At 69.9% G+C, this 56961-nt stretch carries 51 protein-coding genes, 1 tRNA gene and 1 pseudogene (1 of these 53 only partly in view); 28 read left to right on the top strand and 25 right to left on the bottom strand.

Annotated features, from left to right (window positions below; translation table 11 throughout):
• Nucleotides 1-100: 100 nt before the first annotated feature.
• On the bottom strand, nucleotides 101-295 hold the full coding sequence (locus tag LL239_RS15250; RefSeq protein ID WP_228164301.1) for a hypothetical protein: 195 nt from the start codon (nucleotides 293-295) through the stop codon (nucleotides 101-103).
• Between the two features lie 91 nt (nucleotides 296-386).
• Between LL239_RS15250 and LL239_RS15255 the strand changes: the two genes are divergently transcribed.
• The 3 genes from LL239_RS15255 (at nucleotide 387) to LL239_RS15265 (ending at nucleotide 2136) form a co-directional block, all read left to right on the top strand.
• A complete protein-coding gene (locus LL239_RS15255) occupies nucleotides 387-593 on the top strand; it encodes a DUF3263 domain-containing protein (RefSeq protein ID WP_228164302.1) in 207 nt (68 codons plus the stop codon).
• Nucleotides 594-1126: 533 nt separating this feature from the next.
• On the top strand, nucleotides 1127-1522 hold the full coding sequence (locus LL239_RS15260; protein ID WP_228164303.1) for a hypothetical protein: 396 nt from the start codon (nucleotides 1127-1129) through the stop codon (nucleotides 1520-1522).
• Nucleotides 1523-1560: 38 nt separating this feature from the next.
• Nucleotides 1561-2136, top strand: coding sequence for an isochorismatase family protein (locus LL239_RS15265; RefSeq protein ID WP_228164304.1), 576 nt, complete (start codon nucleotides 1561-1563; stop codon nucleotides 2134-2136).
• On the opposite strand, the gene LL239_RS15270 is transcribed toward LL239_RS15265, so the two are convergent.
• Both LL239_RS15270 and LL239_RS15275 read right to left on the bottom strand, forming a co-directional pair.
• Entirely contained in the window at nucleotides 2120-3235 is a 1116-nt protein-coding gene (locus LL239_RS15270) for a sensor histidine kinase (RefSeq protein WP_228164305.1), read from the bottom strand. The genes LL239_RS15265 and LL239_RS15270 overlap by 17 nt on opposite strands.
• 116 nt (nucleotides 3236-3351) lie before the next feature.
• Entirely contained in the window at nucleotides 3352-4938 is a 1587-nt protein-coding gene (locus LL239_RS15275; RefSeq protein WP_228164306.1) for a molybdopterin-dependent oxidoreductase, read from the bottom strand.
• Between the two features lie 188 nt (nucleotides 4939-5126).
• On the opposite strand from LL239_RS15275, the gene LL239_RS15280 reads away from it, so the two are divergent.
• Nucleotides 5127-6173, top strand: a complete 1047-nt coding sequence (locus LL239_RS15280; protein WP_228164307.1) for a sodium:calcium antiporter — start codon at nucleotides 5127-5129, stop codon at nucleotides 6171-6173.
• A 99-nt stretch (nucleotides 6174-6272) separates the two neighbouring features.
• Nucleotides 6273-6971, top strand: coding sequence for a hypothetical protein (locus tag LL239_RS15285; protein ID WP_228164308.1), 699 nt, complete (start codon nucleotides 6273-6275; stop codon nucleotides 6969-6971).
• A gap of 21 nt (nucleotides 6972-6992) precedes the next feature.
• On the opposite strand, the gene LL239_RS15290 is transcribed toward LL239_RS15285, so the two are convergent.
• Nucleotides 6993-7718, bottom strand: a complete 726-nt coding sequence (locus tag LL239_RS15290) for an ABC transporter ATP-binding protein (protein WP_228164309.1) — start codon at nucleotides 7716-7718, stop codon at nucleotides 6993-6995.
• A 33-nt stretch (nucleotides 7719-7751) separates the two neighbouring features.
• Nucleotides 7752-9221, bottom strand: coding sequence for an ABC transporter permease (locus LL239_RS15295; RefSeq protein WP_228164310.1), 1470 nt, complete (start codon nucleotides 9219-9221; stop codon nucleotides 7752-7754).
• A 136-nt stretch (nucleotides 9222-9357) separates the two neighbouring features.
• Between LL239_RS15295 and LL239_RS15300 the strand changes: the two genes are divergently transcribed.
• On the top strand, nucleotides 9358-10086 hold the full coding sequence (locus LL239_RS15300; RefSeq protein ID WP_308218590.1) for a response regulator transcription factor: 729 nt from the start codon (nucleotides 9358-9360) through the stop codon (nucleotides 10084-10086).
• A complete protein-coding gene (locus LL239_RS15305) occupies nucleotides 10083-11603 on the top strand; it encodes a sensor histidine kinase (RefSeq protein ID WP_228164311.1) in 1521 nt (506 codons plus the stop codon). Before LL239_RS15300 ends, LL239_RS15305 begins: the two co-directional genes overlap by 4 nt.
• 51 nt (nucleotides 11604-11654) lie before the next feature.
• On the opposite strand, the gene LL239_RS15310 is transcribed toward LL239_RS15305, so the two are convergent.
• Nucleotides 11655-12569: an SDR family oxidoreductase gene (locus tag LL239_RS15310; protein ID WP_228164312.1), complete on the bottom strand. Its 915-nt coding sequence runs from the start codon at nucleotides 12567-12569 to the stop codon at nucleotides 11655-11657.
• 34 nt (nucleotides 12570-12603) lie between these two features.
• A complete protein-coding gene (locus LL239_RS15315; protein WP_228164313.1) occupies nucleotides 12604-13926 on the bottom strand; it encodes a glycosyltransferase in 1323 nt (440 codons plus the stop codon).
• A gap of 151 nt (nucleotides 13927-14077) precedes the next feature.
• On the opposite strand from LL239_RS15315, the gene LL239_RS15320 reads away from it, so the two are divergent.
• Nucleotides 14078-14644: a TetR/AcrR family transcriptional regulator gene (locus LL239_RS15320; RefSeq protein WP_308218591.1), complete on the top strand. Its 567-nt coding sequence runs from the start codon at nucleotides 14078-14080 to the stop codon at nucleotides 14642-14644.
• A 232-nt stretch (nucleotides 14645-14876) separates the two neighbouring features.
• Entirely contained in the window at nucleotides 14877-16268 is a 1392-nt protein-coding gene (locus tag LL239_RS15325; RefSeq protein ID WP_228164315.1) for a glycosyltransferase, read from the top strand.
• A gap of 172 nt (nucleotides 16269-16440) precedes the next feature.
• Here the strand turns inward: LL239_RS15325 and panB are convergent, their stop codons facing one another.
• From panB to LL239_RS15355, 6 genes and pseudogenes are all read right to left on the bottom strand, one after another.
• A complete protein-coding gene (panB, locus tag LL239_RS15330) occupies nucleotides 16441-17307 on the bottom strand; it encodes a 3-methyl-2-oxobutanoate hydroxymethyltransferase (protein WP_228164316.1) in 867 nt (288 codons plus the stop codon).
• Entirely contained in the window at nucleotides 17304-18200 is an 897-nt protein-coding gene (gene panC / locus LL239_RS15335; RefSeq protein ID WP_228164317.1) for a pantoate--beta-alanine ligase, read from the bottom strand. Before panC ends, panB begins: the two co-directional genes overlap by 4 nt.
• The gene (locus LL239_RS15340) at nucleotides 18197-18958 is read right to left on the bottom strand and encodes a DUF2520 domain-containing protein (RefSeq protein WP_228164318.1); all 762 of its coding nucleotides are present in this window, start codon (nucleotides 18956-18958) and stop codon (nucleotides 18197-18199) included. Before LL239_RS15340 ends, panC begins: the two co-directional genes overlap by 4 nt.
• 170 nt (nucleotides 18959-19128) lie before the next feature.
• Nucleotides 19129-19962 carry a fumarylacetoacetate hydrolase family protein gene (locus tag LL239_RS15345; protein ID WP_228164319.1) on the bottom strand — a complete coding sequence of 278 codons (834 nt, stop codon included), beginning with the start codon at nucleotides 19960-19962 and terminating at the stop codon, nucleotides 19129-19131.
• A gap of 3 nt (nucleotides 19963-19965) precedes the next feature.
• Nucleotides 19966-20889 carry a VOC family protein gene (locus tag LL239_RS15350; protein WP_228164320.1) on the bottom strand — a complete coding sequence of 308 codons (924 nt, stop codon included), beginning with the start codon at nucleotides 20887-20889 and terminating at the stop codon, nucleotides 19966-19968.
• Between the two features lie 13 nt (nucleotides 20890-20902).
• A pseudogene (locus LL239_RS15355) lies at nucleotides 20903-22510 on the bottom strand (FAD-dependent monooxygenase); the annotation flags it as partial.
• Between the two features lie 87 nt (nucleotides 22511-22597).
• Between LL239_RS15355 and LL239_RS15360 the strand changes: the two are divergent.
• Nucleotides 22598-23368, top strand: a complete 771-nt coding sequence (locus LL239_RS15360; protein WP_228164322.1) for an IclR family transcriptional regulator — start codon at nucleotides 22598-22600, stop codon at nucleotides 23366-23368.
• Nucleotides 23369-23370: 2 nt separating this feature from the next.
• Here the strand turns inward: LL239_RS15360 and LL239_RS15365 are convergent, their stop codons facing one another.
• Complete coding sequence (locus tag LL239_RS15365; RefSeq protein ID WP_228164323.1) at nucleotides 23371-24639, bottom strand: PucR family transcriptional regulator; 1269 nt, start codon at nucleotides 24637-24639, stop codon at nucleotides 23371-23373.
• A gap of 176 nt (nucleotides 24640-24815) precedes the next feature.
• On the opposite strand from LL239_RS15365, the gene LL239_RS15370 reads away from it, so the two are divergent.
• The 3 genes from LL239_RS15370 (at nucleotide 24816) to LL239_RS15380 (ending at nucleotide 29563) form a co-directional block, all read left to right on the top strand.
• Nucleotides 24816-26399 (top strand): MFS transporter, encoded by a 1584-nt coding sequence (locus tag LL239_RS15370; protein WP_228164324.1) that lies wholly within the window; start codon nucleotides 24816-24818, stop codon nucleotides 26397-26399.
• A gap of 153 nt (nucleotides 26400-26552) precedes the next feature.
• On the top strand, nucleotides 26553-28094 hold the full coding sequence (locus LL239_RS15375) for a carotenoid oxygenase family protein (protein ID WP_228164325.1): 1542 nt from the start codon (nucleotides 26553-26555) through the stop codon (nucleotides 28092-28094).
• A gap of 20 nt (nucleotides 28095-28114) precedes the next feature.
• Nucleotides 28115-29563, top strand: a complete 1449-nt coding sequence (locus LL239_RS15380) for an aldehyde dehydrogenase family protein (protein WP_228164326.1) — start codon at nucleotides 28115-28117, stop codon at nucleotides 29561-29563.
• Between the two features lie 34 nt (nucleotides 29564-29597).
• On the opposite strand, the gene LL239_RS15385 is transcribed toward LL239_RS15380, so the two are convergent.
• Nucleotides 29598-31172, bottom strand: a complete 1575-nt coding sequence (locus LL239_RS15385; protein ID WP_228164327.1) for an FAD-dependent monooxygenase — start codon at nucleotides 31170-31172, stop codon at nucleotides 29598-29600.
• A 184-nt stretch (nucleotides 31173-31356) separates the two neighbouring features.
• Between LL239_RS15385 and LL239_RS15390 the strand changes: the two genes are divergently transcribed.
• The 9 genes from LL239_RS15390 to LL239_RS15430 all read left to right on the top strand — a co-directional run bounded on the left by LL239_RS15390 (nucleotide 31357) and on the right by LL239_RS15430 (nucleotide 40372).
• On the top strand, nucleotides 31357-32451 hold the full coding sequence (locus tag LL239_RS15390) for an MSMEG_0568 family radical SAM protein (protein WP_228164328.1): 1095 nt from the start codon (nucleotides 31357-31359) through the stop codon (nucleotides 32449-32451).
• Entirely contained in the window at nucleotides 32451-33842 is a 1392-nt protein-coding gene (locus LL239_RS15395; RefSeq protein WP_228164371.1) for an MSMEG_0567/sll0787 family protein, read from the top strand. Before LL239_RS15390 ends, LL239_RS15395 begins: the two co-directional genes overlap by 1 nt.
• Nucleotides 33843-33944: 102 nt before the next feature.
• A complete protein-coding gene (locus tag LL239_RS15400; RefSeq protein ID WP_228164329.1) occupies nucleotides 33945-34472 on the top strand; it encodes an MSMEG_0572/Sll0783 family nitrogen starvation response protein in 528 nt (175 codons plus the stop codon).
• 8 nt (nucleotides 34473-34480) lie between these two features.
• Entirely contained in the window at nucleotides 34481-35383 is a 903-nt protein-coding gene (locus LL239_RS15405) for a carbon-nitrogen hydrolase family protein (RefSeq protein WP_228164330.1), read from the top strand.
• Complete coding sequence (locus LL239_RS15410) at nucleotides 35376-35675, top strand: MSMEG_0570 family nitrogen starvation response protein (RefSeq protein ID WP_228164331.1); 300 nt, start codon at nucleotides 35376-35378, stop codon at nucleotides 35673-35675. The genes LL239_RS15405 and LL239_RS15410 overlap by 8 nt, the downstream gene beginning before the upstream one ends.
• On the top strand, nucleotides 35672-36928 hold the full coding sequence (locus LL239_RS15415) for an MSMEG_0569 family flavin-dependent oxidoreductase (protein WP_228164332.1): 1257 nt from the start codon (nucleotides 35672-35674) through the stop codon (nucleotides 36926-36928). Before LL239_RS15410 ends, LL239_RS15415 begins: the two co-directional genes overlap by 4 nt.
• 33 nt (nucleotides 36929-36961) lie before the next feature.
• Nucleotides 36962-37819 carry a carbon-nitrogen hydrolase family protein gene (locus LL239_RS15420; protein WP_228164333.1) on the top strand — a complete coding sequence of 286 codons (858 nt, stop codon included), beginning with the start codon at nucleotides 36962-36964 and terminating at the stop codon, nucleotides 37817-37819.
• Nucleotides 37820-37841: 22 nt separating this feature from the next.
• A complete protein-coding gene (locus LL239_RS15425) occupies nucleotides 37842-38945 on the top strand; it encodes an MSMEG_0565 family glycosyltransferase (protein WP_228164334.1) in 1104 nt (367 codons plus the stop codon).
• Nucleotides 38942-40372 (top strand): AMP-binding protein, encoded by a 1431-nt coding sequence (locus LL239_RS15430; protein WP_228164335.1) that lies wholly within the window; start codon nucleotides 38942-38944, stop codon nucleotides 40370-40372. Before LL239_RS15425 ends, LL239_RS15430 begins: the two co-directional genes overlap by 4 nt.
• A 102-nt stretch (nucleotides 40373-40474) precedes the next feature.
• Here LL239_RS15430 and LL239_RS15435 read toward each other — a convergent pair whose 3' ends face one another.
• The 4 genes from LL239_RS15435 to LL239_RS15450 all read right to left on the bottom strand — a co-directional run bounded on the left by LL239_RS15435 (nucleotide 40475) and on the right by LL239_RS15450 (nucleotide 42630).
• A complete protein-coding gene (locus LL239_RS15435; RefSeq protein ID WP_228164373.1) occupies nucleotides 40475-41155 on the bottom strand; it encodes a cation diffusion facilitator family transporter in 681 nt (226 codons plus the stop codon).
• Entirely contained in the window at nucleotides 41152-41502 is a 351-nt protein-coding gene (locus tag LL239_RS15440) for an ArsR/SmtB family transcription factor (RefSeq protein WP_228164336.1), read from the bottom strand. Before LL239_RS15440 ends, LL239_RS15435 begins: the two co-directional genes overlap by 4 nt.
• Nucleotides 41503-41736: 234 nt before the next feature.
• A tRNA-Lys gene (locus LL239_RS15445) sits at nucleotides 41737-41809 on the bottom strand.
• Nucleotides 41810-41964: 155 nt separating this feature from the next.
• Entirely contained in the window at nucleotides 41965-42630 is a 666-nt protein-coding gene (locus LL239_RS15450; RefSeq protein WP_228164337.1) for a fasciclin domain-containing protein, read from the bottom strand.
• Nucleotides 42631-42948: 318 nt separating this feature from the next.
• On the opposite strand from LL239_RS15450, the gene sigK reads away from it, so the two are divergent.
• The 4 genes from sigK (at nucleotide 42949) to LL239_RS15470 (ending at nucleotide 46172) form a co-directional block, all read left to right on the top strand.
• On the top strand, nucleotides 42949-43551 hold the full coding sequence (gene sigK, locus LL239_RS15455) for an ECF RNA polymerase sigma factor SigK (protein WP_228164338.1): 603 nt from the start codon (nucleotides 42949-42951) through the stop codon (nucleotides 43549-43551).
• Nucleotides 43548-44354, top strand: coding sequence for an anti-sigma factor (locus LL239_RS15460; RefSeq protein ID WP_228164339.1), 807 nt, complete (start codon nucleotides 43548-43550; stop codon nucleotides 44352-44354). Before sigK ends, LL239_RS15460 begins: the two co-directional genes overlap by 4 nt.
• A gap of 50 nt (nucleotides 44355-44404) precedes the next feature.
• Nucleotides 44405-45043 carry a DNA-directed RNA polymerase subunit beta gene (locus LL239_RS15465; RefSeq protein WP_228164340.1) on the top strand — a complete coding sequence of 213 codons (639 nt, stop codon included), beginning with the start codon at nucleotides 44405-44407 and terminating at the stop codon, nucleotides 45041-45043.
• A gap of 244 nt (nucleotides 45044-45287) precedes the next feature.
• Nucleotides 45288-46172, top strand: a complete 885-nt coding sequence (locus LL239_RS15470; protein ID WP_228164341.1) for an aminodeoxychorismate lyase — start codon at nucleotides 45288-45290, stop codon at nucleotides 46170-46172.
• Nucleotides 46173-46227: 55 nt separating this feature from the next.
• Here the strand turns inward: LL239_RS15470 and pstB are convergent, their stop codons facing one another.
• The 4 genes from pstB to pstS all read right to left on the bottom strand — a co-directional run bounded on the left by pstB (nucleotide 46228) and on the right by pstS (nucleotide 50293).
• Nucleotides 46228-47007, bottom strand: a complete 780-nt coding sequence (gene pstB, locus LL239_RS15475) for a phosphate ABC transporter ATP-binding protein PstB (RefSeq protein WP_228164342.1) — start codon at nucleotides 47005-47007, stop codon at nucleotides 46228-46230.
• A 40-nt stretch (nucleotides 47008-47047) separates the two neighbouring features.
• The gene (gene pstA / locus LL239_RS15480) at nucleotides 47048-48157 is read right to left on the bottom strand and encodes a phosphate ABC transporter permease PstA (RefSeq protein WP_228164343.1); all 1110 of its coding nucleotides are present in this window, start codon (nucleotides 48155-48157) and stop codon (nucleotides 47048-47050) included.
• A gap of 1 nt (nucleotide 48158) precedes the next feature.
• Nucleotides 48159-49103: a phosphate ABC transporter permease subunit PstC gene (gene pstC, locus LL239_RS15485; protein ID WP_228164344.1), complete on the bottom strand. Its 945-nt coding sequence runs from the start codon at nucleotides 49101-49103 to the stop codon at nucleotides 48159-48161.
• A gap of 80 nt (nucleotides 49104-49183) precedes the next feature.
• Nucleotides 49184-50293, bottom strand: a complete 1110-nt coding sequence (gene pstS, locus LL239_RS15490) for a phosphate ABC transporter substrate-binding protein PstS (RefSeq protein ID WP_228164345.1) — start codon at nucleotides 50291-50293, stop codon at nucleotides 49184-49186.
• 167 nt (nucleotides 50294-50460) lie between these two features.
• On the opposite strand from pstS, the gene LL239_RS15495 reads away from it, so the two are divergent.
• Nucleotides 50461-54399 carry a Pls/PosA family non-ribosomal peptide synthetase gene (locus LL239_RS15495; protein ID WP_228164346.1) on the top strand — a complete coding sequence of 1313 codons (3939 nt, stop codon included), beginning with the start codon at nucleotides 50461-50463 and terminating at the stop codon, nucleotides 54397-54399.
• Nucleotides 54396-55694, top strand: a complete 1299-nt coding sequence (locus tag LL239_RS15500; protein ID WP_228164347.1) for a M1 family metallopeptidase — start codon at nucleotides 54396-54398, stop codon at nucleotides 55692-55694. Before LL239_RS15495 ends, LL239_RS15500 begins: the two co-directional genes overlap by 4 nt.
• Before the next feature lie 81 nt (nucleotides 55695-55775).
• Here the strand turns inward: LL239_RS15500 and LL239_RS15505 are convergent, their stop codons facing one another.
• Entirely contained in the window at nucleotides 55776-56297 is a 522-nt protein-coding gene (locus LL239_RS15505; protein WP_228164348.1) for a hypothetical protein, read from the bottom strand.
• Nucleotides 56294-56961: the 3' portion of an NUDIX hydrolase gene (locus LL239_RS15510; protein WP_228164349.1), read on the bottom strand. Its footprint extends 271 nt past the window's final position; 668 of the gene's 939 nt are visible here — the last part of the coding sequence; its start codon lies off the right edge, out of view; the stop codon is at nucleotides 56294-56296. The genes LL239_RS15505 and LL239_RS15510 overlap by 4 nt, the downstream gene beginning before the upstream one ends.

A 56961-nucleotide genomic window follows, 5' to 3' on the forward strand; every position in this document is an offset into this window, starting at 1 on the left:
CTTTTCGTTCACCCCCGATGCTTGTTCCCTTCCCCTGTTGTGGGGGTGGGGGCGGGCATCGGGGGTGTTTCGTCGTTCCCGGGCGGCAGCGTCCGCTGGGTCACTTCCCGCCGAGCTCGCGGTACGACCGCATCGACGACATCGACAGCAGCCCGAGCACCGCGGCCGCGACGAGGAGCCCGACCCCGACGCCGGGTGCGAAGAACAGGAACACGATCCCGGCCAGGGCTGCGATGACCGCGAGCCCGCCGAACAGGATCCCGACTGACAGACTCACGATCGCCCACCTCGACATGCCGACACGCTACCGCCTGCCCTCGCGACCCCCGCACTCACGAGCCACACTTACACGGGCCGATGTCGGAACCCCAGTCCACACTGGTCTCATGCCCACCGTCGCCGAGCTGTTCGCGTTCGAGAACGAACACCCGCGGCACACCGGCCGCAAGGAAGTGTTGATCCTCGACGAGCTCGGCGTGAAACCCGCACGCTACTACCAGCTCCTCCTGCACGCGGCCACGTCACCCGAAGGCGTGCGACTCGACCCACTCCTCTGCGGACGGCTCCGCTCGAGACGCCGCACCGCGGCATGAAGAAAGCCCCCGCTCGGCGAGTCGGGGGCTTCTCTTCTCACGCAGGGCGAGGTAGTCGTTCGGGGTGATCCTGGACCTTCTTTGCCGTTGGCGGGGACTCCGTTGTCCCCTCATCCTCTTCTGAGGGCCATACTCACCGCCACCGGCCTGATGGTGCTTGTGCTCATATGGGAACACTAGCGCGCCTATGGGTACACGCGCAACCGTGCGGGGGTGGTCATATTCGAGCGAGTGTGAGCACGACAGCGTGCCCACAATTTGCCCACAAGCACATGCATGCAGATGTGTTCAGAGACGTCCGAGCGTGCTCCCTGTCAACCGTGCTTGTGCGGAACGCCCCCGGTAGTGCGGCGCGCTCAAGGGTTCGATTCCCTTAGGCGGCTCCACACGACGAAAGGCCCGGGTTACTCCGGGCCTTTCGTGTTCCCGGGGTACCCCCCGGGTGCCCGGCCGAGAGCGTTCCGCCCGATAGGCTGGAGGCCCACCCGTCGCGCCTCGGCGCGGAGATCGTCGCCCCGCCCGCAGGAGCCCCCGTGTCGAACGTCGTCGATGTCGTCATCGAGCTGTTCACGTGGGTCGGCCTCGGCGCAGGCGTCCTGCTGGCCGTCGCCGCGCTCATCCTCTACGTCGCCGACGGCACGTGGCTGCCCGTGCGAGCCGTCGTCGAAGACGTCGACGGTCACCGGGTGGTGCGCTGGTTCGACGAGAACGGGGGAGTCAACGAGGCGCCCCTGTCGCCCCACGACGACGCGCGTATCGGTCGCGCCGACATGGCCGACATCTTCGCCCGGCGCGGATCGCGGCACCGCATGCGGTTGACGTCGTTCTCCCCGCTCGTCCGCTTCGTCGCGCTGCTGGCCACCGGCGTCCTCGGCCTGGGCGCCGTGGCGTTCCTCGTCTCGATCATCCTGCTGTTCACGCGGGGATGACAGGGCCCGGTGTGGGCGGTCGCGCGTAGGCTCGGAGCATGAGCCGGGCACTGTTCATCGTCGACGTCCAGAACGACTTCACCGAGCGCGGAGCTCTCGGGGTGGTGGGAGGCGACGAGGTCGCCGCGCGCATCTCGCGCTACCTCGACGCCCACGCCGACGACTACGCCATCGTCGTCGCGTCGCGCGACTGGCACAACGGCGACGACGACAACGGCGGACACTTCTCGTCCCAGCCCGACTTCGTCGACACCTGGCCCGTGCACTGCGTCGGTGGCACCTACGGCGCCGACTACGACGAGGTGTTCGACACGCGCCGCGTCACCCACCACCTCAAGAAGGGTCAGGGCAGGCCGGCGTACTCGCTCTTCGAGGGGGTGACCGACGACGGTCTCACGGCCGACCGGCTCCTCGAGGACCACGGCATCCGAGACATCGACATCGTCGGCATCGCCACCGATTACTGCGTGCGCGCGTCCGCGCTCGACGCCCTCGCGGCCGGCCGCACCGTGCGCGTGCTCACCGACCTCGTCGCGGGTGTGCACCCCGATTCGAGTGCCGCGGCACTCACCGAGGTCGAGTCGGCGGGAGCACGCCTCATCCGATCGGCGTGACCTCGTCGTCGGCACGGGGGATGGTCAGGGTCACGGTCGTGCCGACATCGAGCTCGCTCGAGATCCGCACCCTGCCGCCGTGCTCCTGAGCGATCTGTCGGACGCTGGCCAGTCCGATGCCGCTGCCGCCGTCACGCGCGTCCGCCAACCGCCCGCGCTCGCCCTCGTTCAGCACCGCCCGCAGGTCATCGGGATGGATGCCACGTCCCCCATCGCGCACCGCTACGGTCGCGCCCTCGTCGGTCTCGTAGACCTGCACGTGGATGACGTCGTCGGAGTACTTCGCCGCGTTCTCGAGCACGTTCGCCACCGCGCGCCGGAGGCCGAGGACGTCACAGACGACCGGAACGGCATCCATCCTGCCGAAGGCGACCCGATCCGGCGCCTGGCCGGGGAGCACGAGCGCGACGGCTCCGCGCGCCACGGAATCCATCGTCGCGCGGCGACGTCCGCGCTCGGGACGCGCGATCGCGCCGGACATGAGCGCCTGGGCCATCCCGACGAGATGATCGCTCGCCTCGCGGGCCAGCGTGATGAGGCGGTGGTCGGCCGGGAGCTCTTCGGCGACCAGATCCAGGTAGCCGCGGAGCGCCGTGACGGGCGAGAGCAGATCGTGGGCGAAAGTGCGCTGCAGTGCGGCCTGCTCATCGGCTGCCTGCTTCTCAGCGGTCAGGTCACGCACGATCTTGACGAATCCGAGCACCTGTCCGTACTCGCCGCGGATCGCCGAGATGGTCACGCGCGCCCAGAACTCGCCGCCGTCCTTGCGGACGCGCCAGCCCGTGTCCTCGACATGACCGTCGTGCTGTGCGGCGGCGAGCAGTCTGTTCGGCAGGCCGCGCCGCCGGTCCTCCTCGCGATAGAACCGCGAGAAGTGCTCGCCGACGATCTCGTGCTCCGCGTAGCCCTTGATGAGTTCGGCACCGAGGTTCCAGCCGCTCACCACACCGCCGCCGTCGAGCTTGACGATGGCGAACTGGTCGACCTGTCCGTCCCAATCCGACGGCAGGTCGCGGCGGAGGCTAGCGATCGGTCGCCCCTTCTCGGGAAGGGGCAGCGTGAGAGGTGCAGAAGAGATCTCGTCCTCGTGGACGCTCATGCGATCGGGCCGATGGGCGACGGGATGCTTGCTGAAGGCATGAGCCGATCATGCCCGCCGCCGAGGGGCGGGAACAGCGCTTGACATCGGCCCTTCGTTGGTCGTCGACCGAAACCTCAGCTGACGGTGACAAGGGTGCGCTGCCAGCCGCTCGACCCGTTCGGGGCGATCGCCGCCGGTTCCTGGATCTGCACGTTCCCCTGCTTGTCGACCGCGCGCACCGTGATGTAGTGCGAGCCGGGCTGCGCGTCCCACTCCAGCACCCACTGCACCCACGACTGGTCGTTGATGGGTGTCGAGAGTGTCGCCTGCTGCCAGTCGCCGTCGTCGATGCTCACCTCCACCGCCTGCACGCCGATCGGCTGCGCCCAGGCCATTCCCGCGATCGGCACCTTCCCCGCCGACACCGGGCTGCCGATCTTCGGGGTGTCCACCCGTGACGACATCTTGATCGGCGCTTCGGCCGAGTACCCGCGCGGAGTCCAGTACGCCTCGTCCCGGTCGAACCGCGTGACGGTGAGCTTTGTGACCCACTTCGTCGCCGAGACGTAGCCGTACAGACCGGGGACGACCATCCGCACGGGGAACCCGTGCTCGAAGGGCAGCGGTTCGCCGTTCATGGCCACCGCGAAGATGGCATCCAGACCGTCGTCGGTGAGCGAGGACAGGGGAGTGGATGCCGTGTACCCGTCGACGCTCTCGGAGAGCACCATGTCGGCGTCGGCCTGGGGACCCGCCATGCGCAGGATGTCGCGGATGGGCACCCCGGTCCAGATGGCATTGCCGACGAGTCCGCCACCCACCTCGTTGGACACGCACGTCAGCGTGACGCCGTATTCGTCGAGACCCATGCCGACGAGGTCCTCGAAGCTCAGCTCGATCGGCTGGTCGACCATGCCCTCGATGCGCAAACGCCACGTGGACGGATCGACGTTCGGCACGGTCAGGGCGGTGTCGACACGGTAGAAGTCCGCGTTCGGCGTGATGATCGGCGACAGTCCGGACACATCGAGCGACGCGCCCTCGGGCACGGTCACGGTGCTCCGCGCGGAGGGCAGACGCAGGGCGTCGCGGGCGGCAGCGACGGACGCTGTCGCGGCGTTGACGACACGCGCACCGACGCCCACGACGACGGCCGTGGCCGCGGCGATGCCGGACAGGAGGAAGAAGCCACGCCGGTTGACACCGGCCTGGGTCGCGTCGTCGCCGGCAGCGGCGGAGACCCAGCGGCGCAGACGCCGCACGAGGAACACCAGCAGCGCGACGCCCGTCACGGTGCCGAGCACGGGAGGCAGCCAGGCAAGAGCGCCGGCTCCCGCGCGCGTGATGATCGCGGCGGTCGCGAGCGCGCCGCCCGCCCCGAGGAGGATCGCCCCGACCGGGCGGAGGCGGTACTGCAGCGCGCCGGCGACGGCGGCGGCGACCGCGGCCCCGAGACCGACGCCGACCAGCAGCGCGATCTTGTCGGCTTCGCCGAAGACGGTGATCGCGAACTCCTTCAGCGGTCGCGGGACGACGTCGACGATGAACGACCCGACCGCGAGCACCGGGCTGGCCGATCGCGCGACGAGGACGGCGAACAGCTCGGCGACGGCGAGCAGCGCGGCGGCGGAGACCAATCCGGCCAACGAGGCCCAGAACCACGCGCGCGGGCGCCGGGCGGTCGGGGCGTCGTCGGCGCGGGCCGCGGTGTCGGTCGTCATGGCATCCCTCTTCCTCGTCGACGGCGCACGAAGCACGGCCGTCTTCCGATTATTCGGAGCGGGAGGGGGAGCGGATGTCGTTCGGTGCCTCTTCCTGGCCGGTTCGGCTCGCGTCAGCGCTGTAGGTGTCCGCCGTCCGCTCCGCAAGCGGGACGGACGCGACCCGTCGGCGGCTGTCTAATGGCCCCGTGGACTCGCTGCCTTTCGCTCTGCTCGTCGTGATCTTCGTCGTCGCCGCTGGTGTGGTGTGGGCCGCGGGTATCCAGTTGTCCAAGGCGACCGATGTGCTCGACGCGCGCCTGCACGTGGGCAGCGCGCTCGGAGGTCTGATCGTGCTGGCCGTGGCCACGAACCTTCCGGAGATCGCCATCACCGTCTCGGCGGCGATGTCGGGCAATCTCGACGTCGCGGTCGGCAACATCCTCGGCGGTATCGCGCTGCAGACGGTCGTGCTCGTCATCCTGGACGCGTTCGGTACGCGCGGCCGGGGGATGAAGCCCCTGACGTATCGCGCGGCATCCCTGGCACTCGTTCTCGAGGGCCTTGTGGTGGTCGCCGTCCTCGCCGTCGTCATCGCCGGGAGCCAGCTGCCCGACGGGCTGGAGCTGCTGCGCCTCACGCCCGACGTCGTCCTGATCGCCGCCCTGTGGATCGTCGGGCTGGTCCTCGTCCAGCGTGCCGGATCGCACCTTCCGTGGCACGAGGACGGCCGCGCCCCCGATGCGACCCCGAAATCGACGAAGAGCGGCGGCGAGACGAAGATGAGCACGAGGAAGGCGGCGATCGTGTTCGCCTTCTCCGCCCTGGCCACCCTCGTCGCCGGTGTCGTGCTGGAGCGCGCGGGTGATGCGGCCTCCTCGCAGATCGGCCTCTCGGGCGTGCTGTTCGGTGCGACGGTGCTGGCGCTGGCGACCTCGCTCCCCGAGATCTCGACGGGCCTGCAAGCGGTCCGCCAGGGAGACGACAACCTCGCGATCAGCGACATCTTCGGCGGGAATGCGTTTCTGCCGGTGCTGTTCCTGCTGGCGACCGTGATCTCGGGGTCCGCGGTGCTGCCTCGCGCGAACGCGGCCGATGTCTACCTGACGGCGCTGGCGGCGCTGCTGACCCTCGTCTACGTCGTGGGTCTCATCTTCCGCCCGCAGCGGCGCATCATCGGCATGGGCGTGGACTCGTTCGTGGTGCTCACGCTCTATGCGCTGGGCATCGGCGGGCTGTTCGCCATATCCGCTTGATGCCCCGTCGTGGCGGCTCGATGCCCGGCTCGCCGCCGCGGCTACGCTGTGAGGCATCCGCTCGGCGGCATCCGCCCGTTCGCGGGAGAGGAGCCCGCCGTGTCCGACGTCGCTCGCTGGGTCGCGGCGCTGTCCACCCTCGTCGGCCTCGGGCTCAGCCTGGGCCTCAACCCGGCGCTGTACGCGGCCACGACGAACGTGCTGGCCCAGAACACCCGGGTCGCCCCGAGGATCGGGGGGATGATCGTCGGTCTCGCCGTGGGAGCGACCGTGCTGTACTTCCTGCTGCAGACCTTCGACCCGACCGCGTTGGTGACCGCGGCCGAGACGCGCGCGACCGATGCCGTGCGAGATGCGCGGGTGGACGCCCTCGCCGGTGCGCTCTTCCTGGTGGGCGCCGTCGGGGTGGGCGGGTGGAAGCTCCGTGAGCCGAAGCGCCCGCCCCGGGTCGCCACCATCGCTCCCCGGACTCGCACCTGGAGCTATGTCGCGCTCGGTCTCGGCTGCTCGGTCATCGGCTTCACGACGCTGCCCATCATGTACATGACCGGTCGTGTGACCGAGGGGGTGACGGCAGACCCCCTCCTGCGGATCGCGGCGTTCGTGGTGTTCCTCGTCGCGCTCGCCGCACCGTTCGCCGGGCTGGCCGGCGTCTGGTCCTTCTTCCCCTCGGCGGCGGCCAGGGTGAACGGCATCTACGCACGGCTGGCCCGCACGGATCACCGCTGGCTCTACACGGGTGTCCTCGCCGGGGCCGCCGTCGGCTGCTTCGTGCTCGCGCTGCTGCCGGCGCGGTGACGTCGCCGGCAGCAGCGGGTCTCACGCGCGCGTGATGTCGCTGATCGCCCCCTTCGCCAGGCGCAGCCGCCGCCGTGCGCGGCGGGCGACGGCCGAGTCGTGGGTGACGACGACGAGTGTGAGCCCCTCGCCGTTGAGGGCGTCGAGCACGTCGAGGATCTCGTCGCGCATGTGCTCGTCGAGGTTGCCCGTCGGCTCGTCGGCCAGAAGAACCTTCGGTTGCTTGGCCACCGCGCGGGCGATGGCGACACGCTGCTGCTGGCCGCCGGAGAGTTCTCCCGGCCGGTGATCGTGACGGTCGGCGAGGCCGACGCGGTCGAGCGCCTCGGTGACCCGACGATGGCGCTCGTCCCGGTCGAGCCGGAGCGGCTCGAGCCCCATCTGGACGTTCTCGGCGGCGGTGAGCGTGGGGATGAGGTTGAACCCCTGGAACACGAAACCGATCTCCGCGGCGCGGACGCGACCGAGTTCACCGTTCGACGCGCGGGCGAGATCGAGGTCGCCGAGGCGGACGCTGCCCGAGGTCGGACGGTCCAGCGCACCGAGCATCTGCAGCAGCGTCGATTTGCCGCCGCCGGTCGGCCCCTGGATCGTGACGAAGTCCCCGGCGGCGATCTCGAGATCGATACCCGCGAGCGCCGTCACCGAGCGCTCCCGCTGACGATACGTGCGGGTGACGCCGTCGAGACGGTACGCCGTGGCGTTCGCCGCCGGGTCGGCGGTGGAGGACGTGGCTGTCATGGTCATGATGTCTCCTTCGAGGATGAGAACGGAAGCCGGTCAGGCGACGGCGCGGAGGGCGGCCGCCGGGCTGAGGCGAGCGGCGCGCCACCCGCCGAAGGCACCCGCGAGGACTCCGCCGAGCACGGCGATCCCGACCGCCGCGACCACGACGGTGGGTGTCACGGGAGCGTTGAGGACGATGTCCGTGGCCTGCTGCGCGGCCTGTCCGAAGCCGCCGGGGCCGCCCATCCCGGGGCCCCCTTGCCCGCCCGCACCGGTGGCGTCGGTCGACGAGGACGTCACCGAGATCGTCGGGGAGATGAGGTTCACCAGCAGGATGCCGCCGAGCCCGAGCACGAGACCTGCGGCGCCTCCGATGAGTCCCTGCACGAGCGACTCTCCGGCGACCTGACGCACGACCCGGCCGTTGGACCACCCGATGGCCTTGAGGGTGCCGAATTCCCGCGTACGCCGGGCGACACCCGAGAGGGTGAACAGCACCGCGAGGGCCACGGCCACGGCGAGCACGACGATCGAGAGCCACGTGCCGAGGTTCGTGATGAGCGACGACGCGCTGGACAGCGACCCGGACACGGTGGAGGCGAGCTCGGACTGCGTGCTCACCGTCGCATCGGGCAGCGCGGCCGACACCTCACTCTGCACGGCGTCGATGGCATCCGCCGATGTCGCCTGCACATAGACGGTCGAGACCACGTCGCCGACGCCCGCGAGCTCCTGCGCGACGTCGAGGGGAAGGTACACGTTCGCGGCGGTGTCGGCTTCGGCCGACGCGGATGCCACGATGCCGACGATCTGCAGGGCGGTGCCCCCCACGTCGATCGTGCCGCCGACGGTGAGATCGTTGGCAGTGGCGTAGGTCGCATCGATCACGGCGACGTCGGTCCCCGCGTCCGACGCGGTGAGTGCGCGTCCGTCGGAGACGGTGATGGACGACAGGGGTCCCACGGTCGCGGCGGGGTCCACGCCGAGCACGCTGAACGACTCGATGCCGAAGGCGCTGCCGCCGTCGCCGTTCGGTCCGCCCGCGGGCGGACCTCCCATGCCTCCGTCCTGCGTGCCGTCCGATCCGGACATCGCGCTGCGGTCGGGGATCTCCCCGGAGAAGGTGGTGTTCGTCAGCGAGAGCGCCCCCGTGGCGGCGGCGACTCCGTCGAGATCGGCGACGGTGGTCACGGTGGAGGCGTCGAGCGTCTCGCGCAGGAAGTCGGTCATCAGACGCGACTGGCTGAGCGACGTCGTGCCGTCTTCGGTCGATCCATCTTCGGCGCCGAAGTCGAAGCGGGGACCTCCGCCGCCCTCGGCGGGCTGCGTCTGAGCCCCGGTCACGGTCAGGTCGGTGCCCACGCCGTACACCGACGACAGCGCCTGGGACTGGGCGTCGCGCACGCCCGCAGAGAGGGCGTTGACGACGATGACGAGCGCGATCGCGACGGCGAGTCCGACGGCGACGATCACGGTCTGTTTCGTGCGGCCCGAGAGTTCGCGCCTCAGGTACGTCCAGTACATGCTTCTCCTTCCGGCGCGGGGTGCGGCCGTCGACCCGAAGGTAGGAACGCGGGCCTCACCGTTGCCTCATCGTTCCTATGAACCGCATATGCGGCCGTGCGAGGGCGTGCCCCGCGGCCGCGTACACGGCATGCTGATGCACATGCCTGCGCCTCGACTGCCGCTGACCCGTCCCGACGGCTCGCCCGTGCGTGCCCTCGTCGTCGACGACGAGGTCAACCTCGGTGAGCTGCTGCGCATGGCTATGAGCAACGAGGGGTGGGACGCCCGCGCCGCCACGAACGGTCGCGAGGCGCTGGAGCTGATGCGTGGCTTCGATCCGGACCTCCTGGTCCTCGACGTGATGATGCCCGGCCTGGACGGCGTCGAGTTGTTGACTCGCATCCGGGCGGCGGGCAATGACCTGCCGGTGCTCTTCTTGACCGCCAAGGATGCCGTCGAGGATCGGATCGCCGGGATTGCCGCAGGCGGCGACGACTACGTGACCAAGCCGTTCAACCTCGAAGAGGTCATCCTGCGCCTGCGCGGAATGGCACGGCGCCATGTCGCGGCCGCTGCGGCGGCGGACACGCTTCTGCGTGTCGGCGATCTCGCGCTCGACGAGGAGGCGTACGAGGTGAAGAGGGGTGGCATCCCGATCAAGCTCACCGCGAAAGAGTTCGAGCTGTTGCGCTACCTGATGCAGAACGCGCGCCGGGTCGTGAGCAAGGCGCAGATCCTCGACGCCGTGTGGGGATACGACTTCGGGGGCGACAGCGGTGTCGTGGAGATCTACATCTCGTACCTGCGGCGAAAGATCGACGCGGGCCGTGACCCGCTCATCCACACCGTCCGCGGTGTGGGGTACACGATCAAGGCCTCATGACCCGCCGACCACAGACTCTGCAGCGCGTCCTCGTCGTCGGGGCGAGCAGCCTGGTCGCCGTCGCCATCGTCGTGATGAGTCTGGCGACGATCACCGCGCTGCGGGCGTTCGTGTACGACCGGCTGGACGAGCAGGTCTCCGCAGCGCTTCAGTTCGCTGGCGTTCGTGCCGCGGCCATCCCGGGGGGCATGAGCGCGGCGCCCGAGAAATCGGAGACTCCGCGGTCCGACGCGTCGGAGACGGCGCGACCCTCCCCACGTGTCGGGTCGCTCCAAGCGGTGATCGGCAGCGACGGGAAGGCCCTGACGTCCGGATACGCGCGCGGCGACGGCACCGAGGTCTCCCTGTCCGACGAGCAGGTGGCCACGCTCGCCGCCGCCCTGCGTTCCGGAAACGGCCCCGTGACGGTCGACCTCGACGGCGACCTCGGCGCGTTCCGGGTCGCGGCTCGCACGGTCGGAAGCGACACCGTGGTGGCCGGTCTGTCGGTGGGCGACGCCGAGGCGACGACGCGCGCGCTCACGGCGATCTTCGTCGGCGTCGGTGCCGTCACCCTCCTCGCTGCGGTCGCGGGCTCCTCGCTGCTCGTGCGCCGAAGTCTGCGTCCCCTCGAACGAGTCGCCGCCGTCGCCCAGCGGGTGTCGGGCCGAACCCTCGGACGCGGGGACGTGGACATCCCCGATCGAGTGGACGCCGCCGACACCGATCCGCGCACGGAGGTGGGTCGCGTCGGCGCCTCGTTGAACGAACTCCTGGGTCACGTTCAGGCGGCGCTCGCCGCGCGCGAGCACAGCGAGAGCGAGCTGCGTCGGTTCATCGCGGATGCCAGCCACGAGCTGCGCACACCGCTGGCGAGCGTTCGCGGGTATGCGCAGCTCTCGCTCGCCGACGTCGAGCCGATGAGCGCTGCCCAGAGACGCTCGCTGCAACGCATCGAGTCCGAGGCTCGACGCATGGGGGCCCTGGTCGAGGATCTGCTTCTGCTCGCCCGGCTGGATGCGGGACAGCGCCTGCGCGGCGACGATGTGGAACTGCCCCTGCTCGCCGTGGATGCCGTCAGCGACGCGCAGACCGTCGATCCCGAGCGTGAGTGGCGCGTGGAGATCGCGACCGATGCCCCCCTCACGATCCCGGGCGACGAGGATCGTCTGCGGCAGGTGGTCGCGAACCTGCTGCGCAACGCGCACACCCACACTCCGCCGGGCACCGTCGTGACGACCGCGGTGTTGCACGACGGCGAACACGCCGTTCTGCGCGTGTCCGACACCGGTCCGGGGATCGATCCTGCCGTGGCCGATCGCCTGTTCCAGCGTTTCGCCCGCGGGGATGAGTCGCGTAACCGCGACGCCGGCAGCACCGGGCTCGGACTCTCGATCGCGCAGGCCATCGTCGCCGCCCATGGCGGGACCATCACGGCCCTCTCTCGTCCGGGAAGGACGATCTTCGAGGTGCGCCTGCCTGCGCAGAGGGTGGCCCCCGCTCGGGGGACGGGCGAGGAGGCAGACCGTCGTTCCTGACCTCGCTCTCGACCGGGGCGCGCGGGCGGCGCGAAGGCGCGACGAGGGAGGTCAGCCCGCCGGATTGGTCGCGACGCCGCGAGCGAGAGCGACCTCTCGAGCCCAATCGCTGTAGTCCTGTGGGGCGCGCCCGAGGAGAGCCGTCGTCGTGGCGAGGTGGCGAGCATTCGTTGCGAGGCGATTCTTCGCGAGCGAGCCGAACGCCGCGCGGAAGTCGGTGCCCTTCCGACCGGGCGGGAACCGGTCGGCCACGATTCGCTCCCAAGCGCTGCTGTCGTCGCCCGTATAGGTGACGGGACGGCCGAGGGCGTCCGCCCACACTGCAGCAGCGAGCTGTCCGGTGACGGTGCGCGGCCCCATGAGCGTGTAGCTGCCGGCCGGGAAGTCCGCCTGCGTGAGTGCATTCGCCGCGATCTCACCGACATCGGTCGTGCTGATCATGTTGAAGCCGCGGAGGGGCACGGGATACTTGCCGTCCGAGATCTCCTCCAAGAACAGCTCGTCGTTCTGGAAGAAGGCGGTCGGGGCGAGGAGGACGGCGTCCGTCGCGCGCTTCTCGATGTCCGCGGCGAGGGCCAGCTTGTCACGGTAGGCGGGCATGAGCCGGCGGAGAAGGGTCGCCTGCAGCCGTCCGGACAGGGTCCGTCGGCTCGAGTGCACGCCGGCGAACACGATCCGTACGCCCGCTCTCTCTGCCTCATCGACGAACGTGCGGGCGTAGTCGATCTCGGAAGGCTCGTGTGGAGAGACGTAGAACGCATGCGTCCTTCCCTGCAGGGCATGGCGCACGGCCCGCCGGTCGCCGAGGTCCGCGATCTCCTGGTGAACGAGCGGGTGGGTCAGGCTCGGGCGATGGCGTCGCACCAAGGCGGCCAGGGGGATGCCTCGTCCAAGGAGTGCTGTCGTGACGGCGCCGCCGAGAGAGCCGGTGGCCCCAACGACGAGGATGCGAGGTTCGGTGTTCATGAGCTTCTTTCTGATGTGGGGAAGGGAGGAGGCGTTACCAGCAGGGGGTCGGAGGGCGTGTGGTCGAAACGGCGTCCTTCAGCACGCGTTCGATTTCGAGCAGCGGGTCGCCCACTTTCGCCATCGCCGCGGCGATCTCCTCTGCACGCGACCGGTAATGACCCTTCAGGACCGCACGGACGCCCCGAGTGACGGCCCCGGGCGTGGGGGTTCCCGTTTTGAGATTGACGCCCGCGCCGGCCCACGCGACTCGGGCAGCCACCTCCGGCTTGTCCTCGGTGGCCCCCGCGAGGACGAGAGGAACGCCCGCGGCGATGCTGAGCTGCACACCGCCGAACCCGCCGTTGGTGACGACGACGTCGGTGCGGGGCAGCAACGCCGAGTAGGGGATGAACTCGGCCACGCGAGCGTTGCCCGGAATCGTTCCTCCGCACGCCCGATGTACTGCGTCTACGGGTGTTCCCCCGGTCGTGGCGACCACGATGACGTCCTCGGTGGCGAGCCCGAGGATGGTCGGCGCGATCAGGCGCGTCATGTCCGCATTGTCGATGGTGCCCTGCGTGACGTGGACCACCGTCTTGCCGTCGAGGTCCGCCCACCAGTCAGGCAGGGCGACGTCCGCCTTCGCCGCCGCCGGGCGAAGCGGTCCGAGGAACCGTACGTTCTCGCCGAGCTCCCGACGGGGATACTCCAGCTCCGGCGCACTGAGCTGCAGCAAGAGGTCGTAGGTGGTCGGCGCATCGAAGAAGACGCGCGGCTCCCCGGGCGCACCGCATTCGGCGAGCGCGTCCCCGAAGGCCGCGTACAGGGGGCGGAACGGTCCCTTCGCCAGCATCGTGTTCAGTGCCCTGTTGCGAAGGCGCGAGACGGGCCCCTTGCCGGGGGCCAGAGCCGGGCCGAAGGGCGCCGCGTCCACGCTGCTCTGCGTCACCGGCAGAGCGGAGATGCCGACGATGGGTTCGCGCTGTCCAGGCTTCTCTTTCAACAGAGTCGGGAGGAGCCCCAGGAAGGCGCTCTCCCCGACGATGGCGTCGAACGAATGAGCCTGGCGTAGGGAGTGAACGGCCCGGTGCTGGGCGGCCAGGGGACGCAGGAACATGCCGGTGATGTCGTACACCACCGCATCCAGTCCCTTGCGCGAGGAGCGGTCCGGCAGCCACGCCTCGAGGTCGGCGTCGTCGTAGTCGGCTTCGGCGGGAAGCGCGACGAAGGTGGCACCGGCGTCTTCGACGCGCGCCTGGTACTTGCGACCCGTCAGGAAGATCACGTCGTGGCCTGCCTCGGTGAGACTGGCGGCGACGGTGATCAGGGGGCTGACGTGGCCGAAGATCGGACTGGAACACAGGAGAAGCTTCATCACAGGACTTTCGCTAAGTGGCAAGTATTGAATTAGTGGTACTGTAGTGAATATGGCGACAAAGTCAAACACCACGTCGAGAAGCCCTGAGCGACGCGTCTATCGATCGCCCCTCAGAGAGGCGCAAGCGAAGGAGACGCGGCGGAAGATCGTGCAAGCGGCTGTCGCGTGCTTCTCGCAGTACGGGTACTCCCGTTCCACGCTCGCCCTCATCGGCCGCGAGGCGGAGGTTTCAGCCGAGTCGGTGGCTGCGCATGGGCCCAAGGCCGCGCTGCTGATCGCCGCGTTCGAGTACGCCTTCACGGGGCAGGAAGGAGCCGATCCCGTCGCCGCCCGCGAAGACATCGAGCGCATCTTCGCGATCGAGGACACGAACGAGATGGCGCGCGCATACGCCGACTTCTCCGTCTCGGTGCACGGGAAGGGCATCGACATGTGGCGTGCCGTTCAAGACGGGGCAGCTCAAGACGAGAGCGTGGCCGAGCTCTACCGATCCCTGATGGAGCGTCGACTCCGCGACAACCGGACCATCGTCCGTCTGCTGGCGGATCGCGGGATCGTCCGGCGTGATCAACCGGAGGAGATCACAGCTGGAACGCTCGCACTGATCAGCAGCTTCGACCCGTACCAGCTGTATGTACGCGACTTCGGATGGTCCGAGCAACAGCTCACGGACTGGTTCGTCGAGGTCTTCAGGCGCAACGTCTTGAGCTCCTGATCGCCCGACGCCCGGCGCCGTCCGAGCCTCAGGCGTTGGCAGGCGTCCGGCATCTTCCCGTCGAATTCGGTGAGCGCACGTCGGGGGGGAGCCGAATTCTTCGTCGTGCGGCGGACACGCACGATCCGGCTCATTTGCCCAGCCCATTCATAGAAACGCTGAGTCGGCGTACGGTACTAGGTCCCTACTGTCAAAATCCCCATCCTCTTCCCCCCGACCTCAGGAGACCGTGATGACAGGATCGTTCGATGCCGATGTGGTCGTCCTGACCAGCCGATTCGCTCCGGAGAAGGACGGTGGTTATGCCGTCGCCGTCATGTCCCGCCTCCTCGCCGTTCAGCGGGCCGGCGCGTCGCCGCCGCTTCTTCTGACCCTGGATGCCGGTCCGCCGCACGATCGCGAGCACGCCGCTGCCTTCGCGATCGAGAGCGGCATGCCCTCAGAGTCCTTCACGATGCGCAATCTCTTCGACGAGGCGTTGCGGGATCCGCGCTGGTTGAGCGCCTCGGCCCGGCCGGGCGAACCTACTCCGGGTCTGGCATATCGTCAGCTTCGCGACGATCAGGGGACGCCCGTGCTGTCGTTGCCGGTCATCAACGATCCGTCGGGGTGGTATCTGTCCGAAGCGAACGTCGTGATCCATGACGGCGACCGCGACCTCGTCCTCTCCGGATTCGGGGAGCTGTACGTCGCGTGGCTTTCGCACGTCGCAGAAGGTCTCCGTGCGGCCGCGGGCGACGACGAGCGTCAGCTGGTCGTGATCTGCGAGTCGCGTCAGGTGGGGGAGGTGTTGCACCGGTGGCGCGATCCGCGAGTTCGCATCGTCCACACGGTGCACAACTCCCACCTCGCCTCCCCGTTCGACAGGTCGGCGCCCCTGCGGGACGACGGGTGGCGGCGCTGGTTGGAGGGGATGGACAACTTCGATCTCGTCGTCTGGCCCACCCACGCGCAGCGGAGCGAGGTCGACCAGCGCTTCCCGCACCGGGTGCCGTTCGCATCGGTGCCGTCTGCCATCCTGCCGAGACCGTCCCGGCGGGCCGCGCCACGCAGAAGCGCCGATGTGGTGATCATGGCGTGCCGCCTGGTCGATCAGAAGCGCGTCGATCTCGCGGTGCGGGCCTGGGAGGAAGTCGTCCGGCTGCGGCCCCGTGCGCGCCTCGACGTCTACGGAAACGGACCTCTGCGTGATCGCCTGGCCGCCCTGATCCGTGAGCGGGGCTTGGAGCGCGCGGTTCGTCTCCGCGGACACAGCGATGACGTACGCACCGCCATGGAGCAGGCGCGCGCCTTCCTTTCGACCAGCGCGTTCGAGGGGCAGGGGCTGGCGATCATCGAGGCCATGTCGGCAGGACTGCCGGTCGTCTCCTTCGACGTGCGGTACGGGCCGGCCGAGATCATCGGTGATGGTGGCATCCTGGTCGCTCCCGATGACGTGTCGGGCATCGCAAGAGCGATCGTGGCGCTGCTCGAGGACGACGATCGCTGGGAGCACGCCTCTGCGCACGCCCGCCGTGCCGCCGCCCGGTTCGCGCCAGAGGTGGTGGGTCGCCATCTTCTCAGCGAGCTCGATGCGGTCCTCGCGGTGCCCGCGAGCCGGCTCTGCGCGCTCGCCGAAGCGTGATCAGCGAACCGAGCGGCAGGTGCGGGGGCGGGGAGCCGAAGAAGCGGAAGAGCGGAGGTCTCCTCACGACTCCGCCTCGGCGCGTCATCCCCGCTGTTTGCCCGCAGACGACAGCGCCGAGCGTCGCGACGTCATCGCTGCTCGCGGTCCCGGCGAACGGTTCCCTCGTCGCTCATTTTCGTCTGCTCTGCGTCCCGAGGAACTCTCGCACGGCGGCGGCCACCTCGGCCGAGGTCGGGTACTCGTTCTCCGGCGCCGGGAACGCGCCCTCGCGTACCTCGCGCGCGTAGGTCTCCACGCCCTCGACCATCGCATCGCCGATCGTGGCATACCGCTTGACGAAGACCGGGGCGCGGCCCTCGGTGATCCCGAGGAGGTCGTGCTGCACGAGCACTTGTCCGTCCGCCGTGCCGGCACCGATACCGATGACGGGGATACGCAGGGCCCGTCGGATCTCGGACACCACATCGGAGGGAACGGCTTCGATCACCAGGGCGAACGCGCCGGCATCCTGCACGGCGAGCGCGTCGCCGGCCACGCGGATGGCGTCGTCGGGGGTGCGGCCCTGCGCGCGAAGGCCGCCGAGCGCGGTCGCCGTCTGCGGGGTGAGGCCGACATGGCCCACGACCGGGATGCCGGCGTCGACGATCGCCCGCAGCCGCGAGAGGCGCGCGGGACTCGCCCCCTCGATCTTGACGGCCTCGGCGCCGGCTTCGTGCACGAATCGGACCGAGGTGGTGACGGCCTGCTCGTCGCTGACCTCGGTCGACCCGAACGGCAGGTCGCACACCAGCAACGGCGTCCGCACCGCTCGGCGGACGGCCTTGGCGAGCATGAGCATCTCGTCGAGCGTCACCGAGGTGGTGTCGGGGTGGCCCAGGACCACCTGTGCGCCCGAGTCTCCGACGAGCACGATGTCGACTCCGGCGCGCTCGGCCACCCGGCCCGACGCGAAGTCGTACGCCGTGACCATGACGATCGGCGTCCCTTCCGCCGCGAGCTCGCGGAGGCGACGCAACGTGACCTTCGAAGGCGTCACGGCCGGGTCCTCTCAGGAGAGATCAGGGGGATGCGGTCGTCGGCACCGGGAACCAGCACGACGTTGTCGATGAGTCGCACCGGCCCCACGCGTACCGCGAGTGCGAGCAGGGCGGGATGCGCGACCTCGCTCATCGGCTCCAGGCTCTCGGCGTCCACCGTCTCCACGTATTCGGGGTCCAGCCCCGCGGCATGGAGTTCGGCGCATACAGCGGCCGCGAGTCGGTGAGAGTCACGGACGCCGAGGGCGAAGGCATCCTGCGCAGCCCGGAGCGACCGGGGGACCGCGGCCGCGATCTCGCGTTGGTCGGGGGAGAGGCGCGTGTTGCGACTCGAGCGTGCCAGACCGTCTGCCTCGCGAGAGGTCGGGCGCGTGACGATGTCCACCGGGATGCCGAGATCGGCCACCATGCGGCGGACCACGACGACCTGCTGCGCATCCTTCGCTCCGAAGTACGCGCGATCGGGCTGGACGGCGAGGAGAAGCTTCGCGACGACCGTGGCGACACCATCGAAATGGGACCGTCCCCGGACGGCTCCCTCCAGGGTCTCGCTGAGGGGACCGCCCACCGACACGGTCGTGGCGAACCCTGTCGGGTACATCTCGTCGACGGAAGGGGCGAAGACGAGGTCGACGCCCGCTTCGGCGGCGAGGGCGACGTCGGCCGCCTCGGTGCGCGGGTACGCATCGAGATCGGCTGCCTCGCCGAACTGCGTCGGGTTCACGAAGATCGACAGCACGACGGTGCCGTTCTCGGACCGCGCAGCGCGCAGCAGCGAGAGGTGCCCTTCGTGGAGCGCCCCCATGGTCGGCACGAAACCGACGCCGTCGGCACGGCTCGGGGCGAGGACGGTTCGTAGTTCGCTGACCGTGCGGACGATGCGCGGGCTCACGGGGCCGCCGCCGTTCCGGCGCGCTGCGCCGCCGCGAGGTCCCGGGTCGCGTCGACGAGCGCGTCGAAAAGGGCCAAGCGGTCGGGGAGCCGCTCGGCGATCGCCCGGCGCTGGCGGTCGACGGTGGCGCTGTCGCCACGCGAGACCGGTCCGGTGAGAGCGGACGCCGCCCCGCGTTCCGCCCAGTTGTCGACGGCGGCGCGCACGAGCGGGACCAGCGCCTCTCGATCGACGCCGGCGGTGGCGGCGAGGTCCTCGGCCATCCCCTCGAGCGTGACGAGGAAGTTCGCGGCGATCGAGGCGGCGGCGTGGTAGGCCGCACGGTCGTCATCGTGCACGATGACACCGGTCACTCCCAGCACATCGGCGAGCGCCTCAGCGACCGCATGAGCACGCGGAGTCGTGCCCGCCAGGGCGGCCGTCACACCTGAGAACGATGCGCCGGCCCCGGTGACCGTCATGAGGGGGTGGATGCCGAACGCCTCGTGCGGCGCAAGGACCGAAAGGTCCAGCGCGCCCGAGAGGTGTCCGACGAGGCGACCGGGAGCGAGGGCGCGCGCCGCCGCGGCGATCGCGGCATCCGGCACCGCCAACAGTACGATGCCGGCGTCGGCACCGTTCTCGCCCCGGGGGGCGGGACCGATCAGCGGCACGGCGGCAGCGGTGAGCGCGGCAGCGAGCGCCCGGCCCATCCGGCCGTCGCCGACGATGAGCACCGGTGCATCGAGCCGGAGGGTGGCGAGGGAAGAGGTCTTCATAGTGTGCAGCGCGCCCGCACGGGCGGGCGCCGCACACCAGCGTATCCCGGCGGGGCGCCGGGAGGCGGCGGGACGGTGCGCCCCCTCGATCGTCCCTCGTGAGGAGGCGGTCGCCGAGGGCCGTGATCGGCGTTGTCGAAGCGAGATCGTGCACTCGGTCGCCGCGAGGCTCAGGGGAGAGTCCGTTCTTCCTCCACGGGGTTGGCGAGCGTTCCCAACCCCGCGATGCTCACCTCGACGCGGTCCCCGGGCCTGAGGAAGACCTGCGGCTCGCGTCGGTACCCCACCCCGCCAGGGGTTCCGGTGAGGATCACGTCCCCCGGTTCCAACGTGGTGAACGTGGAGATCGTCGAGATCAGGAAGGGGACGCTGAAGATCAAGCGGGACAGGTCCGAGTCCTGGAGCCGTTCGCCGTTCAGGGTGAGCGATATGCGCGCCCCCTCGAGGTCGACCTCATGCGGGAGGAACAGAGCGGGGCCGAGCGGCGTGGACACGTCCCACGCCTTGCCCGGCAACCATTGGTGCGTCTTGTACTGGAAGTCGCGCATCGTGACGTCGTTGGCGATGGTGTACCCCATGACGTGCGCCAGAGCATCCGCCTCCGCGATCCGACGTCCGGACGTGCCGATCACGACCGCGAGCTCCGCCTCGTAGTCCACTTGACCGGACTCCGGCGGGAGGGGGATCGGCGTCCCCGCCGCGATGAAGCTCGACCCGAACTTCGGGAAGAGGACGGGGTAGTCCGGGAGATCCCGCTTCGTCTCATCGACATGGGACAGGTAGTTCAAGCCGACACAGAACACCTTCCCCGCGTGGGGGACGACGGGGAGCAGGTCGACCTCGTTCAGCGGGACGGTCCGACGGGTGTCGCGCGGCGCGGATGCCAGGGTGTCGCCGGCGGTGTCACGACCGATCTCGCTCAGCCCGTCGAGGGGGACGACGCCGTCGCCGACCACCTCGCCCACGTGGGCGGCGCCCTCGAACAGATAGCTGATGTACGGCATCCGTCAGTTCCCTTCGCTGGTCTTGCGCCACACCGGCAGCTGGCCGCCCCACAGGTTCACGGAACCCGGCGTGGGCGTCCACCGTCGAGGCGTGTACTCGACGCGGTCGTCGTAGAACTTCTCCATCTCCGCGGAGAGCTCGATGTGGGTGCCTGCGGGGTCGTCGAAGAACACGAACAGGTTGTTCCCCGGTCCGTGGCGCCCCGGTCCCCACGCGACCGGGACGTCCAACTCGGTCAACCGGTCGCACCACGACTTGAAGTCCTCCCACTCGGCGAGGTCGTACGAGTAGTGGTCGAGGTCACCGCCGATCCCCACGTTCACCACGGCGAGAGTGTGGTGATCCCGGTCGCTGCGCAGCCAGCAGAATCGTCCGTCGGCGAGCTGGTCCGACACGCGGAATCCGATCGTGGTGAAGAAGTCGACGACGGGTTGGACATCCGCCGTCCCCAGGGTGGTGTGCTGGAATTTGATCGGCCGGCGCCCGGGGTCCGCGGCGTTCTCACCCGGACGGGCGACCGTGGTGTGGAAGTGAACGGCGGTCCCGTCGGGATCGGTGACGACGATTCCGTCCGCGTCTCCGACCGCGTGATCGACGTAGTCGGCCGAGAGCGGCTCGAACGGAATGCCCGCGTCGTTCAGCCGTTCCCGGATGCCGTCGAGTCCGCCGTCATCGCGCACCTCGAAGCCATAGTGGTGAAGGCCCTTCTCTCCTTCGCGCAGCTCCAGGACGTGGTGCCCCGCACCCCACCCCAGCCGTACGCGCTCGTCGGTGATGTCGTGCACGTGCATCCCCAGCACGCGCCCATAGAACCGGGTCGTGACCTGTAGGTCGGGAACGCGGAAGCCGATGTGCGAGACGGCTGTCCGCCGGAGGACACCGGCCGGACTCTTCTCCTTCAACAGCACACGCTGCGGTCTGGTCATCTGTCTGCCTTTCTCATTCGTGCTCGGCGGACACTCCGCCGGCGAGGACCGGTTCACCGACGAACCAGGTCGTGATTTCGGTGACGACGGTGGCGTCGTCAACGGGTTCCCACGCGGCGGCCACAACGTGATCGGGACGCACGAGGACGCGGCGGCCGCGCCACGGGGTGAACTCGCGCAGCAGGGAGCCGTCGACGTCCAGCAGCGTGCGCGCCCCGGGGTCTATCCGTCGTTCCTCGCTGAGCGCGACATCGAAACGTGCGACGGACGAGGGCAGCGTCGCCGACAGCGGTGTGCTGACCTCGACGTCGAAGAGAGCCCACCCATCGCCGACCACGTCGTCCAACATGCTGATCCGCCCGCCCGGGGTCGCGAAGACCCGCGGCTGACCCACCTGGCATCCGATTCCTTCTCCGTCACCCGTGACGAGCCCGGACGTGAAGCGTGCCGGCGGGCGGAATCGCATGTTCTCGAGAAACTCGCGACCTCCGGTGGTGTCCAGCGCCCGTCGCACGGCATCGTCGCGGAACGTCGCCAGTCGTTCGGACACCGTCATCACGACCCGGCCGAGCTTCTCGGACAGTCGAACCGACTGGAGCGCGTGCGGCAGCCGCTCCGCCTCGTAACTGTCGAGGATGGTCTCCGGCGCCGTGCCGTGCAGCACGGAGGAAAGCTTCCAACACAGGTTCGCCGCATCCCGGATGCCGGAGTTGAGCCCTTGGCCCGCGAAGGGAGGCATCATGTGCGCCGCGTCGCCCATCACGAACATGCGCCCTTTCCGCCACCGGTCGGCGACGAGGCCGTGGAAGCGGTAGACCACGGCGCGCTCGACGTCTTCGGGCTCGAGTGCGCGGTGGGGAGAGAGCACGTCGCGCAGGAGCTCGAACGACGGCTCCTCGCCGGCGGTCGCCTCGCCGTCGAAGAGGCGGAACTCGTAGCGGCATCGGCCTTCGCGCCCGGGCACGATCACGTGCGGGCGCCGGGGATCGCCGTGGTGCATCCCGTACCGCTCGACGTGGGCGTCGTTCCGCGTGTCGACGACCAGCCAGAGGTCCGGATGGGAGCGTCCCTGGAGCCGCACGTCCATGGCGGAGCGCACGACGGAGCGTCCGCCGTCGGCGCCGATGAGGTACTCAGCGGCGTACGACCGTGCGACCCCCGCCGAGACGGCGTCGACGGAGACCCCGTCGGGGCTCTGATCCGCGGACTGGACCACCGTGTCGAAGTGGAACCGGACGTTCGGACGTGCACGAAGGTGCCGGAGGAGCTCTCGCTCCAGGTCGGGTTGCGCGAAGGGGTTCTTGAAGGGGAATCCCAACCGGAACGGGTGGTCCGTCCCCGCGTGGAACAGGGCGGCGCCATCCGCTCCGTAATACCGCGTTCCGGAGCCCGGCAGGATCAGGGGGAGAAGGGGCCCGTCCAGGCCCGCCTGCGCGAACGTGCGCAGCGCCTCGTCGTCGATCGAGATGGCCTTGGGTTCGTCGCTCGTGCTCGAGTTCCGCTCCAGGACGACGACCTCATGCCCTCGCGAAGACAGAAGGGCAGCGGCAGTCAGTCCGACAGGACCCGCGCCCACCACGAGCACTTCCGCCTGCTGCGTCCCTTGTCTCACGTCATCCGCCTTTCGCCTGTGGCTCTGACGAAACCTACGAGCGCCGTGTCTCGTTAATCAAGACGCTCTGTCTCGATATATGAGATTGTGGTTCGTATGTCCCCACAGACGGGAACGCGCAACTCGACCGCTGATCGGGCGCTGGAGATCCTCGGACTCTTCACCGCCGATTCGCCCCTGCACAGCGCGGCCGACATCGGTCGTCTTCTTCACCTCAGCCGCGCGACGGCATACCGGTATCTGCAGTCGCTCGTGGCGCACCAGTTCTTGGAGGACACCGGAGAGGGGACCTTCCGACTCGGTGTACGGGTGCTCGAACTGGCACGCGTCGCCCGGGAAGGGTTCGGAGTCTCTCGGCTGGCGCTGCCGGAGATGCGTCGCCTGGCGGATGACTTCCAGCAGACCGTCCTCTTGACCCGGTTGGGCGGGCACTCGATCCATTGCGTCGAACGCGAGGAGTGGCACGGACAGTTCCTGCGCCTGTCCTACGACCCGGGTGTGGAACTCCCGATCAACGCGGGCGCCTCTGCGCTGGTCAATCTCGCCTGGCTGCCGGAGGAATCCGCTCGAGCGCTCCTGCAGCGCCCCCTGCGCCGGTTCACGACGCACACGCTCGTCGATCCGGAGGCGATCATCCGGCGGCTTCGCGAGATCAGACGAGCCGGCTACGTCATCACCGAGGCACACGTCGACGCGGACACCGTCGGCATCGCGGCGCCGATCCACGGCCCCCAGGACGACGTCGTCGCCGGCCTCAGCATCGTCGCGGTGGGTTCCCGCTTTCCCGCCGCGGAGCGCGAGCGCGCGGCGAGCGCGCTTCGCGCGGCCGCGTCACGGATCGCCCGGCGTCTGGCCATCGCACAGTGAGCTCAGGCGGGGAGCGGCGATGACCTCTCTTCAAGGAGCTCCGGAAACGCGTGAGCGAGCTGGAGGGCCAAGATCGTCTCCTGCACCCTCGTCGTGCTGGAGCGGCCCAGCATCTCCTCTGCGCGCCGGACACGGTAGGCGACGGTGGTCGGTGCCACATGTGTCGCGGCTGCAGCCACCTGCCGGCTCCTCCCGCTGATGAGGAACTGGCACAGCGTGTCGCGGATGGACGCCGATCCGGGATCATCCCCGATCAGGCCTCCGATCTCCCGGCGCACGAACTCGCCGGCCTGACCCCAGTCGCTGGATGCCAGAGCGAGAACGCTCACCTCGTCGTACTCCACGACGTCCGGGGGATGCCCCATGCGCAGGCCGATCGAGCGGGCGCTGCGCGCCGCGCGGGTGCTGGCGACGAACCCCCGCATCCCCGGGGCGACGAAACCGACGGCGAGTCTCATCCCGCCGGGGCGTTCGCGACGGACCACCCCGGGGTCGAAGCTCTCCGGGCGGGGGAGAGACCAATGGAACTCGACGTGGTCTCCGCGCTCCACGATGAGGGAGGACCCGCCGAACGCTCGCGCCACCTGCCGAGCGAAACGCTGCGCGTTGTCCTCGGTGTGCAGGGCGCGATTCCCCGCGGACGACCACCCCACGGCGGCGACGTGGTGATCGGTCCATCTCAGCCCCAGCACCCGTTCGGATCCCTCGGGCGCGGGAGCGCCGTTGAGGACGGCGTCCACCACGCGGCGGCGCCCGGCGAGAAGGCGACCTTCCGTCTCTCGCTGCTCTTCCGCGTAGGCGTTGCTGATATCGCTGATGTACTGATCGATGCACGCCGTGAGCCGGGACACCAGGTACCGCACCTCCCTCATCATGACGGCCGGTGGCACGGATGACTGGACCAGCGTGGGCAACCGCTCCTGGACCTCCGCGTGACATCCCCAGGCGACGCGGAGGAGCCGCTCCAGGGCGATGTCGGCGCGAGCCGCGACGCGGGCGTCATCCAGCGCGGCCTCGGGCGTGACGATCGTCAGCCCCTCGTCGGCGAGGCCGACCAGGGCCACCAGCGTGCACTCCTCACAGCCCCGCGCGCCGGCCACCTCCGTCGGCCCGGACTGGGAAGAACGCCGCACGACCAGGGCCTCCAGCACGGCCACGGTCACTTCGGCGGCCCACTCCACCGCGTCCTGACCGACGCGCTCCGCGGCCCAGGCACGGAGAGCGGGGGACGAGGCAGGAGCCACCTTGCGTGAGGCCCGGAGGGCCGTCATCCACTGTCGCATCCCGCACCTCACTGTCGTCGGACAACAAACACGATAGATCTCTTCCTCGTGCCGCGCGCAGAATCCTGCGGGCTGGGCTGATGAGACTGGCGTGAACACCCGGTTCGGATGTCGGGGGCACCCCGGCCCCCGGATACCGACTGCTACAAGGAGGTAGCTTCGCCATGTCATCCCGTGAGACCGCATCCACACCGCACCTCGTCCACCACCCGACCATCTGGGCGTCGGCGGCGGCCGTGCTCCCGGCGCAGATGTGTCTGACCGTTCTCGCTCCCCTCAACGACACGATCCAGGCGACCTACGGAGCCAGTGCGACCCAACTCACCTGGCTGACCGCCGCCGTCTTCGCCCCGACGGCCCTGCTCGAGTTGAACTTCGGCGTCATCGGCGACATCTTCGGCCGCAAGAAAATGATGCAGATCGGCTTGCTGATGGTGGTCCTGGGCGCCGCGGTCGGCTGCTTCGCGGCGAGTCTGGTGGTCCTCGCGATCGCACTCGTCGTGCTCGGTCTCGGAGCGGCGATGCTTCTTCCCGCCACCCTCGCCTCGGCCGCCGAATACTCGCCGGACGCACGCACACGGGCGCATGCGCTGTCGCGGTGGGCCGTCGCCATCTCCGTCGGCGCCGCCCTCTCGCCGCTCCTCTCGGGGCTGATGGTCCAGCAATTCGGTCTGGGATCGGCGTTCCTGCCGGTCCTGGTCGTCGCGATCGCCGCGTTGTTCCTCGTGTCCTTCGTGGCTCGCGAGAGCAAGTCGGAGCACAAGCGAGAGCTGGACTGGCCGGGGCAGACGCTCGTCATCGTGGGGCTCCTCGGGGTGATCTTCGCGATCATCCACGGGTCCGAAGCGGGCTTCGGCAACGCGCTGGTCCTGCTGGCCTTCGCCGTTGCCGCCGTGGCGCTGGCCTTCTTCGTGGTCGTCGAGCTCCGCAGCGCGAACCCCATGTTCCAGGTGCGCCTGCTGAAGATCCCCGCTTTCGCCGCGTCGGCGGCCGTCGGGTTGCTCGGCATGCTCAGCTTCTTGGGGACGGCGTACGCGATGGCCATCAAGCTCGGACCGATCGCGCACGCGTCGCCACTCATGGTCGCGCTCCCCTTCGTGCTGATCCAGCTCGTGCCGCTGGTCCTGGCGCGCTGGCTGCCCGCGCTGGTCCATCGAGTGTCGTCGCGCGTCCTGCTCGTCGTGGGGTTGATCATCCTCGCGATCGGACAGGTCTGGCTCGCCATGCTCGCGGACGGCACGGTCGATCTCCTGCCCCTCGCTCTGCCGATCCTTCTGCTGGGTATCGGCTTCATCGTGATGTTCACGTCGCTGACGGCGGCTGCGGTGAACTCCGTCGCCCACGAGCACATCGGGATGGCGGCCGGGGCGACCAGTCTCGTCCGGGAGACGGGGCAGACGCTCGGGTCGGCCGTCGTCGCGGCCGTGGCGATCGGCTCGGCCTCCGCCGCCACGAGCGCTCAGCTCGGCTCGGGCGAACTCCCGCCCGAGGTGACCCAGGTGGCGAACGAGGTGCTGGCCCAGGGTGGTCCGCTGGCGCTCGCCAACGCCCCGCTGCCGGACCCCATCCGTGAGCTCGTCGCGCCGATCGCCACAGCCGCCCTGGAGCGCGGCTTCGATGTCGGTCTGCTCACGATGGCCGGACTCTCGGTCCTCTCCGCCCTCATCGTCCTCGTCGTGATGCGTCCGACGAAGCGCGACTCCGGCCCCGTCCCCACGCCCGGTGCCGATGTCGGATTGGTGGGCTGAGACGTGCCTTGCGGGAAGACGACGAGACCACGGATGCCTGCTTCCCTCCGACCGACCGAGCCGACCACGTGACGGTCGACGACTTCGACACCCCGTGACCGACGGGCGACAGGTGCCCTCGTACCTGCTGTCCCCTCACCGAAAGGACCCGCCATGGCCTATGAGCCCCTCGTCTCCCCGACCCAGTTCCTCCCTCGAGTCACGCCTCCACGCCACGTGCAGGATGTGGACTGGGACACCTCGAACAAGTTCCTCAACGGACCCTTCGCTCCGTGGGCGGAGGAATCGGAGGCGTTCGATCTGCCGGTGATCGGTCGGATACCCGACGATCTCGCGGGGGCGCTGTTCCGCATTGCGAACAATCCTCGTTTCGCGCCGCGTGAGCCCGACCGGTACCACTGGTGGGAGGGCGACGGGGGCGTGGCGGCGACCTACATCCGCGACGGAAAGGCGTCGTTCCGGATGAAGTGGGTCTTGACCGACTCGATGAAGATCGAGGTGGAAGCGGGGGAGGCCCTCTACAGCGGGTTCGTGAACGGTTCGGGATTGTCGCCGCGACAGCTTCCGCCCGGAGCCCCCCGTTCGAAGAACGTCGCGAACACCAACGTCGGCATCTTCGCCGACCACCTGCTCGTGTATTTCGAAGGAGGTCTGCCCCACTCCCTCGATCCCGGCACGCTGGACACGATCGGAACGTACGACTTCAACGGCGGCATCGACGTCCTCTGCACGGCTCACTACAAGCTGGACCCCCGCACGGGGAACATGCTCTTCTTCGCCGCCGTCGGGAACAACCTCACCTGGTACGAGGCGGATGCGCGCGACGCGCGGATTCTGGACAGCGTCACCTTCGACATGGGGTGCCCCGCCATGGTGCACGACTACATCGTCAGCGAGCACCATGCGATCTTCCTCATCTCGCCGACGCAGTTCCGGCTGGATCGGATCATGCAGGGCCGGCCGGGCGTGCTGTGGGATGAGGACGCCGTCCCGGGCGGCAGCAGATTCGCCGTGCTGGATCGACGGACGAAGCGCGTCACCTGGTACGACACGGGCACGATGCTCGCGCCGACGCACTTCTTCAACGCGTTCGAGACCGACCAGCGCATCGTCGTCGACCTCCACGTGATCGCGCGCCTGGGCAACCCCGTCGACGACGGCGACAGCACGCACGATTCGCACAACTGGTTCCCGCCCGCCATGGCCTGGCGCTTCGAGCTGGACACGGTCACCAAGCGAGTGACCCACCGAATGCTCAGCGGCGTCGCCGGCGAATTCCCGAAGATCAACGACGCGTTCCTGGGGCGAGAGCTGCAGTACGGCTACTTCGCGACGACGCGTGCGCTCACGCCCGAGACGATGACGGACGGCCTCGCCCGTTTCGACTTCGGTACGGGGCAGACGATCATCGTGGAGGGCGCCGAGGATCTCACCAATCCGAGTGAGCCCATCTTCGTGGCGCGGCGCGGATCGGTGGAAGAGAACGACGGATACCTGCTGTCCCTGTGGTGGAACAGGCAGACGGGGCTGTCGGAGGTGCTCGTCCATGAGACGGCGTCGTTCACGCCGGCCCCGCTGGCGCGCATCCAGCTGCCGGTGCGTGTGCCGTTCGCCTTCCACGGCTCGTGGGCGGACGCGGAGCAGCTCGACGCCGCTCTCGCGGCCCACCGCACGGCCGTGGCGACACGACGCTGAGAAGAAGAAGGAGAGAACTGATGGCTGAGAAGTGGGACGAACGGATCTTCTCGACGGGAGGATTCGTCCCCGGTCGCGGCGAGGCGATCGACGTCGTCGCTCCGGCGACGGGGGAGGCGCTCTCCCGGGTGGGCGGGGCCACGATCGACGACCTGGAGGATGCCGTCGCGGCAGCGGTCCGCGCTCAAGCCTCGTGGGCAGCGCTGCCGTACACCGAGCGGTCGGCGGTGATGCGTCGTGCCGCCGCCCTCCTCGAGGATGACCCCGACCGACTGGTTCGGTGGCTCGTGCCAGAGTCGGGCTCCGGGCACGGGAAGGCGGCGTTCGAGACAGCCCTGGTCGCGTCGGAGTTCGCCGCGGGCGCCGCCGTGGCTGCCCAACCGTATGGCGAACTCCTGCGGAGCATGAAGCCGCGCACGTCGATCGGGCGATACGTTCCCGTGGGCGTCGTCGGTGTCATCAGCCCCTTCAACTTCCCGGCCATCCTGGCGATGCGCTCGGTGGCTCCGGCGCTCGCTCTCGGCAACGCCGTGATCCTGAAGCCGGACCCGCGGACACCGGTGTCCGGAGGTCTCGTCCTCGCCGAGATCCTGGCCGAGGCGGGCCTCCCCGACGGACTTCTGCACGTGCTTCCCGGAGGTGCCGAGATCGGCGCCGCGCTCGTTGCACACCCGCACGTTCCGTGCATCTCTTTCACCGGGTCGACGGCCGCCGGCCGGCGGATCGGAGAAGCCGCGGGACCGCTCCTGAAGAAGGTGCACCTGGAGTTGGGCGGGAACAACGCCCTTCTGGTCCTGCCCGACGCCGACGTCGAGGCGGCGGCCTCGGCGGGCGCGTGGGGGTCATTCCTTCACCAGGGCCAGATCTGCATGACCACGGGTCGACACCTGGTCCCCCGCGAGATGGCGGCGGAATACACGAGACGGCTCGCCGAGATCGCCGATCGCATCACGGTGGGCGACCCCACCGATCCCGCGAATGCGCTGGGTCCCATCATCGACGACGGACAACTCAGGCGCGTCGAGAGCATCGTCGCGGAGACGCTCGCGGCCGGGGCGGCGCTCGAGGCGGGAGGGGTCTCGGACGGGCTCTTCTACCGCCCCACGGTCCTTTCGGGTGTTCCGCTCGACGCTCCGGCGTTCGAGCAGGAGGTCTTCGGGCCGGTGGCACCCGTGGTCGCGTACGACACCGTCGATGAGGCCATCGACATCATCAACTCCTCCGAGTACGGCTTGTCCGTCTCGATCCTGACCGGCGACCCGTACCGGGCGTTCGAGCTCGCCGACCGCATCCACTCCGGAGCGGTACACATCAACGATCAGACGGTCGATGACGAGGCCGTCGCACCGTTCGGGGGAACGAAGGCATCCGGTGTCGGAGGACATTTCGGCTCCTCCGTGAACGTGGACACGTTCTGCGAGCTGCAGTGGGTGACCATCCAGTCGCACATCGAGAAGTATCCGTTCTGATCGAGCGGTCGCCCCGGACTCCCGGGGCGACCGCTCAGCGGGCCGGTTCTGTCTGCGGGAGGCCGGCGATTGCCGTGATGACCTGAGGACTCTCGCTCGGGGAGGCGTAGCGACCGAGGATGTGGGCATCGGGCCGGACGAGGACAGCGCCGTCGTCGATAAGACCGAGGAGAGCGTTCCACCAGGAGTCCTCCTCGAACGCGAGTTCGACTTCGACGACCCGCGGTGCGAGCGGCGACCGGGCGAGGGCGGACGCCCAGCGCGCCCCGGCGCCGGGCGCGACGAGGAGGGAGAATCCCTTGCGATCGATGATCGAGCGGATGCCGCTGCCGATGGCCAGTGGCACGGCCGGTACGTGATCGCCCACTTCCGCGGTGGGTTCGTGGGTGAGGACCGTGATCTCCTTGCCGCCGCCGTAGCGATAGCCCAACTGCAGACCGATGGTGTTGACGGCTGCGAGCTGGCGATCGATCTTCCGCTGGAGGAGTTCGTCGTCACGGTGCTCGTCGTAGGCGATCATGGCGGGGTAGACCTGCATGAGGTCGACGAGGTTGGCCAAGCTCTGGTCGCGATTCTGCTCTCCGACCGGTCGTCGTTCGCTGTCGTAGGTGTCCAGGAGGCCGGGCGCGGCCCATCCGTGCAGCACGGCCGAGATCTTCCAGGCGAGGTTGTCCGCATCCCCCAGCCCCGTGTTCAAGCCGAGGCCGCCGGTCGGTGGGAAGCGATGCGCGGCGTCGCCCACGAGGAAGGTCCGTCGATCGGCGTAGCGCTCGGCGACTTCAGCGGCCACGGTCCACGACGAGATGCCCTTGATCTCGAACGGGCGATCGGCTCCGATCGCCGCGCGGATGATGTCGACGGCATCCCGTTCGGCGGTCTCGGGGGTCAACGGGGCGCACAGGTAGGCCCACGTGGAAGCCGGGTCGTAGGCCAGGAGGGTGCCTTCGGTGCGCTCGTTCCCCACGAAGTACAACATCCCCTGGCGGCCGCCCACGAGATCGCGGAGATCGGCTTCGAAGTGGATCGTCGCGCGGGCGTCGGGGGGCGGCGGACCTTGCATCCGAATGCCCAGCGACTCGCGGATACCGCTCCCGGCGCCGTCGGCGGCGATCAGATACGAACTGCGAAGGTGATACGACCCGTCCGGGCCATGGATCTCGGACAGCACCCCTTCGTCGTCGGTCAGGGAACGGATCCACCGATGCTCCGTGCGCAGGGTGCCGGGCTTGATTGCTTCCAGGTGCTCGCGGAGCGCGTTCTCCAAGAGGGGCTGGGCGATGTTCAGGCGTTCCGCGAACTGTCCGCGCTCGGTGCCGGGTTCGTAGGGCCGCCAACCGAACGCTCGGCCCGCGAGGGAGTTGACGTACCAGGCCTTGGTGTTCGCGGTGCGCGGCGGGGCCAAGGCCTCCAGGCGCTCCACGGGGATGCCGGCGGTCGTGAGGATCTCGAGGGATCGGGGGCTGATCAGGTGCGCCTTGGGCGCCGCGAGCATCGACGCATAGCGCTCGAACACGACCACATCCACTCCGGATCGGATGAGGAGCAGCGCCGCGACGATGCCGACGGGTCCACCCCCGACGATGAGGTTGCTGGAACAGCGAACCAGCATCGGAAAGGTGGTCCTGCGAATCGACGACTGAGCACGAGCTGTCGTCGTGGAGTGAGGTCACCGTAGACCTTCTCGGTCTGCATCCGCCACGCCTGCTCTCGCGCTCGGAGGCGAGCCTCGCACGAAACGCGATCGCTATCCGATCGCCGTCGTACGGAAACACTCCGTGGTTCTACTGGACTGCATGGACAACGCTTCAGCGCTCGCACCAGCCGACAGTGATCGTGTATCGACGCGTGTCAGCCTAGCCCTGCTCGGCGTCCGCAGCGACGCGCCCGTCCGCCGCACCGGCGGAGCCGGTCCCAGCGACGACGGGCACTTCGTGCTCGACGGCGAGGGTGCGGCCATCCCCCTCAACCCGAACAGTCCGTACGTGATCACCGCGTCGGGGCGACTGACCCGCGACGGCGCCGACCTTGGTTTCGACGTCGCGCCGGTCGTGCGGCCGAAGTTCTACGACCTGCAGACCGACGAGGGGGTCGCGTACGACAAGATCGCGAAGCTGCACGGCAAGAACGTGCTCGCGACCACCGTCGTGCAGACGTGCGTGCGCTACGACGAGAGCGAGCGGTGCCGCTTCTGCGCGATCGAGGCGTCCCTCGATGCCGGCACGACCATCGCCGTCAAGACGCCCGCCATGCTGGCCGAGGTGGCCGAGGCGGCGGTGCGCCTCGACGGCGTCACGCACATGGTCATGACGACCGGAACGTCCAACGGGTGGGATCGGGGCGCGAAGCACCTGGCCCGGTGCGTGCGCGCGGTCAAGGCGGCCGTGCCGCAGCTCGAGATCCAGGTGCAGTGCGAACCGCCCGCCGACCTGCAGGCGATCACCGATCTCTACGACGCCGGCGCCCGCTCGATCGGCATCCATGTCGAGTCGATGGACGACGACGTGCGTCGACGGTGGATGCCGGGGAAGTCGCGCGTGAGCATGGACGAGTACCGCGCGGCGTGGCGGGAAGCCGTGCGCGTGTTCGGGTGGAACCAGGTGTCGACGTACCTCATCGTCGGAATGGGTGAAGATCCCGATGAAGCGGTCGAGGGTGCGCGCGAGCTCATCGAGATGGGGGTCTACCCCTTCGTCGTCCCCTTCCGTCCCCTCAAGGGCACGCTCGCGACCGACGTCGACAAGGTCCCGGCGCCGCACCGTGCGGTCGTCGACGACATCACCTCCCGGGTGGCGGCACTGCTGCACGGGGCCGGGATGCGCGGGGAGGATCAGCGCGCGGGCTGCGCGGCGTGCGGCGCGTGCAGCATCCTCAAGACGGCGGGCGCGTGATGTTCGACGTGCCGGTGCTCACCGGCGCTCCGCGGCTCCGCGAGACCCCCGCGTGGGTCATCCGGGTCGCGGATGCCGCGGACCTCGCCGCCTATCGCGCGATCCGGCGCGATGTCTTCGTCGACGAGCAGGGGTTGTTCGCCGGGACGGACCACGACGACATTGACGACGATCCGCGCACCGTCGTGCTGGTCGCGACCACGGCCACGGGCGACGTGCTCGGCGGGGTGCGGCTCGCGCCGGCCACCGCGCGCGACATCGGCTGGTGGACGGGTGGGCGCCTGGTCGTCCGGCGGGCCGCCCGCCACGCCGGCGGCATCGGCTCGGCCCTCGTCCGGGCGGCCTGCCGCGAGGCCCTGAGCCGCGGCGTGCTGCGCTTCGACGCCACCGTGCAGGAGCGCAACGAACCCCTGTTCCGGCATCTCGGCTGGGTGCGTTGGGGGGAGGCCGTGATCGGAGACGTCCCGCACGTGCGGATGCGCTGGCCCATCGAGCGCATCGCCGATCTCGTCGACGCGATGAAGCTGCCGCTCGGCGACGTGCTCGCCGGCATCCGCGACGACCATCCGCAGGGGCTGGGAGGCGACGGCTGGGTGGGTGACGATGGCGCGTTGGTGTCGGGGACCGACGTCGTGGTCGCCACCGATGCGATCCTTCCCGCTCTCATCGACAAGGACCCGGAGTGGGCCGGGTGGTGCGGGGTGCTGGTCAACGTCAACGACCTGTCGGCGATGGGGGCCCGAGCGGTGGGGCTCATGGATGCCGTGTCGGCACCCACCCCGTCGGCCGTGCGCCGCATCGTCTCGGGGCTGCGCAGCGCCGCGGTCGCCTGGGGCGTCCCCCTACTCGGCGGCCACACACAGGTGCGGGGAGCGTCCTCGCTCGCGGTGACGGCGCTGGGGCGCACGACCACGCCGATCCCCGGTGGGGGAGGCCGCGCGGGGCACCGGCTGGGTCTGACCGTCGACCTGCACGGCCGCTGGCGTCGCGGATTCGAGGGACGCCAGTGGGACTCCACGTCGACACGCACGGGGGAAGAGCTGCGGCATCTGGCGGCTCTGATCGCCGACCATCGCCCGGCGGCCGCGAAGGACGTGAGCATGGCAGGTCTCGTCGGTACGGCGGCGATGCTGGCCGAGGCGTCGGGGACGGGTGCGCGCATCGATGTGGCCGATGTCCCGGCACCCGACGGCGTCGCGTTCGGGGACTGGCTGACCTGTTTCCCCGGGTTCGGCATGGTGACCGCCGACGCGCCCGAGATCGCCTCACCGCTGGCGGAGTCGTCGACGATCGGCGAGCTCACCGCGATTCCGGGCGTGGTGCTGCGCTGGCCCGACGGCGTCGAGACCCGAGCCCTGGATGCCGGAGCGACCGGCCTCGGCAAGGCGTAACGCAAGCTCTTTCCGGACGAAACCAAAACGAAACACCTGCACGCGAGCCTGATATCAGACACGCGCTCCATCCCCGGCTCCACCGACGCGAAGGACACGACCATGACCACCGACCTCGACGCCCAGATCGCGGAGAACATCGCCAAGTCCCTCGGCGAGATCCCGCACCCCTCGCTCCCCAAGGGCAGCAACATCTACGGCTCGACCAAGCTGTTCCCCGACTTCCAGGCCGAGGACGGTGAGACGTATTTCACGCTCATCCACGGCATCCCGCACGAGTCCTCGGTGAGCTTCGTCGCGATCCTGCAGGCGACCCGAGCGCTCCGCAAGGGCTTCGAGTCGGCCATCTACCTGTACGGCCCCGGCACCCTCGCCGCCACCGCGAACCGCGGCTTCCCCACCACGGGCGACGCGGGCTTCCCCGGCGAACTGAACATGAACAACTCCCTCGAGACGTTCATCAAGGAGGGCGGAACGGTCTACTGCTGCCGGTTCGGCCTCGCGCTGCACGGCATCCGCGAAGAGGACCTCATCGAGGGCGTCATCCCCGCCCACCCGCTCGACGTGCAGGACGCGCTCATCTATTACGCGCGCAAGGGCGCGATCATCAACTCGACCTACAACCTCTGAGGCTCGCCATGTCGATCACCGTCGCCTCCGTCTCGGCGAACTTCACCCGGGACCTGGAGCAGAACTACGCGCTCATCGCCGACCTGGTGGCCGAGGCGCGGGCCGCGGGAGTGTCGTTCCTGGCGTTCCCCGAGGCCGCGATCGGCGGCTACCTCTCGTCGCTCGGCAATCACGGAGACACCGTCAAGACGACCACCCGGTCGATGCCGCCGGCGATCCGGCTCGACGGCCCCGAGATCGCTCGGGTGCAGGAGCTGGTGGGCGACATGATCGTGACGATCGGCTTCTGCGAGCTGGCCGACGACGGTGAGACGCGCTACAACGCGGCGGTGTGCCTGGACGGCGAGAACATCTACGGCTCGTACCGGAAGGTCCACCAGCCGCTCGGCGAGAACATGTCGTACTCGGCCGGAGACACGTACGAGGCGTTCGACACCCCCGTCGGACGCGTGGGGATGCAGATCTGCTACGACAAGGCATTCCCCGAGGCCGCGCGCATGCTGGCGCTGGACGGCGCCGAGATCGTGGTGAGCCTGTCGGCGTGGCCGGCGGCGCGCACCGCCACCGCGGAGAACCTCCAGGACGATCGGTGGACCTATCGGTTCAACCAGTTCGACATCGCCCGCGCCCTGGACAACCAGGTGTTCTGGCTGGCATCCAATCAGTCGGGCACCTTCGGGTCGCTCCGCTACGTCGGGAATGCGAAGGTCGTCGACCCGGGCGGGAACATCCTCGCCACGACGTTGCTCGGCACCGGGCTCGCGATCGCCGAGATCGATGTGGCCGAGACCTTCCGCGCGATGCGCGGGGGCATGTTCCACCTGCGCGACCGTCGGCCCGACGTCTACGGTCCGGTCGCCGAGACGGCCGGTGAACACGTCGAGGGGTGGAGGGAGCTGGCCCATGCCTGAGATGCGCTTCGCCGTCCGCTGGCCCGACGGTGCCGAGTCCTCGCACTATTCGCCGAGTCTCGTCATGCACGACTACCTCACGACGGGCGAGAGCTACGGGGTGGCCGACTTCGCGGCGCGCGCCGGTGAAGCCCTGGATGCCGCGGGTGAACGCGTGCGGGCAGCGTACGGTTTCGCGTGCACGTCGGCCATGGCATCCCGCGACGAGATCGTGCGCGCCGCGGCCGGCTACGCCGGGGGAGAGGTCACCGTGCTGCGCATGGAGCCGCCCCTCCCGGCGGAGGCGTCGTGATCCCCGTCGAGCTCCGGCCCGGCGACCACTACGCCGCCGTGATCGTCGGGGGCGGGCAGGCCGGACTCTCGGTCAGCTGGCACTTGACCCGCGCCGGGGTGCGGCACGTCGTGATCGAGCGCGAGTCCGCGGCGCACGAGTGGCGCGACGGGCGGTGGGACAACTTCACGCTGGTGACACCGAACTGGCACTGCCGGCTCCCCGGCTACGCGTACGACGGTCCCGACCCCGACGGGTTCATGACCCGCGACGAGGTGTACGCGTGGGTGCGCGGCTACGCCGACACGTTCGACGCGCCGCTCGCCGAGGGCGTGGAGGTGCACCGCGTGGATCGCCGGGACGACGGGGTGTTCGTCGTGCAGACCAGTGTCGGCGAGATCACGGCCGACACGGTGACGTCGGCCACGGGCGGGTACCACCGTCCCATCACGCCATCGTGGGCCGATGACCTGCCGGAGCGCATCGTGCAGATGCACTCGCATCACTACCGCAACGCCGCTCAGCTCCCGGGGACCGTCCTCGTCGTCGGCACGGGGCAGTCGGGCACGCAGATCGCCGAAGACCTCCACCTCGAGGGACGCCGCGTGCACCTCGCGGTCGGACGTGCCCCCCGCGTCGCGCGGTTCTACCGGGGCCGCGACTGCATGACGTGGCTGGCCGACATGGGCGTGTACGACGTGCCGGCGGGCGCACAGGCCGCTGCGAAGCGCGCCGCGACCAACCACTACGTCACGGGGCGCGACGGCGGGCGCGACATCGATCTGCGGGCGTTCGCCGCGCAGGGGATGCGCCTCCACGGACGCGCGATCGGCGTCTCCCGGGGCACGCTCGCCTTCGACGACAGCCTCGCCGCCAACCTCGACCACGCCGACTCGGTGGCCGAGTCGATCAAGAACGACATCGACGCCTACATCGCCCGCGAGGGGATCGACGCCCCGACCGAGGCCCGCTACCGGCCGGAGTGGAGTCCCGAGGCGGGCCCGACGCTGCTCGACCTCGCCGAGATTGACGCGGTGGTCTGGGCGATCGGCTTCCGCGCGGACTGGTCGTGGCTCGGCGATCTCGACGTGCTCGACGTCCACGGGCACCCCGTGCACGAGCGCGGCGCGACGACGGTCCCCGGGTTCTCGTTCGTGGGTCTGCCGTGGCTGCACACATGGGGCTCGGGCCGTTTCCACGCGATCGCCCGGGATGCCGAGCACGTCGCCGGATCCGTCGTGGCGGCAGCGCGCGACGTCTTCGCGGTGCGCTGAGCGGCCCGCACGGCGACCGCGTACCCTCGAGAAATGGCATCCGTGACGATGGCTGCGGTGGCGGCCCATTTCGGCCGCGACATCGATCGCACGCTCGCGAAGCTGCCCGGCATCGTCGGCGACGCACGCGAGCGCGGGGTCGACCTGCTCGTTCTCCCGGATGCCACGATCGGCGGGTATCTGCTGGACCTCCACCACCCGGTCGACGAGAGTGACGGCATCCCGCACTCGGTCGAGATCGACGGACCCGAGGTGGCGGCGATCATCGCTCTCGCCGGCGACATGACGGTGTGCTTCGGCATCGCCGAGCACGCCGTCGAGGACGGCGAGGAGCGCCGCTACAACTCCGCGGTGTGTGTGACCGGCGACGGCGTGCTCGGGGTCCACCGCAAGGTGCACCTGCCGCTGGGAGAGTCCGAGGTCTACGCCGCGGGCACCGACTTCCACGCGTTCGACACCCCCGCGGGGCGCATCGGGATGCTGATCGATTTCGACAAGACCTTTCCCGAGGCCGCGCGTTCGCTCGCGCTCGACGGCGCGCAGGTCATCGCCTGTCTCAGCGCGTGGCCGGCGAGCGTGACCGATCGGTCGGACCGCATCCGCAACGACCGCCAGGCTCACCTGTTCGACCTGTACGACTGCGCCCGCGCCGCCGAGAACCAGGTGTACCTCGTGTCGTCGAACCAGACCGGCGTCCTGGGTGGGCTTCGCTTCCTCGGTCAGGCGAAGGTCGTCGACCCGGCCGGAGAGATCGTGGCGAAGACGTGGGCGAAGGGCGGTCTCGCCGTCGCGAAGGCCGACATCTCCGCCGACATCGCGCGGGCACGCCGCTCGCTCAATCACCTGGCGCAGCGCGCCGAGCACGCCTACCGGCTCACCGCCCCGGTCTAGGCCGCGCCCGGAAAGGACACCGATGCGCATCGCGCAGCTGACCTACTCCACCAAGCCCCGCGGCGGGGTCGTCCACACTCTCGCGCTCGCCGAGGCGCTCGCCGCCCGGGGCCACGACGTCGAGGTCTGGACCCTCGGCCGCGGTGACGACACGGCGTTCTTCCGTCCCGTTGATCCGCGCGTCGACGTGCGGGTCGTCCCCTTCCCGCCGCGCGACGGCGAGGGCGTGGGCGAGCGCATCGAACGCTCCATCGAGGTGATGGCCGCAGCCCTGGACACGGATGCCGATGTCGTGCACGCGCAGGACTGCATCTCCGCGAACGCGGCGCTGCGGCGCGGCATCCCCGTCGTCCGCACGATCCACCACCTCGACTCGTTCACGACGCCTCAGCTGGTCGCGTGCCACGACCGGGCCGTCACCGAGCCGGTCGCTCGGCTGTGCGTCTCGCACGCGGTGGCACGCGAGGTGGAGGAGGACTACGGCGTGCGCCCCGAGGTGATCGCGAACGGCGTGGATGCCGAGCGGTTCTCCGTCGCGTCGTCGGACGCGGACGCGCGCGCGGCGTGGCGGGCGCGGCTGGGCGTGTACGTGCTGGCGCTCGGAGGCATCGAGCCGCGGAAGGGTTCGATCGACCTCCTCGACGCCTACGCCCTCACGCGGAACGCCCACCCGGGGCTGCGCCTGGTATTCGGCGGCGGCGAGACGCTCTTCGACTACCGCGACTACCGCGAGCGCTTCGACGCACGCGCCGCGGAGCTCGGCATCCATCCGACCGTGCTGGGACCGGTCGACGACGACGCGCTGCCGGCCCTCGTCGCCGAGGCCCGCGCGCTGGCGTTTGTGTCCACCAAGGAGGGGTTCGGCCTCGCCGCGATGGAAGCGCTCGCCGCCTCGACGCCGGTGATCGCGCGCGATCTGCCGGTCATCCGCGAGGTGTTCGGCGACACGGTGCTCTACGGCTCGACGCCAGCCGAGATCGCCGGGCAGCTCGACGCCGTGCTGCGCGGGGCGGCGTCGACCGACGCCGAGGGCGGACGCGTGCTTGCCCGCGCGCACACGTGGGATCGGGCCGCGCGAGCGCACGAGGAGTTCTACGCGCGCGTGCCGCTCGGAAGTCCGCGATGACGACGCGCTCCTTCTCGGCGATCCTCGCCGACCGGGCGCGGTCCGACACGGACGAGCCGATCGTGGTCGACGCCGAGGGCGTCCTGACCGCCGGAGAACTGGATGCCGCCACCTCGGCGCTCGCCCACGAGCTGGTCGGCCGCGGCGTCCGGCTCGACGACACCGTGGCCGTCTCCCTGCCCAACGGGAGGGACATGGTGATCGCGTGCTTCGGCATCTGGCGCGCCGGTGCGACGCCGCAGCCGCTGTCGCCCGAGCTCACGGCGGCGGAGCGCGCGGAGCTCGAGGGGATCGCGCGACCTGCGGCGGCCATCGGCATCCGACCCTCGTCGGCCGGCATCCCGTGGGTGTCCGAGGTTCGCGTCGATCCGCGCCCGGGCGCGCTGCCAGATCTGGCGGCCTCGTGCTGGAAGGCTCCGGCGACGTCGGGATCGACGGGGCGGCCGAAGATCGTGCGGGCGGCGGCGCCGGCGACCCTCGATCCCTCTCGTCCCGTCGCCGAGTTCCTGCCGCGCGTGGCGACGCAGATCGTCGCCGGGCCGCTCTGGCATTCGGCGGTTTTCACGTATGCGTTCCGGGGTCTGCTGACGGGGCACCGGCTCGTCGTCCTCGACCGGTTCGACCCCGAGGCGTGGATCGCGGCCGTCGAGACCCACCGTGCGACGTGGGGGCTGCTGGTTCCCGCCATGATGGCGCGATTGCTGCGCCTTCCGCCCGAGGTGCGGGCGGTGAAGCGGGTCGAGACCATCGAGAGCGTGCTGCACATGGGGGCTCCGTGCGCCCCGGCCCTCAAGCGCGCGTTCCTCGACTGGCTCGGTCCCGAGCGTGTCGACGAGGTGTACGCCGGGAGCGAGTCCAACGGCCTCACGCGGATCACGGGTGTGGAGTGGCTCGAGCGGCCCGGCAGCGTGGGGAGGCCGATCGGTGGCACCCGCGTCCGTGTCCGCGACGACCGCGGTGTCGATCTCCCGGCCGGACGGGAGGGGCTGGTGTGGATGCGACGCGGCGACGCGGCCGCCTACTCCTACGTGGGCGCGACCTCCCGCCGCGACGGTGACGGATGGGACACGCTCGGTGACGTCGGTCACCTGGATGCCGACGGCTACCTGTTCCTGCACGATCGGGCCGACGACGTCATCAACCGGGGCGGGGACAAGATCGCCCCCGCCACGGTCGAGGCGGTTCTCGAAGCGCACCCCGCGGTGGTCGAAGCGGTTGCCTTCGGCGTGTCCGACGAAGAGTTCGGCCAGGTCGTCCATGCGGCCGTCCGGCTGACGGATGCCACGGCCCTCCCGCTCGTCGCCGCCGACGCGCGTGCTCACCTGGGCCGGCGCGCTCCCGACGTCCTCCACCTGTCCACGACACCGCTGCGCAACGATGCGGGAAAGGTGCGGCGTTCGGCTGTGGCCGAGCGGTTCCGCGGCTGAGCGCCGGTCGGGCGCGAGCTCGACACCTTTCCGGTTCGCGCGCCGCTTCGGCATCGGCGGCGATCCGGGCGAGCGGCGTCTCCGGTGCGTAGGTCTTGACGCTCAGTGGTGTCGATCGTGGTCGTGTTCGTCGTGCTCCTCCTCGAGAAGCATGCCGACCGATGTCGCGCACGCGTCGCCACGCCAGGCCTCGATGCCCTCACGGATCGCGAACGCGGCGATGACGAGGCCGGCGATCGCGTCCGCCCACCACCACCCGAACAGGCTGTTCACCACGAGGCCGACGAGCACCGCCGCGGAGAGGTAGGTGCAGATGAGGGTCTGTGTGGAGTCCGCGACAGCGGTTGCCGATCCCAGTTCGCGACCAGCGCGGCGTTCTGCGAGCGAGAGGAACGGCATGATGACCACGCTGAGAGCGGTGATGACGATACCCAGCGTGGAGTGCTCCATGTCGACCTGGCGGACGAGCGCAAGCGCCGAGGAGACGGTCACGTACGCCGCGAGGGCGAAGAACGCGACGGCGATCACGCGCAGCGTCCCCGCCTCCCATCGTTCGGGATCGCGGCGCGTGAACTGCCAGGTCACCGCGGCCGCCGAGACGACCTCGATAGTGGAGTCCAGGCCGAACCCGATCAGTGCTGCAGACGATGCCACCGTGCCGGCGGTGATCGCGATGACCGCCTCGATCAGGTTGTAGCCGATCGTCGCGGTGACGATCCACCGGATACGACGTTGAAGGACATGCCGGCGGTCGTCGGCCAGGCGGGGCGCGGGAGGTGTCATGCGCGGGTGCACGTGCAGCGTCCTCCGGCGCAGCAGTCGGGCTCGACGTGGAGGACGACGCGCAGCAGCTCGTCGAGGGCGGGGGCAAGGTGAGAATCCGCAAGGCGATACCAGGTGCGTCGCCCGTCGGGCACGGCCTCCACGAGACCGCAACCACGAAGGCACGCGAGCTGGTTCGACATCACCTGGCGCGAGACGCCGAGAGCGTCGGCCAGATCGGCGGGGTAGGCCGGCGCTTCGCGCAGGGCAAGCAGCACGCCGGTTCGGGTGTTATCCGAAAGCGCGTGCCCGAGACGAGCCAGTGCCGCGGTGTGCGTCGCGGTCGCAGTGGGGCAGACGGTCGACATGGCCGCAAGAGTACATCGAGTCATGAATACAGAAAAGCCTGTACTCGGTCCGGCTGTCGCCCATTCCCGCGATCGCTGGACGCTGATCCTTCTCGACGGAAGGCCCGTTGCGATTCCGCAGCGCGCCGAAGCACCTCGTGACGTGCGAGCTCGCCACGGTCGAGTCTTCCGGGGCACGTTCGTACGCGTGACGCTCCGCATGCTCTGTGAGCGATCGAGGAACGGCTATGTGTGTGGGCCCCGTGGGGCTCGAACCCACGACCCGCGGATTAAAAGTCCGATGCTCTACCGACTGAGCTAGAGGCCCGTGGCATCCAGCCTACCGGCCTGCGCGGGGCGGATCGTGCACGGGTCGGCACGCAAAGAGCGAGCGCCGGACCCCCTCGCCTGGGGTCCGGCGCTCGCCGTCAGGTCCGATCGTTCATCGATCGGTCGGAAGCGTGGTGATCACGCTCCGAGGACTTACATCGGGGGCATCAGCACCGAGTCGATGAGGTACACGGTGGCGTTGGCGGTCTGAACGCCGCCGCAGATGACGTTGGCGTCGTTGACCATGATCGAGTCACCCGAGCCGGAGACGGTGACCTCCTGGCCCTCGACCGTGGCCTGCGCGCCCTCGATCTCGTCGGGGGTCATCTGGCCGGGGACCACGTGGTACGTGAGGATCTTGGTCAGCAGGTCGGTGTCGGTCTTCAGCGTCTCGATGGTGGCGGGGTCGATCTTGGCGAACGCGTCGTCGACCGGAGCGAAGACCGTGAACTCGCCACCGTTGAGGGTGTCGACCAGGTTCACGTTGGGGTTCAACTGACCGCTGACGGCCGCGGTGAGCGTGGTCAGCAGCGGGTTGTTCGAGGCGGCGACGGCGACGGGGTCAGCGGCCATGCCCTCCACCGAGCCGGCACCCGAGGGGACGGCGGCGGCGTAGTCGGCGCAGCCGGGGCCGACGAGGTTGGCGGCCGGGTCCATCATGTCCGACGACGCCGACGGCGATGCCGACATCGAGGGCGCCGAGGTCTCCTCGGTCATGGACTCGCCGGAGGTGGAGCCACCCGAACATGCGGTGAGAGCGAAGGCCGAACCCAGGACGAGGGCGAGACCGGCGACGACGGGCTTCTTCTTGGTGAGCATGGAATTCCTCCGAAATCGTTCGGACCGCGGCTGCGACCCGTGGGACACCCCGGTGCGGGGGGTGGTTCGCCGTGCGGCGTACACAGGGTCTTCGGGACCCCCACGGCTTCGGATTGCGCTTTCCTGGGAGATATCGGTCGGATCCGAGGTCGCGAGCGAAGAAAATCCCAGGTCAAATGCGTCTAAATATTCTTCGGAATGTTTCCGCGGCGCCGCCCCCATTTCTCCCTGAGCGGCGTGCAGGCGGCTCGGTTCACGGTTGTCTACCTCATGCGCGCCACGCGCGCACGTGTGAGGGAAGTCCGTGTTCGGTGCGGCATGCTGGGACTCATGGTGATCGACGGTTTCTCTCTCCCCGATGACGGGGCGGACCACGTCGACCACGTCGGAGAATTGCTGCAGAAGGTCGCCACGGGCGACCGGAATGCCTTCGCCGAGCTCTACGACACGCTGTCTGCTCGCGCGTTCGGTCTCATCCTGCGGGTGCTCGTCGACCGGTCGCAGAGCGAGGAAGTGCTCCAGGAGGTGTTCCTGGAGATCTGGCAATCCGCCGCGCGTTTCGTTCCGAACAAAGGGCAAGGAAGATCGTGGGTTCTCACGATCGCGCACCGGCGGGCGGTGGACCGCGTGCGGTCATCGCAGTCGAGCGCCGATCGTGACGTGCGTGCGGGTTTCCGGAACATCGACGTCGCGTACGACGGTGTCTCCGAGAGGGTGGAACTCAAGATCGAAGGGCGGCGTGTCGTAGATGCGCTCGCGACGTTGCCCGACGCCCAGAAGGAAGCGATCACTCTCGCTTACTTCGGTGGGTACAGCCAGAGTGAGATCGCTACTCTCGTCGGAGCGCCGCTCGGTACGGTCAAGACACGAATGCGCGACGGTCTTTCGCGCTTGAGAATGGAAATGGGGGTGGACAAGTGAACGAGAGGGATTTCGCCGACCTCGCTGCCGGTCACGCGCTGAACGCGCTGTCAGAGGCAGACGAACGCGCGTACCAGGAGGCTCTCGCGGGCAATCCGCACTGGTCCTCCTACGTCCGGGATGCCATCGACGCCGTCGCCGCGATCAGCGAGGCCGTCGCGCCCGTCGAGCCGCCGGCATCGATCCGTGCCTCCCTCCTGGCGCGCATCACCGATCTTCCCCAGACCGCCTCCACCGAGCCGGAGCGCGACCCCGGCGATGTCGAGGACTACGCCGCAGCCGGCCCCGCGCCGGTCGACCGAGAGATCGAGGCCGACGCCGAGGGAACGCCTGCCGCGTCTGCGTGGGGCCTGCGGCGCTGGTTCACCCTGGCCGCCTCCATCGTCGCCGTCCTCGTCCTCGGCTTCGGCGCGGTCGCGATCAGTCAACAGCTCACCCGCCCGGCCGCGGTCGTGGCGCTCGAACAGATCACCACGGCCCCGGATGCGCAGTCGGCGACCGCGACCATGCCCGACGGTGCCGTGGTGACGGCGCACTGGTCGGCATCCACGGGCCAGAGCGTGCTGGTGACCGAGGGCATGCCCTCGCTGCCGGACGACCAGACGTACGAACTGTGGTTCGTCCGCGACGACACCCCCATCGCCGCGGGCATCTTCGAGACGGATGCCGAGGGTCAGGCGACGGCCGTGCTCGAGGGCGAGTTCCATTCGGGTGACGTGATCGCCGTCACCGTGGAGCCCGCCGGCGGATCGCCCGACGGGACGCCGAGCTCCGCGCCCGTCGTCACGGTGGCCACCGCCTGAACGCTTCGCACCCGGCCCGGGGTGTTCGGCTCACGCTCTAGCCTGGAACGATGAGCGATTCCCCTCGCGAGTTCCACAAGCCCGTGCGGCGCCCCGCGGAACTGTTCGACCGGCTGTTCGCCGCGGACGATCCGGCCGAGGTGTCGCGCGTCGCGCACAGCACGGCCCACGCCCTCCTGTCGCGGGTTCGGGCCGACCCGAGCGTCGACGTCGTGGAACGGCTCGTCGCTTTCACCGACGACCACGGCATCGACGACATCGCCGAGCTGTGGTCGCGTTCACCGGCCCGATCGCTCCCGGGGGCGCTGTGGCGCCTGTACCTGTTGCAGCTCATGATCCATGACGACGCGGCGACCGCCGCTCTGCTGTTCGAGCGGGGGCGCGTGGAGATGGCCACCGTCGATCCCGTCGTCGTCGGAGCACCGGCGCCCGCGGGGCCTGAAGAGCTCGTCCAGCTCATCGACACGATTCTCCGGGGTCTTTTCGAGGGCGACTTCGCCGTCGCATTGGAGCGTGCCGCCGCGTTCTGCCGCGTCCAGGCGTCGGGGTCGACGCATCTGGCCGACGATTACGAGAACACCGAGTCGGAACGCGCGACGGCCCTCACGACCCGCGCACTGCGCCTGTCTACATACGCCGACGACCTCGCCGCCGCTGCCGCGCTCTGGCGTCGCGACGCACTGACCTGACGTCGATGCGGCACGCCGCGCGACGGTGCAGATCGGCGGCCGTCACTCGAAGCCGGGGCTGCAAAGAAAGTGCCGGGCCGCAGAACGCCTCTCGGCGCAAGGCCGCTCGCAGCGGCAGAAGATGGAGCCCGGGGTTACTGCGGCCCGGCTATGAGAGTGTAACAAGGGCTGCGTCGAGACATTCCCCCGGGCAGGGCGGTTGACGCGGCCCGGGCGTGTCGGTACCAGGGCATAGGGTCGACACATGGCTTGGCGTTTCGCGCTCCTGATCGACTCCGTGGCATCCGATCTCCAGCGCGGCGACTTCGCCGAGACGTTCACGATCGTCGATCCGTCCGGTCCGGTGCTGAGCCTCGGCGAGTTGAGCGCCCAGCGCGGCGACGGTGTCTTCGAGTCGCTGGGCGTCGTCGACGGGCACGCACAAGAGGTGGGTCCGCACCTCGACCGGCTCGCGCATTCGGCGCGGCTGTGCGAGCTGCCGGCTCCGAACCTCGACCAGTGGCGTGCGGCCGTCGGCCGTGTCGCCGCCGAGGCCGGGCGAGGCGAGGCGGTCATCAAGCTGATCCTGAGCCGCGGAGTCGAGCACGGCCCGTCACCGACCGCCTGGGTGACACTGGGCGACGCCCCCGACAACGCGCGCGCCCGCATCGAGGGTGTCCGCATCGCCACCCTCGACCGCGGGTACGCGCTCGAGGCGCCGAGCCGCGCCCCGTGGCTCCTTCTCGGGGCCAAGACCCTGTCGTACGCGGTGAACATGGCCGTGATCCGGGAGGCCAGACGGCGCGGGGCCGACGACGCCGTCTTCGTCACGACCGATGGATTCGTGCTGGAGGCGCCCACGGCGTCCGTGATCCTTCGCTTCGGCGACCGCTTCGTCACACCGGAGCCGAGCGCCGGAATCCTGCACGGCACGACCCAGCGGAGCCTGTTCGCCCACCTCGAGCAGAGCGGGTTCGAGACCGCCTACGAAACGGTGCCGGTGACTGATCTCGTTCGGGCGGATGCCGCGTGGCTTCTGTCGAGCGTGCGTCTGGCGGCACCGATCTCGGCGGTCGACGGCGAGCCCGTGGCCGTCGACCGTGCCTTCACCGACGCCCTCAACGCGTACCTGCTCTCGCCGCGCGACTGAGCCCCGGAGCGACGATGGCCCCGCCGGAGCGGGGCCATCGTCGGGGGAGAAGGGCTTATCCGAAGCGTCCGGAGACGTAGTCCTCGGTTGCCTGCACCGCCGGGGTGGTGAAGATCGTCGCGGTGTCGTTGTACTCGATGAGCTTGCCGGGCTTGCCCGTGCCGGCGATGTTGAAGAACGCCGTCTTGTCACTGACGCGCGACGCCTGCTGCATGTTGTGCGTCACGATGACGATCGTGTACTCGTTCTTCAGCTCGCTGATGAGCTCCTCGATGGCGAACGTCGAGATCGGGTCCAGCGCCGAGCACGGCTCGTCCATCAGCAGCACGTCGGGCGAGACCGCGATGGCGCGAGCGATGCACAGACGCTGCTGCTGACCGCCCGACAGACCCGAGCCCGGGCGGTCGAGGCGGTCCTTGACCTCGTTCCACAGGTTCGCACCCTTGAGCGACTTCTCCACGAGCGCGTCCGCGTCGGACTTGGCGATGCGTCGGTTGTTGAGCTTCACACCGGCCAGCACGTTCTCGCGGATCGACATGGTGGGGAAGGGGTTCGGGCGCTGGAAGACCATGCCGACCTGGCGACGCACGAGCACCGGGTCGACGCCCGCGCCGTACAGGTCGTCACCGTCGAGCAGCACGGAGCCCTCGACGCGGGCGCCGGGGATCACCTCGTGCATGCGGTTCAGCGTGCGCAGGAAGGTGGACTTTCCGCAGCCGGACGGGCCGATGAAGGCGGTGACGCTGCGGGGCTCGATATCGAGGGACACACCCTCGACGGCGAGGAAGTCGCCGTAGTAGACGTTCAGATCGTTGACTTCGATGCTCTTGGACACGATTCCTCGGGTGTTTCTACTGGGGTCTGACGAAAAGGGTTCAGCGGCCGAGCTTGGGCGAGAAGATCTTCGCCACGACGCGGGCCACGAGGTTCAGCACCATGACGATGACGATGAGCACGAGGGCGGCGCCCCACGCCCGATCGACGAAGGCCGTGGCCGGGATGCCCTGGTTCATGTACTGCGAGTACGCGAACACCGGCAGCGTCATCATGCGGCCGCTGAACAGGTCGTAGTTGACGGAGGTCGCCACGCCGGCGGTCAGCAGCAGCGGAGCGGTCTCGCCGATCACACGCGAGATCGACAGCATGACGCCCGTCGTGATGCCGGCCACGGCGGTCGGCAGGACCACCTTGCTGATGGTGAGCCACTTCGGCACGCCGAGCGCGTACGAGGCTTCGCGCAGCTCGTTGGGGACCAGGCGCAGCATCTCTTCGGTCGAGCGGACGACGACCGGGATCATCAGCACGGACAGAGCGATCGCGCCCATGATGCCCATGCGGATGCCGGGGCCGAAGATCAGCGCGAACAGGGCGTACGCGAACAGGCCCGCCACGATCGAGGGGATGCCGGTCATGACGTCGACGAGGAACGTGATGGCCTGCGCCAGGCGGCGGCCCGCGCCGTACTCGATGAGGTAGATCGCGGTGAAGATGCCGATCGGGATGGAGATGACGGCGGCGGCCAGCGTGATCATCAGCGTTCCGACGATGGCGTGGAGAGCGCCGCCGCCTTCGCCGACGACATTGCGCATCGACGAGCTGAAGAACTCTCCGCTGATGCCGTTGATGCCGTTGGTCACGACGGTGACGGCGACGGAGACCAGCGGCACCATCGCGATCGCGAAGGCGATCACGACGACGCCGGTGACCAGACGGTCGGTGCCCTTGCGGCGTCCCTCGACCACCGTGGAGACGGCCGTGATGAGCACGAGGTAGAGCACCGCGGCCAGGACGACCCAGCCGGCGACGTTGAAGCCGCTGCCGGAGGAGAGGGATGCCACGGCGAAGGGAGCAGCGCTCAGCGCGGCACTGCCGCCGAGGATGCCCCACGGCACCCACGAGGGAAGGCGGCCGCTCGTGAGCTTGTTCGAGGGGGCCGCGACGGCGGTCGTCGTGGGGGTGCGCGGAGCGGTGGTGGTCGTGGTCATGTCAGTTGGCCCCCGAGAATTCCTTGCGACGGCTCACGACGTAGCGCGCCAGCGCATTCACAGCGAAAGTGACGATGAAGAGCACAAGGCCGGTGGCGATGAGCACGTTGACGTTGAAGCCGTAGGCCTCGGGGAACGTGAGCGCGATGTTGGCGGGAATCGTGCTCGGGTTCTCGGACGTGAAGAGCTGGAAGGTGATGACGCCGGATGCCGAGAGCACGAGCGCCACCGCCATGGTCTCGCCGAGCGCGCGGCCCAGGCCGAGCATGGAGGCGGACACGATGCCGCTGCGCCCGAAGGGGAACACGGCCATGCGGATCATCTCCCACCGCGTCGCCCCGAGCGCGAGTGCCGCCTCCTCGTGGAGGACGGGCGTCTGAAGGAAGATCTCGCGGCAGATCGCCGTGATGATCGGGGTGATCATGACGGCGAGGACGACCGCGGCGGTCAAGATCGTGCGCCCCGTGGCCGACACGGTGCCGGAGAAGAGGGGGAACCAGCCCGCGTTGGTGTTCAGCCACGCGTAGACCGGCTGGATCGCGGGTGCGAGGACGAGGATGCCCCACAGGCCGAAGACGACGGACGGGACGGCCGCCAGCAGGTCGACGATGTAGCCGAGTCCCTGGGCGAGTCGACGCGGCGCGTAGTGCGAGATGAACAGGGCGACGCAGACCGAGAGCGGGACGGCGAGGATGAGGGCCAGGATCGATGCCCAGATCGTTCCGAACGCGAGCGGGCCGACGTAGGCCCAGAAGTTGCTGCCCAGGATCGAGGCGTTCTCGCTCGTGGCGGTGAAGCCCGGGATCGACTGGACGACGAGGAAGATCGTCACCGCGGCGAGCGTGACGAGGATCATCGACCCTGCGAACAGGGCGGTACCGGAGAAGACGCGATCTCCGGGGCGTTGCTTCGGCTTCTCGGGTGCCGGAGCAGTGGTGGCTGTCATGGCTTCCTGTTTCGGGTCGATAACGGGCCGAAACCCGGCCCGACGCGGTGACGCATCGGGCCGGGCATCGGAAGGGGCGATTACTCCGCGACGATCAGGTCGATCGCCGAGTTCACGCGCTCGCGCAGCGTGTCGCTGATGGGCGCGCTACCGGCGGCGTCGGCGGCCGCCTGCTGGCCCTCTTCGCTCGCGACGTACTGGAGGAACGCCTTCACGATCGGCGCGTTCGCCGCGTCGGCGTACTCCTGGCAGGCGATCATGTAGCTGATGAGGACGATCGGGTAGACGCCCGCCTCCTGCGACGTGCGGTCGAGCTCGATCGCGAGGTCGCCCTCGGAGCGGCCCTCGACGAAGGGCGACTCGTCGACGATGGCGGCGGCGGCCTCAGGCGAGTAGGACACGTACTCTTCGCCGACCTTGATCGCGACGGTGGAGAGACCCTCCTCGGCGGCGCGCGACGCGTCCGCGTAACCGATGGTGCCGTTGGCGCCCGACACGGCCGAGACGACACCGGAGGTGCCGTTGGCGGCCTCGCCCGAGCTCAGCGGCCACTCGCCGTCCGGCTCCGACGTCCAGACGCTCGGGGCGGCCTGGTACAGGTAGTCGGTGAAGTTCTCGGTGGTGCCCGAGTCGTCCTGGCGGTGGACGGGGGTCACGGCGAGGTCCGGAAGCGTGACACCCGGGTTCATCGCGGCGATGGCGGGGTCGTTCCACTTGGTGATCGTGCCGGCGAACAGGCCCGCGACGGTCGCGGCGTCGAGGTTGAGCGAATCGACACCCTCGAGGTTGAAGATGACGGCGATGGGCGAGATGTAGGTCGGCAGCTCGATGATGCCCGAGCCGTCGGCGCACGCGGCGAAGTCGCCCGAGGCGATCTCGTCGTCCTTGAAAGCGCGGTCCGAGCCGATGAAGGGGAACGCGCCGGCCTGGAACGACTCACGTCCTGCACCCGAACCGGAGGGCTCGTAGGTGATGGTGACGTCGGGGTTCGCTGTCTGGAAACCAGCGGTCCAGGCCTGGACCGCAACCTCCTGGGCCGACGAGCCGCCGCTGGCGACCTCGCCGGACAGCGTCGAGCCCGAACCACCGTCGGTGCTGCCGGATCCGCCCTCGTTCGCGGCGCAACCGGCGAGAGCGAGTGCTGCGACGGCCGAGACGGCGCCGAGCTGGGCGAAGCGAGTGATCTTCACGATGTGGAATCCTTCTGGATATCGGGTGCTGTGGTCGAAACCCTGTGCGGGGTTCGCCGGGAACGCTAAACGCCGACCCCTAACAGAGTGCGTTGCACGGGTGAACGGAAGGTGAACCGGTGCGGCCGTTCCGGGGTGTTTTCCCGGCGCGTATACGCTTCACCCCCGTGACGACCCCCGCGTTCTCCGCCCAGGCGGTGCTCGACCGCTCCCGCGCAGCCACGCCGCCGCGTACGCTCATCGACATCCTCGCCGACGTGGCATCCCGGCATCCGGAGGCCTCCGCGATCGACGACGGCTCGGGCGCCCTCAGCTACCGGGAACTCCTCGCTCGCGTGTGGCGCACCGCGGCGGCGCTGCACGCGGCGGGTGTGCGTCGCGGGGACCGGGTCGGTGTGCGGATGCCGTCGGGGTCGAAGGAGCTGTACGTCTCGATCCTCGCGGTGATGGCGGCGGGCGCCGCATACGTGCCGGTGGATGCCGACGACCCGGACGAGCGCGCACGTCTGGTGTTCGGCGAGGCCGGGGTGAAAGGCATCGTCGCCGGCGACGGCGAGTTCGTCGCGGGCGACGATCAGCTCGTGCGCCTCTACGACGGCGAGGCTCCCCACCCGAGCACGAGCGCGGTGCCGACCGTGGCCCCGCCGACCGTGGACGATGACGCATGGATCATCTTCACGTCCGGGTCGACCGGCGTGCCCAAGGGGGTCGCGGTGACGCACCGGTCGGCGGCTGCCTTCGTCGAGGCGGAGGCGCGCCTGTTCCTGCGGGACGACCCGCTCGGCCCGGGGGACCGCGTCCTCGCGGGACTGTCCGTGGCGTTCGACGCGTCGTGCGAGGAGATGTGGCTCGCGTGGGGCCACGGTGCGTGCCTCGTGCCCGCCCCCCGGTCTCTCGTGCGTTCGGGCGAGGACCTGGCGCCGTGGCTGCTGCGCCAGGGCATCTCGGTCGTCTCGACCGTGCCGACGCTCGCGGCGATGTGGCCGGCCGACTCGATCGAGAACGTTCGCCTGCTGATCTTCGGGGGCGAGGCCTGCCCACCCGAACTGGCGGCACGGCTGGTGGCCGACGGGCGCGAGGTGTGGAACACCTACGGACCCACCGAGGCGACGGTCGTGGCGTGCGCCGCGCCGCTGGACGGCACTCCACCCGTGCGCATCGGACTGCCCCTCGACGGGTGGACGCTCGCGGTCGTCGACGGCGAGGGACGACCGGTGGCCGAGGGCGACGTGGGGGAACTCATCATCGGGGGAGTGGGCCTGGCACGGTACCTCGATCCGGCCAAGGATGCCGAGAAGTACGCGCCCATGCCGACGCTGGGGTGGGAACGTGCCTATCGGTCCGGGGACCTCGTCCGCTTCGAACCCCAGGGCCTGGTCTTCCAGGGGCGCGCCGACGACCAGGTGAAGGTCGGGGGGCGCCGCATCGAGCTGGGCGAGGTCGAGGCCGCGCTGCAGGATCTGCCCCGGGTCCACGCCGCCACCGTCGCCGTCCGCGAGACCGAGGCGGGCGTCCCGGTGCTCGTGGGCTACCTGGTGATGTACGAGGGCGTCGAGCTCGACCGCGCCGCCGCGCGCGCTGCGCTCGCGGACCGCCTCCCCGCGGCGACCATCCCCCTCCTCGGGGTGGTCGACGAGCTTCCGGTGCGAACCTCGGGCAAGGTCGACCGGGCGGCGCTTCCGTGGCCGCTCCCCGGCGTCGACGCCCCGGCGGCGACGGATTTCTCCGCCGACGAGGCGTGGCTCGCCGAGCAGTGGCAGGCCGTGCTCGGACTGGCGGTCACCGATCGCAAGGCCGACTTCTTCGACCTCGGGGGAGGGTCGCTCTCGGCGGCGCAACTGGTCTCGCGCATCCGCGCCCGGGTCCCGGAGTTCTCCGTCGCCGACATCTACGATGTGCCGCGTCTGGGCGCCATGGCCAAGGCGCTCGGTCCGCAGCTGAACGACGACGCCCCCGCAGCGTTCCACCGGCCGACACCGACGCCCCGTACGACCCAGTGGGCGCAGACCCTGCTGGGGGCGCCGCTGTTCATCCTGTCGGGGGTGCGCTGGCTGCTCTACCTGCTCACGGCCTCGGCGATCCTCCGGCTCATCCCGGGCTTCGACGTGCTGCCCACCCTCCCCTGGCCCCTGCTCCTGCTGGGACTGGTGCTGTTCGCCACCCCGTTCGGGCGCATGGCGATCGCCGTCATCTCGGCGCGGGTCCTGCTGGCGGGGCTGCGGCCGGGCGACTACCCGCGCGGGGGCGGGGTGCACGTGCGCCTGTGGCTGGCCGAACAGATCGCCGCGCAGGTCGACGCCGTGGGTCTCGCCGGGGCGCCGTGGGTGTCGTACTACGCCCGCGCTCTCGGCGCCCGCATCGGCCGTAATGTCGACCTTCACGCGCTGCCCCCGGTGACGGGGATGCTCGAGATCGGCGACGGCGCGTCGATCGAACCCGAGGTCGACCTCACGGGGTACTGGATCGACGGCGACCTCGTCCGCATCGGCGAGGTGCGGATCGGATCGGATGCCACCGTCGGCGCACGCTCCACTCTCGCACCGGGCACACGCATCGGGCGACGGGCGGAGATCGCGCCGGGGTCGGCGGTGTTCGGACGCGTCAAGGCCGACCAGTCGTGGGCCGGCTCGCCGGCCGTCCGGGTCGGCGGCACCGCGAAGGACTGGCCGGACGAGCGACCCCCCGCACCGACACGGTGGCTCTGGGCCTACGCCGCGTCCGCCGTCGTGCTCTCCCTGCTCCCGCTGCTCTCCTTCGCGGTGGGCGGCCTCGTCATCGCACAGGGCCTGCGCGGGGCCGGGTCGCTGGCGGCGGCGGCCGGAGCCGCCTTCGTCTGGCTGGTGCCCGCTGTCGCCGTCACCGGCCTGGTGTTCGCGGCGTCGGTCGTGCTGCTCGTGCGCGTCTTCTCGCTCGGGCTGGTGGAGGGCACCTTCCCCGTGCGCAGCCGTGTCGCCTGGCAGGCATGGACGATCGAGCGTCTGCTGGACGCGGCCCGCACGATCCTGTTCCCGCTGTACTCGAGCCTGTTCACTCCGGTGTGGCTGCGTATGCTCGGCGCGCGCGTCGGCCGTGACGTCGAGGCATCCACGGTCCTGCTCCTGCCGACGATGACGCGGATCGAGGACGGGGCGTTCCTCGCCGACGACACGATGGTGGCCTCCTACGAACTGCGCGCCGGGTGGCTGCGCGTGGGGTCCGTGCGCATCGGCAAGCGGGCGTTCCTCGGCAATTCCGGGATGGCGGCCCCCGATCACCGCGTACCGCGCGACGGTCTGGTCGCAGTGCTGTCGGCGGCGCCGCTGAAAGCCAAACCAGGATCGTCGTGGCTCGGCTCACCGGCCGTGCGCCTTCGGCGACTGTCGGCGGAAGGCGACGAGTCGCGCACCTACCGCCCGACGCCCGGGCTGCGACTCGCCCGCACGCTCTGGGAACTCGGCCGGTTCGTGCCCGTCGTCGCGACGTGCGCGATCGGACTCGGGGTGCTGTTCGCGCTCGCCGGGCTCTGGGAGGCGACGGGGCCGGTGTGGACGCTCCTGCTCTCCGGGGTCGTGCTGCTGGTGGCCGGAGCGCTCGCCGCGGCCGTGTCGACGCTGGCGAAGTGGGCGATCGTCGGCGTCATCCGCGCGGGCGAGCAACCACTGTGGTCGAGCTTCGTGTGGCGCACCGAGGTGTCGGACACGTTCACCGAGATGGTCGCGGCGCCCTGGTTCGCCAGGGCCGCCGCAGGCACCCCGGCACTGGCCGTCTGGCTGCGCAGTCTGGGCGCTCGGATCGGCCGCGGCGTCTGGTGCGAGAGCTACTGGCTGCCCGAGCCCGATCTCGTGAGGCTGGGGGACGCGTCGACGGTCAACCGCGGGTGCGTCGTCCAGACCCACCTCTTCCATGATCGAATCATGAGTATGGACACCGTCGAGCTCGAACCCGGTGCGACCCTGGGGCCGCACAGCGTGGTTCTCCCCGCATCGACCCTCGGTGCGCATGCCACCGTGGGTCCCGCGTCGCTCGTCATGCGCGGAGAGACCGTTCCCGTCGGGTCGCGCTGGAGCGGCAACCCCATCGGACCGTGGCGCGCGGTGAAGGTGCGCGCCTACCAGTCGACCACGTGAGCGGGCCCGATCCGTACGCTCCGCTGAGCGGCGACGGCGGATACCGTGTCGAGTCGTACGACCTCGCGCTGAGCTATCGGGTGCGTACGAACCGCCTCGAAGGCACGGCTGTGATCGCAGCCGTGGCCGAGGAGGATCTCGCAGCCGTGTCTCTGGACCTCGTCGGTCTTCGTGCCTCGCGCGCGCGCATCGGCGGTGCTCCCGCCCGCTTCTCCGCCGCGGCCGGGAAGCTGAGGGTCACGCCCGCGCAACCGATCGCCGCGGGCGAGCCGTTCGAGGTCGAGGTCGTCTACGCCGGGGCGCCCGCCCCGCGTCGTTCGCGCTGGGGCATGGTCGGCTGGGAGGAGCTCGCCGACGGGGCTTTGGTGGCCGGCCAGCCCATCGGCGCTCCCACGTGGTTCCCCTGCAACGACCGACCCGACGCCCGCGCCCGCATGACCATGCGGGTCACCGTCGACGAGGGGTACGAGGTCGCGGCCACCGGCGTCGCCGGGCCGCCCCGTCGCCGCGGCGGCCGTGTCACGACGACCTTCACCTCGAACGTTCCGACCGCCACCTACCTCGCGGCCGTCCACGTGGGCCGGTACCGGACGCGACCGGTCGCGGGATCCGGCGACGGCGTCGTGCCCCCCGTGACGGTGACCGCTCCGCCCGCCCTCTCCGCGGCGGCCGATCGGGCATTCGCCCCCGTGCCCGAGATGTTGCGGGTCTTCGACGATTTCTTCGGCCCGTATCCGCAAGAGGCCTGCACGCTCGTCGTCACCGCCGATGAGCTGGAGATCCCGCTCGAGGCGCAGGGTCTCGCCGTCTTCGGCATGAACCACCTCGTTCCCGCCGCGGAGCGTCTGATCGCGCACGAGCTCGCGCACCAGTGGTTCGGCAACAGTGTCGGGATCGCGCGCTGGAGCGACATCTGGCTGAACGAGGGTTTCGCCTGCTATGCGGAGTGGCTGTGGTCGGAGGCATCCGGGAGCCGGACCGCCGACGACTGCGTCCGCGCTCACTACGCGCGTCTGGCCGCGAAGCCCCGAGACCTGCTGCTGGTGGACCCGGGGCCGGACGACATGTTCGACGACCGCGTCTACAAGCGCGGGGCGATCGCCCTCCACGCCCTGCGGAAGCATCTCGGCGACGGGTCCTTCTTCGGTCTGGTGCGCGGGTGGACGTCCACCCACCGGCATTCACTCGTGAGCACCGACGACTTCCGCGCCGCCGTGCGCGAGGCGGGCGGACCGGATGCCACCGAGCTGCTGTCGCGCTGGATCGAACGCGCCGAACTCCCGCCGCTGCCCTGACCCTGACACTGCTGTCGCACAACCTCAGTGATCCGCACAGGATCCGTTCGCGGGGGCGGCGAAGGAGTGAGGTTGCGTGAATCACTGAGGTTGTGCGCGGCTGGGCCGTCCGCCGAGCGCGAGAGCGACGAGCACACCGGGCGGCCCGTCGAGGTCCCACCCCGCGAGGAGTCCGCCCGCGTCGACCCGGCCGCTCCAGTGGGCACCGGCAACGGCCTCGACCACGCGGACGCGACCCGGATCGACGGCGAGACCGCGACCGTCCGCCTTCAGCACCGCCTCGACGCGCGCCCACGATCGCGCATCCGCCCGGGGAAGCACCCGCTCCAGACCCCGGGCGTCGGCGGCGACGGCATCCACACCGATTCGGCGCCCGTGTCCATCGGCGGCGACGACCGCCCACCCCGCCGCGTACGAAACCGACACCGAGGCATCCGCTCCGATGACGTGCACCCGGCCGTGCGGGCCGCCGCAGCGCGGGCACCGCGACACGAAGGTCGCCGCGGGGTGCATCTCCTGGAGCAGCGCCCGCGAGACCGCGCGGCGCTCGACGCCTTCCGGGACGCGGCGCCACCTCAGGCGCACCTCGGCGGGGAGCGTCACACCTGCGGCTCGTGCGTCTCGATCGCGACGATGCCCGACCCGGGATGGGCGACGGGGATGTGGGCCACCGAGAACCCCGCCGGCTCGAGCGCCGACGAGCTGCCCAGGTAGGACCCGCGCATCGTCCCGGTGGCCAGCGCCAGCTCGTGCATGATGTCCGGGAGCACGGGGCCGTGGCTCACCAGGACCACCGGCTTGCGGGCGCGGACGCGCTCGCCGACGACCGCCCGCGCATCGCTGCGCCCCTCTTCCCACGCGTCCTGACTGATCGCCTCGGTGAGCTGAACACGCTGGGCGAGCGCGGCCGACAGCGGCGTCACGGTCCGCACGCAGCGTTCCGCGGGACTGGACACGATCCGCCGGATCCCGAACGCCAGGAGCGGCCCGACGATCGCGTCGGCCTGACGGCGGCCCCGCGTGCTGAGCGGTCGAGCGGCGTCCGCCCCGTCCCACTCGTCCCGCGGGCGCGCCTTCGCGTGCCGCAGCGCGACGACGGGGAATGTCGGGAGGGCCTGCTCGTCGATGAGGCGCACGAACTCGTCGAGGATCTCGATGTCGACCGGGTAGCTGAGGTGTTTGCGTGCCTTCTTCAGCCCCACCCACTCGATCGCCGCGATCTCCTTGTTGGGGACGAACGTCGAGGTCCGCACGGCGGCGTCGGTCG

It is taken from the genome of Microbacterium testaceum, assembly GCF_020781835.1.
Taxonomy (GTDB): domain Bacteria; phylum Actinomycetota; class Actinomycetes; order Actinomycetales; family Microbacteriaceae; genus Microbacterium; species Microbacterium testaceum_H.

Excerpts from the sequence above, each read along its gene's own strand:
- LL239_RS15440 (WP_228164336.1), bottom strand. The coding sequence starts at position 41,502 with ATGTCGACCGTCTGCCCCACTGCGACCGCGACGCACACCGCGGCACTG.
- LL239_RS15275 (WP_228164306.1), bottom strand. The coding sequence starts at position 4,938 with ATGACGACCGACACCGCGGCCCGCGCCGACGACGCCCCGACCGCCCGG.
- LL239_RS15350 (WP_228164320.1), bottom strand. The coding sequence starts at position 20,889 with ATGACCAGACCGCAGCGTGTGCTGTTGAAGGAGAAGAGTCCGGCCGGT.
- LL239_RS15410 (WP_228164331.1), top strand. The coding sequence starts at position 35,376 with ATGCCTGAGATGCGCTTCGCCGTCCGCTGGCCCGACGGTGCCGAGTCC.
- LL239_RS15325 (WP_228164315.1), top strand. The coding sequence starts at position 14,877 with ATGACAGGATCGTTCGATGCCGATGTGGTCGTCCTGACCAGCCGATTC.
- LL239_RS15425 (WP_228164334.1), top strand. The coding sequence starts at position 37,842 with ATGCGCATCGCGCAGCTGACCTACTCCACCAAGCCCCGCGGCGGGGTC.
- LL239_RS15345 (WP_228164319.1), bottom strand. The coding sequence starts at position 19,962 with ATGCCGTACATCAGCTATCTGTTCGAGGGCGCCGCCCACGTGGGCGAG.
- LL239_RS15265 (WP_228164304.1), top strand. The coding sequence starts at position 1,561 with ATGAGCCGGGCACTGTTCATCGTCGACGTCCAGAACGACTTCACCGAG.
- LL239_RS15255 (WP_228164302.1), top strand. The coding sequence starts at position 387 with ATGCCCACCGTCGCCGAGCTGTTCGCGTTCGAGAACGAACACCCGCGG.
- pstC (WP_228164344.1), bottom strand. The coding sequence starts at position 49,103 with ATGACAGCCACCACTGCTCCGGCACCCGAGAAGCCGAAGCAACGCCCC.
- LL239_RS15405 (WP_228164330.1), top strand. The coding sequence starts at position 34,481 with ATGTCGATCACCGTCGCCTCCGTCTCGGCGAACTTCACCCGGGACCTG.
- LL239_RS15300 (WP_308218590.1), top strand. The coding sequence starts at position 9,358 with ATGCACATGCCTGCGCCTCGACTGCCGCTGACCCGTCCCGACGGCTCG.
- LL239_RS15270 (WP_228164305.1), bottom strand. The coding sequence starts at position 3,235 with ATGAGCGTCCACGAGGACGAGATCTCTTCTGCACCTCTCACGCTGCCC.
- LL239_RS15470 (WP_228164341.1), top strand. The coding sequence starts at position 45,288 with ATGGCTTGGCGTTTCGCGCTCCTGATCGACTCCGTGGCATCCGATCTC.
- LL239_RS15465 (WP_228164340.1), top strand. The coding sequence starts at position 44,405 with ATGAGCGATTCCCCTCGCGAGTTCCACAAGCCCGTGCGGCGCCCCGCG.
- LL239_RS15380 (WP_228164326.1), top strand. The coding sequence starts at position 28,115 with ATGGCTGAGAAGTGGGACGAACGGATCTTCTCGACGGGAGGATTCGTC.
- LL239_RS15305 (WP_228164311.1), top strand. The coding sequence starts at position 10,083 with ATGACCCGCCGACCACAGACTCTGCAGCGCGTCCTCGTCGTCGGGGCG.
- LL239_RS15340 (WP_228164318.1), bottom strand. The coding sequence starts at position 18,958 with ATGAAGACCTCTTCCCTCGCCACCCTCCGGCTCGATGCACCGGTGCTC.
- LL239_RS15450 (WP_228164337.1), bottom strand. The coding sequence starts at position 42,630 with ATGCTCACCAAGAAGAAGCCCGTCGTCGCCGGTCTCGCCCTCGTCCTG.
- LL239_RS15310 (WP_228164312.1), bottom strand. The coding sequence starts at position 12,569 with ATGAACACCGAACCTCGCATCCTCGTCGTTGGGGCCACCGGCTCTCTC.
- sigK (WP_228164338.1), top strand. The coding sequence starts at position 42,949 with ATGCTGGGACTCATGGTGATCGACGGTTTCTCTCTCCCCGATGACGGG.
- LL239_RS15290 (WP_228164309.1), bottom strand. The coding sequence starts at position 7,718 with ATGACCATGACAGCCACGTCCTCCACCGCCGACCCGGCGGCGAACGCC.
- LL239_RS15370 (WP_228164324.1), top strand. The coding sequence starts at position 24,816 with ATGTCATCCCGTGAGACCGCATCCACACCGCACCTCGTCCACCACCCG.
- LL239_RS15435 (WP_228164373.1), bottom strand. The coding sequence starts at position 41,155 with ATGACACCTCCCGCGCCCCGCCTGGCCGACGACCGCCGGCATGTCCTT.
- LL239_RS15400 (WP_228164329.1), top strand. The coding sequence starts at position 33,945 with ATGACCACCGACCTCGACGCCCAGATCGCGGAGAACATCGCCAAGTCC.
- LL239_RS15385 (WP_228164327.1), bottom strand. The coding sequence starts at position 31,172 with ATGCTGGTTCGCTGTTCCAGCAACCTCATCGTCGGGGGTGGACCCGTC.
- LL239_RS15315 (WP_228164313.1), bottom strand. The coding sequence starts at position 13,926 with ATGAAGCTTCTCCTGTGTTCCAGTCCGATCTTCGGCCACGTCAGCCCC.
- LL239_RS15365 (WP_228164323.1), bottom strand. The coding sequence starts at position 24,639 with ATGACGGCCCTCCGGGCCTCACGCAAGGTGGCTCCTGCCTCGTCCCCC.
- LL239_RS15295 (WP_228164310.1), bottom strand. The coding sequence starts at position 9,221 with ATGTACTGGACGTACCTGAGGCGCGAACTCTCGGGCCGCACGAAACAG.
- LL239_RS15430 (WP_228164335.1), top strand. The coding sequence starts at position 38,942 with ATGACGACGCGCTCCTTCTCGGCGATCCTCGCCGACCGGGCGCGGTCC.
- LL239_RS15250 (WP_228164301.1), bottom strand. The coding sequence starts at position 295 with ATGTCGAGGTGGGCGATCGTGAGTCTGTCAGTCGGGATCCTGTTCGGC.
- LL239_RS15420 (WP_228164333.1), top strand. The coding sequence starts at position 36,962 with ATGGCATCCGTGACGATGGCTGCGGTGGCGGCCCATTTCGGCCGCGAC.
- LL239_RS15360 (WP_228164322.1), top strand. The coding sequence starts at position 22,598 with ATGTCCCCACAGACGGGAACGCGCAACTCGACCGCTGATCGGGCGCTG.
- LL239_RS15375 (WP_228164325.1), top strand. The coding sequence starts at position 26,553 with ATGGCCTATGAGCCCCTCGTCTCCCCGACCCAGTTCCTCCCTCGAGTC.
- LL239_RS15390 (WP_228164328.1), top strand. The coding sequence starts at position 31,357 with ATGGACAACGCTTCAGCGCTCGCACCAGCCGACAGTGATCGTGTATCG.
- pstA (WP_228164343.1), bottom strand. The coding sequence starts at position 48,157 with ATGACCACGACCACCACCGCTCCGCGCACCCCCACGACGACCGCCGTC.
- LL239_RS15395 (WP_228164371.1), top strand. The coding sequence starts at position 32,451 with ATGTTCGACGTGCCGGTGCTCACCGGCGCTCCGCGGCTCCGCGAGACC.